Below are 52,045 nucleotides of genomic sequence, written 5' to 3'. Positions count from 1 at the left end.
TCACTGCACTCTGTCCAACCTTGCAAATGCGGGCTCTCGCCAAGGACGGGCCCAAGATACCGTTCGAACTATACGAGTGAGTGTGGAGGGTAGGAGCACGATCTACATTGCAGGCAAAAAGCCTAAGGAGCTGCGCGGCTTCCAGGTCCCTCCCTCGATGATCAGTCGAGAACTATCGCTCCTGACGGAGCGATAGTCGAGATACAAGGAGCTGCCGAAGGCTGCGATTTTTTGATTTTGTTTTTCAGATCAAAAGATCGCAGCCTCGTTTCACTCGTCAGCTCCTACAGGGGGTGGGGTTATTTGATGTTGACCGTCGAGTAATCCTGACGGCCGAACGGGCTGACCGAGTAGCCCTCGACATCCTTGCGGGTCAGGGCGAACGCGGTCGGGTGGGCCAGCGGCAGCCACAGGGCCTGTTGCTGAATCTGCGCCTGCGCTTGTTCGTAAAGCTTGGTGCGCACACCTTGCTCGCCGGTGGTTTTGCCGGCGCTGATCAGCTTGTCGAGATCCTGGTTGCAGTAGCGGGCGAAGTTGGTGCCGGACTTGACCGCCGCGCAGGAAAACTGCGGGGTGAGGAAGTTGTCCGGGTCGCCGTTGTCGCCGGCCCAGCCCATGAACAGCAGGTCGTGTTCACCAGCCTTGGCGCGGCGGATCAGCTCGCCCCATTCGATCACGCGAATTTCGGCCTGGATGCCGATTTCCGCGAGGTCGGACTGCAGCATTTGCGCGCCGAGGCTTGGGTTCGGATTCAGCAGGCTGCCCGACGGACGGGTCCAGATGGTAGTCTGGAAGCCGTCCTTGAGCCCGGCCTTGGCCATCAATGCCTTGGCCTTCTGGACGTCATGCGGGTAGCCCGGCAGAGTTTTCGCGTAGCTCCAGGTGTTCGGCGGGTACGGGCCGTTGGCGGGCTCGGCGGTGTCCTCGAACACGGCTTTGATGTAGTTGGCCTTGTCAAAGGCGAGGTTGATCGCCTGTCGCACTTCCGGCTTGTCCAATGGCGGATGCTGGCTGTTGATGCCGACGAACGCAGTCATGAACGCGTCAGTCTTTTCCACTTTCAAGGTCGGCTCTTTCAGTGCCGCTTGTACGTCCAGAGGCTTGGGCGACAGGGCAATCTGGCATTCGTTGCGGCGCAATTTCTGCAGGCGAACGTTGGCGTCCGGGGTGATAGCGAAGATCAGCGGGTCCACAGATGGCTTGCCACGGAAGTAGTCCGGGTTGGCCTTGTAACGGACCGAGGCGTCTTTCTGGAAGCGCGTAAAAACGAACGGACCGGTGCCGATTGGCTGGCTATTGAGCTTCTCCGGGGTGCCGGCCTTCATCAATTTATCGGTGTATTCAGCCGAATAGATCGAGGCGAAACCCATGCTCAGAGTGGCTAGGAAGGTCGAGTCCGGGTGATCGAGGGTAAAGCGCACTGTCAGCGGGTCGAGGGCGTCGATCTTCTTGATCAAAGCTGGCAATTGCATCGATTGCGCGTGCGGGAAGCCGCTCTGGGCCACTTGATGCCATGGGTTGGCGGGATCGAGCATGCGGTCGAAGCTGAATTTGACGTCTTCGGCGGTCAAATCGCGGGTCGGGCTGAAGTAGTCGGTGCGGTGGAATTTCACCTGTGGGTGCAGCTTGAAGACGTAGATCAGGCCGTCAGGGCTGACTTCCCAGCTGTCCGCGAGGCTGGCGACCACTTTGCCGCTGGCGGTGTCGAAGTCCACCAGACGGTTCATCAGTACATCGGCCGAGGCGTTGGTGGTGGTTAGCGAGTTGTATTGCACCACGTCGAACCCTTCGGGGCTGGCCTCGGTGCAGACGCTCAAGGCGGCGGCGAAGGCCTGTGGGCTCAGCAGAAGCGGGGCGAGCAACAGCGGTAGGGCAGCGAGGCGCATGGTCGGATTCCTTTACAGATCGAAGGCCCATCTGCAAGTGCAGTCTGGAAAAGGCTTACCCTAGTGGGCTCTTTTGCAAATGACTATCCCCTTTTTCATTTTAAGGGGACTATAGGCGCCTGATTTTGGTGAGCTCCGGTTGGGAAAACCTTGGATTGGGGCGTCTGGCAGATTCTCTGCGACGAGCGGTCAAAACCGATGACAGCCCTTATCCAAAGCGCCCGGAGCCTGAAAAGTGGGGTTTTTATTAACTCAACGCACACCGAATGTTGTTGCTCTCCAGTCTTTCTGGTATAAAGCAGCGCTCTTTTCTAGGGGCCCGGTTCCTTCACTTGTAGGTGTAGCCGGTAAGACCTCTAAAGAAACGCGGCGCCTGGCGCTAGTGACTGAGAGATTAAGCGGCCAACCCATGCCGGGTTGGGCATGTGGTTTTAGAGGGCTGAGGCATGTCTAGAGTATGTCAAGTTACCGGTAAGGGTCCGGTAACTGGGAATAACATTTCCCACGCAAACAACAAAACCCGTCGTCGTTTCCTGCCGAACCTGCAGCATCACCGCTTCTGGGTTGAAGAAGAGAAACGTTTTGTGCGTCTGCGCGTATCTGCCAAAGGCATGCGTATCATCGACAAGCGTGGCATCACTGTCGTGCTGGCCGAAATCCGCAAAGCTGGCAAGATCTAAGGGAGATAATCATGCGTGAATTGATTCGTTTGATCTCGAGCGCCGGTACTGGTCACTTCTACACTACCGACAAAAACAAGCGTACTACTCCGGACAAAATCGAGATCAAGAAATTTGATCCGGTTGTTCGCAAGCACGTGATCTACAAGGAAGGCAAAATCAAGTAATTGATTTTTCCTGACTTACGAAAAAGGCCCGTATCGCAAGATACGGGCCTTTTTTGTTGCCCTGTGAATAAGGCTGGCCGAAGGGTCAGCCGCAGTACATGTTGCTGATCGCGTTGTCCCAATCGGTAAAGATTCGCAGACGGTTGGGCTCAAATTCCGGCGTGTGACGATTGACCACGACTCTGGCCGCGTTTGCCTCGGTGCGTGCCTGCTCCTTGACTGCCAGTGACAACGGTTGGCCTATCAGGTGCTTGGCATAACGTATATCGCATTGCCTGGGCGTCACGTCGGCATGCGCCGGCATCACGAGGGTTGCGAAGCTGAGGCCTGCCAGCAGGCCAGAGGTGAGGAATGTATTCATGTTTTTCACTTCCGTGTGAAGGTGGAACGTATGCGTTTTTTATCGCGGGATGTCGGGCACACCTGGCGGGTCAACCGAAGTAGATGGAAATGATGATGTCGTTTTCGTTGATGTTCAGGTTGATGCGTTCTGCGCGCGAGTCGTAAGTCGCCACATAGTTTCCCCACGGGCGAGTAGGGCGGCCGGACGTATCTTCGACCTGCTTGCGCAGTTCTTCTGAATAAGGGGAGCCGACGACGGATTTGATCAGTTCGAGTACTTGGTCGTCGGTATAGGTCGTTGCGTTTGGCATGGGTGCTTCCTTGCGGTCAGTTCATTATCGAGGCGCTTCGTCCTTCGAAGCACCCGTCAATGATCTGTCTGCACGGCCTATGCGGTGCGGTAACTATTTATCGCGAGTCTCAAACCTTCTGTTCAAACGCCACATAGATCTTGCGGCATGGCTCCAGCACTTCCCAGGTGCCACGAAAGCCTGCCGGGATTACGAAGCGATCGCCTACGCGCAGCGTCTTGGCGTGGCCGTCGAGGTCACGCAGAACCGAAACGCCCTGCACGATTTCGCAATATTCATGTTCAGTGAAATTCACCGTCCACTGGCCGACGGCGCCTTCCCACACGCCGGCGTTTAACTGACCGCACGGACTGTTGTAGTGGTTGTACACGGCTTGCTCAGGGTCGCCCTTGAGTACTTTGGTCGGGTCCGGGCGATAGCGCTCAGGCTCGGTAGTGGCTTGGCTGAAGTCGACGACGTTCTGGATGCTCATTGTTGTAATTCCCCCGTGATTGCGACGCGAGTGGTGGGTGTCCGGTCTCGCCGGACACTGAAAGAACCAAAGTCTATGTTTATTAAAATGAACATCGCAAGGCCGTTTGCCGGTCTTGTGTCAAATATATTGAAACTTCACCTGCCGCTGGTTTAGGGTGGCGGTTGCCTCGGGCCGAATTGCAGGCTGGCCGGGCAGAATTCCTGACAGCGCCCGCGAAGAACGCGGGTGTCGTATTCAATAAGAGGAGGACACTCGCATGACCACCCTGACCCGTGCCGATTGGGAACAACGTGCCCGCGATCTGAAGATCGAAGGCCGCGCCTACATCAACGGCGAATACACCGACGCCGTCTCCGCCGAGACGTTCGAATGCATCAGCCCGGTTGATGGCCGTCTGCTGGGCAAGATCGCCAGCTGTGACGCCGCCGACGCCCAGCGCGCTGTGGAAAACGCCCGCGCCACCTTTAATTCCGGCGTGTGGTCGCGCCTTGCACCGGCCAAGCGCAAATCCACCATGATCCGTTTCGCCGGCCTGCTGAAAAAACACGCCGAAGAACTGGCCCTGCTTGAAACCCTCGACATGGGCAAGCCGATCAGTGACTCCCTCTACATCGACGTTCCCGGCGCGGCGCAAGCCCTGAGCTGGAGCGGCGAAGCCATCGACAAGATCTACGACGAAGTGGCGGCTACCCCGCACGATCAGCTGGGTCTGGTGACTCGCGAACCGGTCGGCGTGGTCGGCGCCATCGTGCCGTGGAACTTCCCGTTGATGATGGCCTGCTGGAAACTCGGCCCGGCGCTGTCTACCGGTAACTCGGTGATCCTCAAGCCGTCGGAAAAATCTCCACTGACCGCCATCCGCATCGCTGAACTGGCTGTTGAAGCCGGTATTCCGAAAGGCGTGCTGAACGTCCTGCCGGGCTACGGTCACACCGTTGGCAAGGCCCTGGCCCTGCACAACGATGTCGACACCTTGGTGTTCACCGGTTCGACCAAGATCGCCAAGCAACTGCTGATCTACTCCGGCGAGTCGAACATGAAGCGCGTCTGGCTTGAAGCCGGCGGCAAGAGCCCGAACATCGTGTTTGCCGATGCACCGAACCTGCAAGAAGCTGCCGAAGCGGCTGCCGGCGCCATCGCCTTCAACCAGGGTGAAGTCTGCACCGCGGGTTCGCGTCTGCTGGTGGAGCGTTCGATCAAGGATAAATTCCTGCCGCTGGTCATCGAAGCGCTGAAAACCTGGAAACCAGGCAACCCGCTGGACCCGGCGACCAACGTCGGTGCACTGGTTGATACACAGCAAATGAATACCGTGCTGTCCTACATCGAATCGGGTCACACCGATGGCGCCAAACTGGTGGCCGGTGGCAAACGCATCCTCCAGGAAACCGGCGGCACTTACGTTGAGCCGACGATTTTCGACGGTGTGAGCAACGCGATGAAAATCGCTCAGGAAGAAATCTTCGGCCCGGTCCTGTCGGTCATCACTTTCGACAGCGCAGAAGAAGCCGTTGCGATCGCCAACGACACGCCTTACGGCCTGGCCGCTGCGGTCTGGACTGCCGACATCTCCAAGGCTCACCTGACTGCCCGTGCACTGCGTGCCGGTAGCGTGTGGGTCAACCAGTACGACGGCGGCGACATGACTGCACCGTTCGGTGGCTTCAAGCAGTCCGGCAATGGTCGCGACAAGTCGCTGCACGCGTTCGACAAGTACACCGAACTGAAGGCGACCTGGATCAAGTTGTAATTTTGTAGCGGGTCCCGGTCAATCCCGGGGCTCGATACAACAAAGATCCCCTGTGGGAGCGAGCCTGCTCGCGATAGCGGTCTGACAGTCGACGTCAATGTTGAATGTGAAACTGCTATCGCGAGCAGGCTCGCTCCCACAGTGTTTCGTGGCATCTGAAAAATAATATCCACAGGAGCGTGGAACATGCGTTGGGCGACGTATTTCGCCGTGTTGGCGTCTGTCTTGAGTGTCGGCCTGGCCCTGGGTGTCAGCATGCCGCTGGTGTCGTTTCGCCTGGAAAGCTGGGGTTACGGCTCGTTTGCCATTGGCGTGATGGCGGCGATGCCCGCCATTGGCGTGCTGCTGGGGGCGAAAATCTCCAGCCATCTGGCGGCGCGTCTGGGCACGGCCAATCTGATGCGCCTTTGCCTGCGGGCCGGGGCCGTGTCTATCGGATTGCTGGCGTTGTTGCCGAGCTATCCGGTCTGGCTGGTACTGCGCTTGATGATCGGGGTGGTCCTGACGCTGGTGTTTATTCTCGGCGAAAGCTGGATCAATCAACTGGTGGTCGAGAAGTGGCGTGGCCGGCTGGTGGCTCTCTATGGCAGTAGTTACGCCTTGAGCCAACTGGCCGGCCCGATACTACTGGGTGTTCTCGGCACCGAGCACGATTACGGTTTCTGGGTTGGCGTCGGTTTGCTGATAGCGGCGCCGTTCCTGTTGCTGGGCCGCAGCGGCGCCCCCACCAGCGAGGCGTGCAGCGTGACCTTCGGTGACTTGCTGACCTTCTGCCGTGGCCTGCCGGCGATTGGCTGGGCGGTGTCGTTGTTTGCCGCGTTCGAAGCGATGATCCTCACGCTATTGCCGGTGTACTGCCTGCAACAAGGTTTCACCACGGACATCGCTCTGGCGATGGTCAGTACGGTAGTGGTGGGGGATGCGCTCCTGCAATTGCCAATTGGTGCGCTGGCAGATCACTTGTCACGGCGCGCGTTGTTCACCGGTTGTGCTGTGGTCTTGCTGGTGTCGAGCCTGGCGATCCCGTTGCTGATCGACACGCTGCTGATCTGGCCGTTGTGGGTGCTGTTCGGCGCCAGCGCTGGCGGTTTGTTTACCTTGTCGCTGATCCTGATCGGCGAGCGCTACCGCGACGATGCGCTGGTCCGGGCCAATGCGCACATCGCGCAGTTGTGGGGTATTGGCTGTCTGCTCGGACCATTGCTGGCCGGTGCCGGCAGTCAGTGGATCAGCGGGCATGCGCTGCCGTTGCTGATGGCGGTGGGGGCGCTGGGGTTGGTGATTCTGCTGTCGCGGCAAGGGGCGTTTGGCGCGGTTGCCGAGCCTGCATGAATCAAAAGATCGCAGCCTTCGACAGCTCCTACATAAATCACCTGTAGGAGCTGCCGAAGGCTGCGATCTTTTGATCTTCAGAGCATCTTTTCCAGCCCAACCGTATTACTGAGCCACGCATTAAAACGCCGCCACCAACTGCCCGGTTCCCTGGTCAGGGTGTGCATTTTTCCGTCGTCTTCGGTGACCCAGACGACCTGGTCGTTTTCCAGTTCAACCTTGTAGCTCAGGGGCGGCGCCATGCCTTGCAGCGCCAGTTCGCGGACGCGGGCCGCGAGTTCTGGGCTGTCCACCAGCACGCCGACTTCGGTGTTCCACAGCACCGAGCGCGGGTCGAAGTTGAACGAGCCGATGAAGGATTTCTTCTGGTCGAAGATGATCGCCTTGCTGTGCAGGCTGGAATCGGAACCTCCATAGGACTTGCTGGAAAACAGCCGTGGCCCGCTGCCGCTGTCATCGCCGGGCTGGCGCCGCAATTCGAACAATTGCACGCCGTGTTCCAGCAACGCTTTGCGATACGGCGCGTACCCGCCATGCACCGCCGGAACATCCGTGGCTTCCAGTGAGTTGGTCAGAAGTCGCACGGATACGCCGGCATTGGCTCGCCCGGTCAGGTACACCAGCCCTGGCTGCCCTGGTACGAAGTAAGCCGAAATCATCACCAGTTCTTTGCTGACGCCATCGAGCTCAGGGGCCAGTTGCGTGGTCAGCAGCAACTGTGGATCGGGTTCACCCTTGGCCAGCACTTTGCTCGGCGCGTCCCACAACGCCTGGTTCCAGGCCCAGATCAGCTCGTTGCGCCAGATATCCAGGCGCGGCTGGGTGGTGTAAGTCATCAGGTGCTGATAGAGCGCGTGGTTTTGTTTGCGCGTTTCTTCCAGGGATTCTTCCAGTCGGGTCCGGGTGTTTTCCAGATCCCTCGCTGTCGGCTTGCTCGACAGGAATTCGTCGATCGGCTTGCTCAGGGCACTGTTCCAGTATTGGTCGAAACTGTGCCCCAACTGCTCGGCGACCGGGCCGACACCGAGCATGTCGATGTCGGTGAAATTAAGCTTGGGTTCGGCGTCGAAATACTCGTCCCCCAGATTGCGTCCGCCAACAATGGCCATGCTGTTGTCCGCCAGCCACAGCTTGTTGTGCATACGCCGATGTTGCTGCGACAGGTTGAACAAACGACCCAGGGTGCGAGTCACGCCCGTGCTGCGGCCCAGGTTCAGAGGGTTGAATACGCGAATCTGGATCTGCGGATGTGCCGCCAGTGTGGCGATGGTCCAGTCCAGGCCATCGCTGGTGGTGTCGTCGAGCAGAATGCGCACACGCACGCCTCGGTCGGCGGCCATGAGCAGTTCATTCACCAGCATCCGCGTGCTGATGCCGTCATGAACGATGTAGTACTGCAAATCGAGGCTGCTTTGCGCATTGCGAATCAACTCGGCGCGGGCAGTGAAGGCCTCGGTGCTGTCGGAGAGCAAGCGAAAACCGGATTGCCCTTGGTGAGGCGCTGCCTGGGCCTGGACTGAGCGCCCGAATGCCGAGTCACTCGCCGGTAACGCCTGGCTCGGCTCACGCTGCACATCGAAGCTGGCGCAGCCGCCAAGGAACGAGGCGAGTAACACAAGAGCAAGCAGGGGCTGTCTGACTCTCACGTGGGATCGTTCCGATTGGCGGCAGGATTTGGCATATGGACGTTGGTATCCGCTGAAAGGTCAGTCGTTAAGATCGTCGGTTTCCGCCAGCAGTTTGATCGCCGCCGCGCCGACCTTGCGCACGGCTTCTTCGATCTGTGCTGTTGGTTTGGCAGCGTAGTTCATCCGCAGGCAATTACGGTATTTGCCTGAGGCGGAAAAGATGCTGCCGACGGCAATCTGCACGCCCTGGTCGTGCAAGGCGCGATTCAGTTTCAGGGTGTCGAAGCCTTCCGGCAGCTCCACCCACAGCATGAAGCTGCCTTGCGGGCGGCTGGCGCGGGTGCCTGCCGGGAAATAGCGTGTGACCCAGTCGATCATTGCGTCGCGGTTGCGCTGGTATTGCGTGCGCATCCGCCGCAAATGCGGTTCGAAGTGCCCGCCCTTGAGAAATTCGGCGATGGCAATCTGCGGTTGCGGCGCGGTAGAGCCGGTGCTGATGTATTTCATGTGCAGCACCCGTTCCAGATAACGGCCGGGTGCGACCCAGCCAATGCGCAAGCCGGGGGCCAGGGTTTTGGAAAATGAACTGCACAGCAGGACACGACCGTCCTCGTCGAAGGATTTGATCGTGCGGGGTCGCGGATAGGTGTAGGCCAATTCGCCATACACATCGTCCTCGATAATTGCCACGTCAAAACGCTGTGCGAGCGTCAGCAACGCGCGTTTGCGTGACTCCGGCATGATGTAGCCCAGCGGATTGTTGCAGTTGGGGGTCAACTGTATGGCCTTGATCGGCCACTGTTCCAATGCCAGTTCCAGTGCGTCGAGGCTGATGCCGGTGAGCGGGTCGGTGGGGATTTCCAGGGCTTTCATGCCCAGGCCTTTCAACGTCTGCATGGCACCGTGAAAGCTTGGCGAGTCCACGGCCACGATATCGCCGGGTTCGCAAATCGCACGGATGCTGGTAGACAGGGCTTCATGGCAACCCGTCGTAACCACGAGTTCACCGGGGCTCAGTTGACAGCCGGAGTCGAGCATCAGGCGGGCGATCTGTTCGCGCAGTCCGAGGTTGCCGTGGATGTTGTCGTAATACAGGCCCGGCATGTCTTGCCGCCGGCTGATCCGCGCGAGGTCGCGCAGCAGGGGTTTCATGGTCGGGGAGGTGACGTCGGGCATGCCTCGGCCCAGTTGCACCACATCCTTGCGCGGCACTGCGCGGATCAGTTCCAGCACCTGATCCCATTGCGAGATATCCACAGGACGTTGCGCCGGGCGGCCAATCGCCGGCAGCTCCGGCAGCTCGCGACTGACCGGTACGAAATACCCGGACTTGGGTTTTGGCGTGGCCAATCCACTGTCTTCCAGCACGCGGTACGCCTGCTGCACCGTGCTCAGGCTGACCCCGTGTTCAACGCTCAGTGCCCGCACCGACGGCAGCCGGTCACCGGGGCGATAGAAGCCCTGTTCGATACGCGTGCCGAGCAATTCGGCGAGATTGACGTAAAGGGTCATGGCGCAGTCTCGATGTGGATGATTCGGGTAACCAGTACAGATGGCGCAGAAATTCAGGATTCAGAGTCTGAAGGGCTTTATCTGTATGGAAATAATACAGCTGCGTTGAATCTGTAACGCTTTTCACCGTCCACGCATCATGAAAGCTCTGGCTACCCAAGTAAACAGGAGCATTTAAAATGAACGGCTTGAGCGATGTGCGGCTGACGTTACACAGTCAGGAACTGGCGGCAGGGCAAGACAACGGCGCGCGAAAGGCAGCCATGCGCAACGCCCCGTCCTGCCTGAATAGCTGGGATCTGTTCTGGCATCGTCTGCACACGCGCAAGGCGTTGCTGGCGCTGACGCCCGAGCAACTCAAGGATATCGGGTTGACGCGTGAACAGGCGCGGGAGGAGGGGCTCAAGCCTTTCTGGCATGTATGACCCGTTCCCCCTGTAGGAGCTGGCGCAGGCTGCGATCTTTTGATGTTGATTTTAAAAAGCAAGATCAAAAGATCGCAGCCTGCGCCAGCTCCTACAGGGTTATGTTTAAGCCAATTCTTTCAACTGATGCCACAACATCCCCAGCGCAAGCAGCGGCGAGCGCAAATGCTTGCCGCCCGGAAAGGTCATGTGGGGCACCTTGGCAAACAGATCGAACCCGCCGCTCTGCTGGCCGCTGATGGCCTCGGCCAGCAACTTGCCCGCAAGATGCGTGGCATTCACGCCGTGACCGGAATAAGCCTGTGCGTAATACACGTTCGGTTGGTCCTTGAGCCGGCCAATCTGCGGCAAGCGGTTGGCACCGATGCCGATCATCCCGCCCCATTGATAATCGATCTTCACCCCGGCCAATTGCGGGAAGACCTCCAGCATTTTCGGCCGCATGTAGGCGGCAATATCTTTCGGGTCTCGGCCCGAATAATGGCAAGCACCGCCGAACAGCAAACGCCGGTCCGCCGAGAGTCGGTAGTAATCCAGCGCAACCCGTTGATCACAGACCGCCATGTTTTGCGGCAGCAAGGCGTGCGCCTGCTCCTCGCTCAACGGTTCGGTAGCGATGATGTAGCTGCCGGCTGGAAGCACTTTGCCGCCCAGTTGCGGATTGAGCCCATTGAGGTAGGCGTTGCAGCCCAGCACCAACGTCTTGGCGCGAACCGAACCCTCGGCAGTATGCACTTTGACCTCGGGACCGTAATCGATGCGCATGACCGCCGACTGCTCGAACAGCTTCACGCCCAATTGCTGCGCGGCAGCGGCTTCGCCCAGCGCCAGGTTCAGCGGGTGCAGGTGCCCTGAACCCATGTCGATCAGCCCGCCGACATAGCGATCCGATCCCACCACGGAATGCATTTCATGGGGTTGCAGCAGGCGGGTTTCGTAGCGGTAACCGAGGCTGCGCAGTTCTTCGGCGTCCTCGGCGAAACCTTCGAGGTCGCGGGGCTTGTTGGCCAGGTCGCAGTAGCCCCAGGTCAAGTCGCAGGGAATCTGAAAACGCTCGACGCGCTGTCGGACGATTTCCACCGCTTCCAGGCCCATGAGTTTCATCTGACGCACACCATCGACACCGATGATGTTGGCGAACTGATCAAGGCCATGGCCAACCCCGCGAATCAGCTGCCCGCCGTTACGCCCGCTGGCGCCCCAGCCGATTTTGTGCGCTTCGAGCAGCACCACGCTGAGGCCACGCTCGGCCAGTTCGAGCGCCGTGTTCAACCCCGAGAACCCGCCACCGACCACGCACACATCGGCTAGCAATTCGCCTTTAAGCACCGGATGAACCGGCTGCGGCAGGCTGCTGGCTGCGTAATAGGAGGCGGTGTGTCGGTGGTTCGGGACACGATCAGTCATGTGCGTGATCCTGATTCTTGTGTTTAGAAAATTTGACGGAGCATAAGCCGGACTTTCGCAACCGGGCAACACTGGTCGGTTGCTGCTGTCTGGATCGGTGCTTTTGCGTCAGAATCCCGCTCTATTCCGAGATCGGTCACCGCTTCGATGAGCTGTAACAGTCAGAAAATACGCACGCTGCGCCAGCAGATTCCCTCGTTCGAGTGCGTGCCCGGATGCCATGACTGCTGTGGCCCGGTGACGACCTCGCCGGAAGAAATGTCCCGCCTGCCGCGCAAGACCCGCGCCGAGCAGGATGCGGCAATGGACGAACTCAATTGCGTCCATCTCGGGCCGAACGGTTGCACCGTGTATGACGAGCGGCCGTTGATCTGCCGGTTATTCGGCACTACTAAAACCTTGCCATGCCCCAATGGGCGAGGGCCGGTGGAGCTGATCCATCCGCGGGTTGAAAAGCAGATTCATGAATACATGGCCAGTACCCGGCAGGTATTGGTGTAGCTAAAAGATCGCAGCCTGCGGCAGCTCCTACATGGGAATGCGTACACCTGTAGGAGCTGCCGCAGGCTGCGATCTTTTGATCTTCAATCCGGAATCGGCAAACTCAAGCTCTCTTTCACCTCTTCCATCACGATGTAGCTCTTGGATTCGCGCACATGCGGCAGCTTGAGCAAAATATCGCCCAGCAACTTGCGGTACGAGGCCATCTCGGAAATCCGCGCCTTCACCAGATAGTCGAAATCCCCTGACACCAAATGGCACTCCAGCACGTGGGGCAGCTTCAGGACCGCGCGTCGGAACTCTTCGAAAGTATCGCCGGATTTGTAGTCGAGACTGATCTCGACGAACACCAGAAGACTACCCTTGAGGTGCTGCGGATTGAGCCGCGCGTTGTAGCCCATGATGATCCCTTCGCGCTCCAGGCGCCGGACCCGTTCGGTGCAGGGCGTGGTCGAGAGCCCGACCTTTTCCCCCAGCTCGGTGAAGGAAATGCGCCCGTCCGCTTGCAGGATCCGCAGGATGCTGCGGTCGATCTTGTCCAGCTCACGTTTGGTCTGAGTGTTGGTACGCATAGGGGATGCGCCTCCGTGAAAAGGGTTTTTGCCGAGAATTGTCGCCAAATATAGGCGCTTATATAGTGAAAATCACTGGCTAATCTTTTTTACACTGCGCACATCTAAAGCTCTGAACAACAAACGTCAGCGGTTCGCCGCGATGAGGGATATGAAAATGCGCGTTATGGTCTTGGGTAGCGGCGTCATCGGTACCACCAGTGCTTATTATCTGGCGCGTGCCGGGTTTGAAGTGGTGGTTGTTGACCGGCAGCCAGCTGCTGCCATGGAGACCAGTTTCGCCAACGCCGGCCAGGTTTCGCCGGGTTATGCCTCGCCGTGGGCTGCGCCGGGCGTGCCGCTCAAAGCCATCAAGTGGCTGCTGGAGCGCCACGCACCTTTGGCAATCAAAGCCACTGGCGACATCGACCAATACCTGTGGATGGCGCAGATGCTGCGCAACTGCACCGCCAGCCGTTACGCGGTGAACAAGGAGCGCATGGTCCGTCTGTCCGAATACAGCCGTGACTGCCTCGACGAACTGCGCGCCGAAACCGGTATTGCCTACGAAGGCCGCAGCCTTGGTACTACGCAACTGTTCCGCACCCAGGCTCAGCTTGATGGCGCCGCGAAAGACATCGCCGTGCTGAAAGAGTCCGGTGTGCCGTTCGAACTGCTCGACCGCGAAGGCATTGCCCGCGTTGAGCCGGCGCTGGCTAACGTTACCGACATCCTTGCCGGTGCCCTGCGCCTGCCGAACGACCAGACTGGCGACTGCCAGATGTTCACCACCAAGCTCGCAGAGATGGCCGCGAACCTCGGTGTGCAGTTCCGTTTCGGCCAGGACATCCAGCGCCTCGACTTCGCCGGCGATCGCATCAACGGTGTGTGGATCGACGGCAAACTGGAAACTGCTGACCGCTACGTTTTGGCGCTCGGCAGCTACTCGCCGCAATTGCTCAAGCCGCTGGGGATCAAGGCTCCGGTGTATCCGCTGAAGGGTTACTCCCTTACCGTGCCGATCACCAACCCGGCGATGGCCCCGACCTCGACCATTCTCGACGAGACCTACAAGGTCGCGATCACCCGTTTCGATAACCGCATCCGTGTCGGTGGCATGGCGGAGATCGCCGGTTTTGACCTGTCGCTGAACCCGCGTCGGCGTGAAACCCTGGAGATGATCGTCAACGACCTTTATCCTCAGGGCGGCGATCTGGCTCAGGCAAGTTTCTGGACCGGCCTGCGTCCGACCACTCCGGACGGTACGCCGATCGTGGGTGCCACACCGTTCAAAAACCTGTTCCTCAACACTGGTCACGGCACACTTGGCTGGACCATGGCTTGTGGTTCAGGTCGCCTGCTGGCGGACCTGATCGCGAAGAAAACGCCGCAGATCAGCGCTGAAGGCCTCGATATTTCCCGTTATGGCAACAAACGTCAGGAGACCGCAAAACATGTCAATCCAGCGCCAGCTCACCAATGAGCGCATGAGCCAGATCGTCGTTCACAGCAATACCGTGTATCTGGCAGGGCAAGTCGGCGATGACATGAGTGCCGGAATTGAACAGCAGACCCGTGAGACCCTCGCCAATATCGAGCGTTTGCTCGATCTGGCCGGGACCGACAAGAATCGTCTGCTGTCGGTAACGATTTACCTGAAAGACATCAACGCGCACTTCGAAGGCATGAACGCGGTCTGGGACAAGTGGCTGCCAAAAGGCGTCGCACCGGCCCGCGCCACCGTTGAAGCGAAGCTGTGCGAACCGCAAATCCTGGTTGAGCTGTCGGTTGTAGCCGCTCTGCCTTAAGCGCTTCAGAAAGATCCCTCTCCCGGTGCTATTGGCGGTTCACGCCGTCAGCCAGCGCCGGTTTTTCTTCCAAACGACCGACCAGAAGTCTGCCGCCATGCGTCCTGCCCGTGCCCTGATCGACCTTCAAGCCCTGCGTCACAACTACCAAATCGCCCGTGAAGTCACGGGGGCCAAGGCCCTCGCGGTCATCAAGGCCGATGCCTACGGCCATGGCGCAGTACGTTGCGCCCAGGCGCTGGAAGCCGAGGCAGACGGGTTTGCCGTGGCTTGCATCGAGGAAGCTCTAGAGCTGCGCGCCGCGGGCATTCGTGCGCCGGTGTTGTTGCTGGAAGGTTTCTTTGAAGCCGATGAGTTGTCGCTGATCGTCGAGCATGATTTCTGGTGCGTGGTGCATTCGCTGTGGCAGCTCGAAGCGATCGAGAAGGCTGCATTGAACAAGCCGATCACGGTCTGGCTCAAGCTTGATTCGGGCATGCATCGAGTGGGCCTGCATCCGAAGGATTACCAGACTGCTTATCAACGGCTGCTGGCCAGCGGCAAAGTCGTGAAGATTGTGCTGATGAGCCACTTCGCCCGCGCCGATGAGTTGAACAGCCAGGCCAGTGCCGAACAGGTCGCGGTGTTCGAAGCGGCGCGTCAGGGGTTGTCGGCTGAAGTCAGCCTGCGCAACTCGCCAGCCGTGCTGGGCTGGCCGCAGGTTCCGAGCGACTGGGTGCGTCCGGGCATCATGCTTTATGGCGCTACCCCCTTCGAAGAAGCCAATGCCGTTGCCTCACGCCTGCAGCCGGTGATGACCCTCGAATCGAAAGTGATCAGCGTGCGTGAACTGCCGGCGGGTGAGCCGATCGGCTACGGCGCCAAATTCATCACCCAGAAGCCGATGCGTGTTGGCGTGGTGGCCTTGGGTTACGCCGACGGCTACCCGCGTCTGGCACCTACCGGTACGCCGGTGCTGGTCGCCGGCCAACGCAGTCAGTTGATCGGTCGGGTGTCGATGGACATGCTTTGCATTGATTTAACCGACGTGCCGCAGGCAGGCTTGGGCTCGACCGTTGAGTTGTGGGGCAAAAATATCCTCGCCAGTGATGTAGCCATCGCTGCCGGCACGATTCCTTACCAGATTTTCTGCAACCTGCGCCGGGTGCCAATGCTCTATTCCGGGGCTTGATGCAAACAGCTCCGGACCGGAAGTCGACTCCCCGAACAGGATTCAGGTCAAAGTGTTGTAAATACTGAACGCTGTCGCCATGATAACGCTCAATATTCCAACAACCTGAATCCCTGGAGGCTCCAGCATTGGACGTCGGTGAACGACTGCAATCAATCCGCAAGCTCAAAGGTCTTTCGCAGCGTGAACTCGCCAAACGCGCGGGCGTCACCAACAGCACGATTTCGATGATCGAGAAGAACAGCGTCAGCCCCTCGATCAGTTCGCTGCGTAAAGTGTTGGGCGGGATTCCCATGTCCATGGTCGAGTTCTTTTCCGAAGAGATCCTGCAGGAAAAACCGACTCAGATCGTCTACAAAGCTAACGAGCTGATCGATATTTCCGATGGTGCAGTGACCATGAAGCTGGTCGGCCGGGCGCACCCGAGCCGTGCTATCGCATTCCTCAATGAAATCTACCCGCCAGGCGCCGACACGGGTGACGAGATGCTCACCCATGAGGGCGAGGAAACCGGCATTTTGGTCGAAGGCAAACTGGAACTGGTGGTCGGGCTGGAAACTTTTGTGCTCGAAGCTGGTGATAGCTACTACTTTGAAAGTACCAAGCCGCATCGTTTCCGTAATCCGTTCGATGCGCCGGCGCGACTAATCAGCGCAGCTACACCCGCGAACTTTTAACAAAAGAGGCGCCCTGCCAGCATGGCCGAGGCACCCGAGCTGTTTTACCGTTGCGCAACAAGACCCCTTCGTCTTTGGGGTTGTTTCAGTGTCGCGGGCTTACCGCTATACTTGCGCCCGCCTGCGAACCGTGGCCGTAGGCGTGACTAGCCACCATTGAGGGTGAACGCGTGAACCTAATTATGAAAATGCTGGCCGTACCAGCAACTGCATTGGCCCTCTGGGCTGCCAGCGCTCAAGCTGCGACCAATGACGATATCGCTAAACGCCTTGAGCCGGTCGGCCAGGTCTGTGTTCAGGGTAAAGAGTGCAAGGGTATGGAAGTCGCTACTGCTGCTGGCGGTGGTGGCGGTGCCAAGACACCTGACGAAGTGATTGCAAAACATTGCAACGCTTGCCACGGTACTGGTCTGTTGGGCTCGCCGAAAATCGGTGATGCGGCGGACTGGGGCAAACGCGCCAAAGAACAAGGCGGCCTCGACGGCCTGCTGGCCAAAGCCATCACCGGTATCAACTCCATGCCGCCAAAAGGCACTTGCGCTGATTGCTCCGATTCTGAGCTCAAAGGCGCAATCGAGAAGATGTCCGGCCTGAAATAAGCCTTCATCCTCCGCGAAAAAGCCGCTTGCGAGCGGCTTTTTTGTGCCCGCGATTTCCCTGTAGGCGCTGCCGAAGACTGCGATTTTTTGATCTTGTTTTTTAACAATCAACATCAAAAAATCGCAGCCTGCGGCAGCTCCTACATTGGTTTTGGTGTTGGCCGATTGGCTTTTGCAGCAAAGACCCGGCAAGCTCGGTCCAACCCCAGTTCATGGAATGTAAGGGAGGATCGGATGGTGCAGCTGTGTTCTATCGAGCAAGCGGTCGATGACGTGTTGGCGCGTTTGCCGGCGCATATCCACATGGGCCTGCCCTTGGGCCTGGGCAAACCCAATCATTTCGTCAACGCGCTGTATCAACGCGTCGCGCAATTGCCGCAGCGGCAACTGACGATCTACACCGCGCTGTGTCTTGGCCGACCCGCACTGGGCGACGGTTTGCAAAAGCGCTTTCTCGAACCCTTTTCCGAACGAGTCTTTGGCGATTATCCAGAGCTGGATTTTCTTGCCGAACTGCGTCGCGACAACCTGCCAGGCAATATCCATATCCAGCAGTTCTTCATGCAACCCGGCAGCCTGCTCAACAGTGCATCGGCCCAGCAGGATTACGTCAGCAGCAACTACAGTCATGCCGCCCGGGACATCAATGCCGCCGGTTTGAATCTGGTGGCGCAACTGGTGGCCAGCCACAGCGAGCACCCCGACCGCCTGAGTCTCAGCTGCAACCCGGACATCACCCTTGACCTGTTGCCGATGATCGCCAAGCGTCGCGCCGCCGGGGAGACGATCCTGATGGTCGGCCAGGTGCACAGCGATCTGCCTTACATGCCCGGTGATGCCGAAGTCGGTATCGACAGCTTCGACCTGCTGATCGACCAGAAGGACAGCACCACGCTGTTCTCCACGCCGAATATGCCAGTCGGGTTTCAGGATCATTTCATCGGGTTGCACGCCAGCACGCTGGTGCGCGATGGCGGCACGTTACAGATCGGCATCGGCGCCATGGGCGATGCGCTGACCGCCGCATTGCTGGCGCGTCAGGCCGATAACGGCGGTTACAAGGCGTTGCTGGCAGATGTGAATCTCAGCCAGTGGGCGCAACTGATCGAGCGCGAAGGCGGCCTGGAACCCTTCGCCAAAGGCTTGTACGGTTGCAGCGAAATGTTCGTCAACGGCTTGCTGGTGCTGGCCGACGCGGGGATCGTGCGGCGCAAGGTCTACCCGGATGTGCTGACTCAACAACAGGCGAATGCCGGCACCCTCGATGAAGCCGCGCAGACTGACGGGATCTCGGTGCATGGCGGTTTCTTCCTTGGGCCACGCAGCTTCTACGAACGCTTGCGTGAGTTGCCGCACGGCAAGCGACTTGAATTCAACATGACCCGCATCAGCTACATTAACGAGCTGTACGGTCAGGAAGAGCTCAAACGCTTGCAGCGCCTCGATGCGCGGTTCATCAACACCGCGTTCACCATGACCCTGCTCGGTGCCGGCGTGGCCGATCAATTGGAAGACGGGCGTGTGCTCAGCGGTGTCGGCGGGCAATACAACTTCGTGGCGCAAGGGCATGCGCTGGAAGGCGCTCGTTCGGTGCTGCTACTTCGCAGCTGGCGCGAGTCGGGGGGTGACGTCAGTTCGAACATTGTCTGGGAATACGGCCACTGCACGATCCCGCGGCACCTGCGTGACATTGTGATCACCGAATATGGCATCGCCGATCTGCGCGGCAAAACCGATGCGGCGGTGATTGAAGCGTTGCTGAATATCAGCGATTCACGCTTCCAGTCAGGGCTGATCGAGCAGGCGCAGAAGGTGGGCAAGTTGCCGAAGGATTTTTGTCTTGATCCACGTTTTGCCGACAACAACCCACAGCGGTTGCAGGCGATTCAGGTACGGCATTCGAACCTGTTTCCGGAGTATCCGCTGGGATGTGATTTCACCGAAGTGGAGCGTGATCTGTTGCGGGCGCTGAACTGGCTCAAGAGCAAATTCAAGCTGACGGAGATTCTGGAGTTGGGCAAGGCTGCGCTGGATGCGCCGGAGCCTTCGGCATTTCCCGAGCATTTGAAGCGGATGCAGCTAACGAATCCGGACGGGTTGAAGGAGGACTTGTTTCAGCGATTGCTGCTCACCGGCCTGAAAATTACTGCACTGTAGTGAGGACGCCTTCGCGGGCAAGCCTCGCTCCTACAGGGTTTATGTCGACCACATAATTTGGCACGACATATAACTTGTAGGAGCGAGGCTTGCCCGCGAGGAACGATGACGCGGTCCGTCAGAAAAAACGCATCGCCCTTACTCGATGAAGGTTACAACACCACCGGCCAGCGACTGCACGCGCGCCAGCGATTCAACACGATAGCCCTGCGCATCCAGTTCAGCACGGCCACCCTGGAACGACTTCTCGATCACGATCCCCAAACCCGCCACGGTCGCGCCGGCCTGTTTGATGATCGAAATCAGCGCCTGGGACGCCTTACCGTTGGCCAAAAAGTCATCGATGATCAGCACGCGGTCGCTGCTGGTCAGGTGGCGCGGGGAAATCGCCACGGTGCTTTCGGTCTGCTTGGTGAACGAGTACACGGTCGCCGACAGCAGGTTTTCGGTCAGGGTCAGGGACTGGTGCTTGCGGGCGAAAATCACCGGCACGCCCAGGTTCAGACCGGTCATGATCGCCGGGGCAATACCCGAGGCTTCGATGGTGACGATCTTGGTGATGCCCGAGTCCTTGAACAGCGTGGCGAATTCGTCGCCGATCAGCTTCATCAGGGCCGGGTCGATCTGGTGGTTCAGAAAGGCGTCGACTTTCAGGACCTGATCGGAAAGCACGATGCCTTCTTCGCGAATTTTCTTGTGCAGGGCTTCCATGAAGCTGTCCTCGTTTGGCGTCTTTTGCGCCGAAGGTCTAATTAAAAGTGGTCAATTCTAGCGCTTTAACATCGCGCGTATATCCGCCAATGCGCTATTGCCGCGAACGGCTTTGACCTCGGTCGGGGTGTCGTCATTGCCTTCCCAGGCCAGATCGTCCGGTGGCAGTTCATCGAGGAAGCGGCTTGGGGCGCAGTCGATGATCTCGCCGTATTGCTTACGCTTGGCGGCGAAGGTGAACGCCAGGGTCTGGCGCGCACGGGTAATCCCAACGTAGGCCAGGCGGCGTTCTTCTTCGATGGTGTCGGCTTCGATGCTGGAACGGTGCGGGAGGATTTCCTCTTCCATGCCCATGATGAACACGTAGGGAAATTCCAGGCCCTTGGAAGCGTGCAAGGTCATCATTTGCACGCCTTCGGCGCCGTCTTCCTCTTCCTGCTGACGCTCCAGCATGTCGCGCAGCACCAGCTTGCCGATGGCGTCCTCGACGGTCATCTCGCCTTCTTCGTCTTTTTCGAGGGTGTTTTTCAACGCCTCGATCAGGAACCAGACGTTGCCCATGCGGTAGTCGGCGGCTTTATCGCTGGAGCTGTTGGTACGCAGCCAGTTCTCGTAGTCGATGTCCATGACCATGCTGCGCAGGGCCGAGATCGGGTCTTCGCCGGCGCACTGTTCGCGGACCCTGTCCATGAAGCGCTTGAAGCGCGACAGGCGATCGGTGAACCGCGAATCCAGGTGTTCGCCCAGGCCGATTTCGTCGGTGGCGGCGTACATCGAGATTTTTCGCTCGGTGGCGTAGTTGCCCAGCTTCTCCAGCGTCGTCGACCCGATTTCCCGGCGCGGCACGTTGATCACCCGAAGGAAGGCGTTGTCATCATCCGGGTTCACGATCAGGCGGAAGTAGGCCATCAGGTCTTTCACTTCCTGACGTCCGAAGAAGCTGTTACCGCCGGACAGGCGATATGGCACCTGATGGTGTTGCAACTTCAGCTCGATCAGCTTGGCCTGGTAGTTACCGCGATAGAGGATCGCGAAATCGCTGTACGGACGGTCGGTGCGCAGGTGCAGGCTGAGGATTTCCACGGCAACGCGCTCGGCTTCGGCGTCTTCGTTGCGGCAGCGGATCACGCGGATTTCGTCGCCGTGGCCCATTTCACTCCACAGCTGTTTTTCGAACTCGTGCGGGTTGTTCGAGATCAGCACGTTGGCGCAGCGCAGGATGCGGCTGGTGGAGCGATAGTTCTGCTCCAGCATCACCACTTTCAAGGACGGGTAGTCGTCCTTGAGCAGCATCAGGTTTTCCGGGCGGGCGCCGCGCCAGGCGTAAATCGATTGGTCATCGTCGCCCACCACGGTGAACTGGTTGCGTTTGCCGATGAGCATTTTCACCAGCAGGTACTGGCTGGCGTTGGTGTCCTGGTATTCGTCCACCAGCAGGTAGCGCACCTTGTTCTGCCACTTCTCCAGGATGTCGGCGTGTTCTTCGAACAGCTTCACTGGCAGCAGGATCAAGTCGTCGAAGTCCACCGCGTTGAACGCTTTGAGCGTGCGCTGGTAGTGGGTGTAGACGATGGCGGCGGTCTGCTCCTTGGGGTTGCGCGCGTTTTCCAGGGCCTGGGGCGGCAGGATCAGGTCGTTCTTCCAGGCACCGATCATGTTCTTGATCTCGTCGACGCCATCGTCGCCCGAGTATTCCTTCTGCATGATGTCGGTCATCAGGGCCTTGACGTCGGTCTCGTCGAAGATCGAGAAGCCCGGTTTGTAGCCCAGTCGCACGTGTTCCTTGCGGATGATGTTCAAGCCAAGGTTGTGGAAGGTGCACACCGTCAAACCGCGGCCTTCACCGGCGCGCAGCAGGGTGCCGACCCGCTCCTTCATCTCGCGCGCGGCCTTGTTGGTAAAGGTCATGGCGACGATGTACTGGGCGCGGATGCCACAGTTTTGTATCAAGTGGGCAATCTTGCGCGTGATCACGCTGGTCTTGCCGGAGCCAGCACCGGCGAGCACCAATAGAGGGCCGCCGACGTAGTTCACGGCTTCTTGCTGCCGGGGATTGAGTCGGGACATACGTAAATTCAGGAGTCAGTCACGAAATGGGCCGGCATTTTAACAGGCTCAGCGATTTGTGCTGGTCTCTCCGACTTGTGACGTACAACGCGATCTCTATTTGCCGGTTTTGTTACTTTCACGCAGGATGCGCGAAGAAATTGCGTCTAATGTTCGTAATTCCGGATACAAAAGCCTCGTTTGATAACTGATGTCATTGGTCATTAGTTATCGGCACGGCATAATGCCCGTCGCCTACATCTTTGCAGAGTCTAGGGAGCTAGCTTGTCTACGCCTGTCGAACCCTTGCGTTTGCTGCTACTGGCCGAAGAGCCAGCGTGGGCAGCGTTGTTGCGCGAGTGTCTGGCTCCGATGGGGAGCTCGGCCGTGCTCATCAGCGCGCCGAGTTGGGAGTCGGTCAGCAGTCTGTTCGATGACAACCGCAGTGCGGTGTTGTTGACGATCCCGGCACTTCAGCCGGCGCCTGGCCGTTGCAGTCTGCCGACGGTGTTGTTGCTTGAGCATGAACCACTGGTCCCGCCTGATGGCGTGAGCGACTGGCTGGTACGCGACCATCTCGACCCGGGCATGCTGCGCCGGTGCCTGCGGCATGTGCGTGAGCGCGGCGTACTGGAAACCACGCTGCAGCGCCTGGCCGAGCAAGACCCGTTGACCGGCATTGCCAATCGCCAGGGCTTTCAGACGTTGCTGACCGCGCGTTTGGCCGAAAACGAAGGGCGTGGCCTGGCGCTGGGTCACCTCGACCTCGATAACTTCCGTTACGCCAACGATGCCCTTGGCCACCAGGCCGGCGACCGTTTGATCCTGCAAGTGGTTGCGCGTCTCAAAAGTCAGCTTGAAGCGGGCGACCAGCTGGCACGGCTGGGCAGCGACGAATTCGCCTTGCTGATCGACACCCGCCGCGCCCCTCAGCGCGCCGAATGGATGGCCGAACGCATCACCGAAGCGCTGGCCGAGCCTTATTGGGTCGATGGCGAAAGCCTGTTGATCGGCTCCAGCCTGGGCATCGCCCACGCCCGCGCCCAGGCCGGTGCCGACCCGCTGATGTGGCACGCGCACATCGCCATGCAGCAAGCCAAGAGCACTCAAGGCTGCACCTTTCACATTTTCAACGAGCGCATCAACCGCAATGCCCGCAGCATCGCTGACCTCGAAAGCGAGTTGCGCCGGGCGTTGCGTCGCGATGAGCTGGAACTGCATTACCAGCCACGCCTGAACCTTGAGGACGGGCAAATCGTCGGCCTCGAAGCCTTGGTGCGCTGGCGCCATGCTGAGCGCGGTTTGCTGCCACCGAGCGAATTCGTGCCGCTGGCCGAGCAAAGTGGCTTGATCGTGCCGCTAGGTTACTGGGTCATATCCCGGGCCCTGCGAGACATGCAGGCGTTGCTCGAACTGGGCCTGCCGCCATTGCACATGGCGATCAACCTGTCGTTTCGGCAGTTCCAGGACAGCCAATTGCTGTCGACCCTGAGCCGGCTGATTGCCGAGCGCGGCGTCGAGGCGCAATGGCTGGAATTTGAACTGACCGAAACCGCGGTCATGCGCCGCAGCGATCTGGTCAAGCAGACCATGGATGCGCTCGGGCGTCTGGGTGTGCGCTTCTCCCTCGACGACTTCGGCACCGGCTTCTCATCCTTCGTGCACCTCAACAGCCTGCCGATCACCTTGCTGAAGATCGACAAGAGCTTCGTCGGCGGTATGGAGCAACGCGAAGAGAACCGCAAACTGGTCCACGCGATGATCAACCTGGCGCACAACCTCAACCTCGAAGTCGTCGCCGAGGGCGTTGAAACGCCGGAGCAGCTGGATCTTTTGCGTGGGTTTGACTGTGATCAGGTGCAGGGATATTTGATCAGCAAGCCATTGCCGTTGGCGGATTTGGTGGAATATCTGACGTTTGGCTCGGCCCAACAAAGTTTCGTCGAGGCCATTTAAAAGATCGCAGCCTGCAGCAGCTCCTACATGGAAATATGCAACCCTGTAGGAGCTGCTGCAGGCTGCGATCTTTTGATCTCAATCCGGCTGTATCACCCGAAAACCGCCTTGCGTTGAAGGCTCCCGCCGAATCATCCGCTTCATTTTCCATTCAAACGCCAGCGTCAGGCTCACCGCCGCGCACGCCAATCCCAGCGCCAAGCCCCACCAGACGCCCGTCGGCCCCCAGTGCAAGTGGAACGCCATCCACCACGCCGCCGGCGCGCCAATCAGCCAATAGCAACCCAGACCGACCAGGAACGTGGTCTTGGCATCCTTGAGCCCGCGAATGCAGCCCATGGCGATGGTTTGCGTGCCATCGAACAGTTCGAACCATGCCGCCACCGCGAGCAGGCTCACGGCCAGGTTGATCACGTCGCGAAACGCCGGGTCGTTGTGATCCAGAAACAGGCCGATCAACTGATTCGGCAGCAACCAGAACACCATCGCAAAGCACAGCATCGCCGCCGCACCAAAAGCGATGCCGACCCGCCCGGCCAGCCGCGCATCCAGCAGTTGCCCGGCGCCGTAGTGCTGGCCGATGCGCATGGTGATCGCATAGGAAATCCCCGCCGGCACCATGAATGCCACCGAGACGATTTGCAGGGCGATCTGGTGTGCGCCCAGTTGCGTACTGCCCATGGTGCCCATGCACAGCGCCGCGAAGGCAAACAGGCCGACTTCCACTGCGTAGGTGCCGCCAATCGGCAGGCCCAGGCGCCACAGTTCCTTCAGGTACTGACGGTTGAGCCGCGACAAACCCTGACGCAGTGGATAAGCGTCATAAGCCGGGTGCCGGCGAATGTGCCACGCCAGCGCCAGCGCCATCAGGTTGGCAACAATCGCCGTGACCAGGCCGATGCCCACCAATCCCAGCTTCGGCAGGCCGAACATGCCGGTGATCAACGCATAGTTGAGCAGGAAGTTGGCCACCGTTCCGCCGAGGCTGATGACCATCACCGGTGTTGCGCGGCCGATGGCGCTGGTGAAACCACGCAGGGCCATGAAGCTGAGGTAGCCGGGCAGGGCGAACGGCAGGAACACCAGGAATTGCCCGGCGGCGTGGACGTTACTTTCGGTCTGGCCGAACAGCAGCAACACCGGTTTGAGGTTCCACAGCAACAAACCCGCCACCAACGCCATCAACCACGCCAGCCACAGCCCGGCCTGGGTCAGCCGGGTCGCGCCGGTGATGTCGCCGGCACCCTGACGGATCGCCACCAGGGTGCCGACTGCCGCGATCACGCCGATGCAGAAAATCGACACGAACGAATACGTCGCCGCACCAAGTCCGCCGCCAGCCAGTGCCTCAGGGCTCAAGCGCGCCATCATCAGCGTGTCGGTGAGGACCATCAACATGTGCGCCAACTGCGAGGCAATCAACGGCCCCGCCAGCCGCAGGATGGCCCAGAGTTCAATACGCGCTGGATGCTGCATGGTCATCACGCTCGATGGTCAGAGTGAACAGGAAAGCGACGATTCTCGGCGCTCTGCGGGGATTGCACAAAGGGATAAAAAGGATGGATGGCATGATTCAAACTCATGCTGGAGCGTTTCTGCTAGGGTGGCCGAATCCCGCTATAGGAGCTTTCCCAATGTCACGTCGTCTTCCTCCCTTGTATGCCCTGCGCGCATTCGAAGCGGCGGCGCGACATAGTTCGTTCACGCGGGCAGCTGAAGAGCTGTCGATCACGCAAAGTGCGGTCAGTCGGCATATTCGTACGCTCGAAGAGCATTTTGCCTGCCGCTTGTTTCATCGCAGTGGCCGCAATCTGCAACTCACCGAATCGGCGCGGTTGTTGTTACCGGGTATTCGCGAAGGCTTTACCGCGCTGGAGCGGGCCTGCAATACCTTGCGCGCCGAAGACGACATCCTGCGCATGAAAGCCCCGTCGACCCTGACCATGCGCTGGTTGCTGGCGCGTCTCAGCCGTTTCCGCCATTTGCAGCCGGGCAACGAGGTGCAATTGACCAGTGCCTGGATGGACATCGACTCCGTGGACTTCAATGACGAGCCCTTCGACTGCGCGGTGCTGTTGAGCAACGGCCATTTCCCACCGGACTGGGAAGCGAGTTTCCTGTTCCCCGAGGAATTGATCCCGGTGGGCGCACCCAACTTGCTGAACGATCAGCCTTGGGATTTGGCGCGATTGATCAACACCGAACTGCTGCACCCGACACCGGACCGGCGCGACTGGCGCAATTGGCTGGAGCGCATGGGCCTGACCGAGCAGGTGTCGCTCAAGGGCGGGCAGGTGTTCGATACGCTGGAGCTGGGCATGATTGCGGCGGCCCGAGGTTATGGCGTGTCCATGGGCGATCTGCTGATGGTGGCGGAGGATGTGGCGCAGGGCCGTCTGAGTTTGCCGTGGCCAACCGCCGTCGCCAGCGGCGAAAAATATTACCTGGTCTGGCCGAAAACCCGCCCCGGCGGCGAGCGTATGCGTCGGCTCAGCGACTTCCTGCAAAGTGAAGTCCGCGCGATGGAATTGCCGGATGTCGAGCACCTGAGCTGAAACGATGGAGCCGCTGCAATGGCGGCCTTGAGTCTTATCCTGTCCCGCTGCTCAAGTATTCCCGTTTGCCGCCGAATATTTCACATGGAACCTTCGTGCAGGTTCGACGCTTTTCCCATTATTAGAAATTTTGCTGAGTGTGCGCTGAGATCAGGATGATCCGGCGGCTCGGCCAGGAGCTGTCATGTCTCAACCTCGTGCCCGGATCGCCTCACAGCTTGGTCTTGCGCTCGCCGTGATTCTGGCGATTGTCATCAGCGGCAGTACCGTGTTCGCCCTGCGTTCGCTGGACACCGCCAACCTGGCTACCCGCGAAGAGCATCTGGCCAGTGAAGCCCGGTTGCTGGCCGATCAGTTGAGCACCTTCCACGGCACGTTGCGTGAAAGTACCCAACGCCTGGCCGGTCTGTTCGAAAAGCGTTTCAGTGCCGGTCTGAGCGTGCACCCGGATGAACCGGTGGCCGTGGCAGGCACACAGACGCCGGGTCTGCACCTGGGCAGTGAGGTGCTGAACAACAATTTCAAGGAAGTCGACGAGTTCAAACAGATGACCGCAGGCGTGGCCACGGTGTTTGTGCGCAGCGGCGAAGACTTTATCCGGGTCAGCACTTCCCTGAGCAAGCAGGACGGCAGCCGGGCCATCGGCACGCTGCTGGATCACGCCAACCCCGCCTATGCACGGTTGATGGCGGGGCAGAGTTACGTCGGACGTGCATTGCTCTTCGACCGTTTCTACATGACGCAGTACACGCCTGTTCGGGATAGCAGCGGCAAGGTGATCGCCGTGTTGTTCGTAGGCTTCGATTACACCGACGCGCAGAAGGCCCAGTTCGAAAACCTCTCGCGTTTCCGTATTGGCCAGACCGGTTCCCTGGCGTTGCTGGATGAGCAGAGCAAATGGCTGGTACCGATTGCGGGTGTGCAAGCACTGGATCAGGCCATCCCGAACATCGTGTCCCTGGCCAAGACGCCGGGCAAAGGCCAGTTCTGGAGCGATAAGTCCGAAGATTTCTACAGCATTGCCGTGCCTTTCGAAGGCGGGCCGTGGTCGGTGGTAGCGAGCATGCCGAAAACCGAAATCAGCGCCGTGACCTGGAGCGTCGGTTTCCAGTTGGCCATCGGCAGCTTGTTGGCGATGTTGATCGCCGTGGGCTCGGCGGTCTGGTTGTTGCGCAGCAAACTGGCGCCGCTGGGTGATCTGGTGCGGCAGGCCGAAGCGTTGGGTGCCGGTGATTTGAGCGTGCGCCTGAGCGTGTCGAGTAATGACGAAATCGGTCAACTGGCCCGTGCGTTCAACCAGATGAGTCAGGCCTTGTCGACCATGGTCGAGCACATCCGCACCGCTTCGATGGAGGTCAACAGCCGTGCACAGGCCTTGTCTGGTTTGTCCGGCGGTGCTTATGAAGGGATGGAGCAGCAATCGGGCGAAATCACCAGCATGGCTGGCGCTGTGGAAGAGTTCAGCGCTACATCCCTGAACATTGCCGACAACATGGGCAGCACCCAGCGTCTGGCCCAGGAAAACGCCCAACAAACGCAGATTGGTCGTACGTCGATGGACGAAGCGTCCTCGTCGCTGGAGCAAATCGCCGGTGCGCTGAACAGCACCGCGACAGTGATCAACACCTTGGGTCAGCGCTCCCAGGAAATCGGCGGCATCGTCGGTGTGATTACCTCGATTGCCGAGCAGACCAACCTGTTGGCGCTGAACGCCGCGATCGAAGCCGCCCGCGCCGGTGAGCAGGGTCGAGGCTTTGCCGTGGTGGCGGATGAAGTGCGCAACCTGGCGTCCCGCACCCGTCAGGCGACTGACGAAATCTCCGGCATGATTCAAAGCATCCAGCAGGAAACCGGCAATGCCATCAGCACCATGGAGCAAGGTAACGTGCTGATGCAGGAAGGCTTGTCACGTAATGCCAATGTCGCTTCGGCACTGGCGAGGATCGATGAACAGAGCCGTTCGGCCGGTCAGCAGTTCGCCGCGATCACCACCGCGACCCAGGAGCAGAGCAGCACCGCGACCTTGCTCAGCAGCAACCTGCAAAGCATCGCGCTGGCGAACAGCGAGCAGCGTGAAGTGGTGTCGAACCTGGCGGTGACCGCGAAAGAGCTGGAGAAGCTGGCGGCGGATCTGCGTTCCGAGGTTGACCGGTTTCGTTGATAACCGGCTGAAATCGCCTTCGCGGGCAAGCCTCGCTCCTCCAGGTTCAAGGTGAATCAGTAGGCGCGAGGCTGCCCGCGAAGGGGCTGAGCTAATACGCAGGGCCGATGATCAGTTGCACTTGGCGTTGCTCGACACTTCGTTGCTCGCCAGTTTCAACTGCTTGCCCAGCTCTGCTGCATCCGTGCTGCTGTAAACCCGGCCACCGGTATTTTCAGCAATGCAGCGTGATGTTCCACCGGTGCCGATGTTGACCACGTTGACCCGCAAGCGCGGCTGTTGATGGGCAATTTGCCGGGACACGGCGCAGACGTCTTTCTGGCAACCATCTTCCCCGTCCACGAACATCACGATGACCGCATCGTTGTTGCGCCCGTCGACGGTGCTTGCCGCTTTGGCCAGGCTGTCGGCCAGTGGTGTGCCTTCATTGGGCTGCAGACCACGGATTCCGTTGATCAACCGCTGCCGGTCAGCGAACTTGAACACGCCCTGATCCGGCGTGCTCTGGCAGCCCGCGAAGGTGATCAGGCGGGTGTCGATCTTCGGATCGAGGCCCTTGATCATGCCCTCCAGTGAATCAGTGGCCACGTCCATACGGCTCGGCTTGGTGAAGATCCGTTGTGCGCGTGACACGTCCAGGTACTTGTTCAGTTCATTGCCGAAGAACCAATCCTCGTCGGCCTTCACAGACTTGATGTTCATCTCCATCGAGCCGGAGGTATCGAGCACCACGACGAACTGTGGAACCACCGCGTTCGGCGCTTTTTTGCGGCAGGCGAAATTGTCCAGCGTCGGCGCCGGTGGCGGGGCGGCCACGACCGGTTTCGGTGGTGGGACCGGCTTGGGTTCCGGGGCTGGCGCGGGCTCTGGTTCAGGCTCCGGTTCTGGTTCCGGCTCCAACACCGGCTCAGGGGCAGGCTCTGCCGGTATCTCAATCGGTGCGACCACGGGCGCCACGGGTTCGACCGCAGAAGGTTTTTCCCGGTGCAGATACCACCAGGCCAGGAGCGCCAGCAGCAGAAGCAACAACGCAAGCAGCGCTGCCGCAATCCACCACCCGCGACGTGACGGCGGCACAACCGGAGCGACCGGTATTACCGGCGGCACAGGCTTGGGCGGACGCTGATGCCAACGCACCACCAATGGTTCGCCGTTGAGGCTGTACAGTTTGTCCAGCTCGGGATCGCCGAGCAGGCTGCGCAAGTCGTCAGCGGCCGAGGTCTGACCGCGTTTTTGCAGTTCGTCCGCCAGCTGTCCCAGGGACTGCTGACGCACTTCATAGGTTTGCAGCAACCGTCGTTGGGCGTCCTCGTTGAGGTCAACGTAGGGCGTGGGCTGGCCACCGAGCTCGGTCCACCATTCCAGCACATCGCCGCTGCCCATGCGGGGGACGGCGAAGAGACTGGCGACGGTGGCCGGAAAGTGTTTCTGGATGAGGGCGACTTTGGCTTGCAGCGCACTCATCCCCTCCGGTGTGGCTTGCGCATCCCTGATGACCCGCTGCATGACGATTCCTGAATTCCTGAAAAAGAGCAGGCATCCATGGGGATGCCTGCGGGGTGAACATTACTCTTCGTAACCGAGGCTGAATTGCAACTGATTGACCTTCTTCTGCAACGCCTTCAGCTGCTCTTGCTTGGCTGCCAGCGTCGCGGGTGAAGCCTTGGTCGTTGGCGTTGCCTGTGAGGCATTGAGCTGCTGTTCGAGGCCGGCAATCTGCTTCTGAATCTGGGTTTCATTGCCGCGCCGGGCCTTCAGCGAGGTCAGTAACTGCCCCAGCGACTGGTTAAGCGCCGCCTGGGATTTCTGCTGGCTGGCCAGGTCGGTCTTGGTACTGAGCTGCTGGGCCTGAATGTTCTCGTACACCTGCAGGAACATTGCGTTTTCCTGACGGGAAGCGGTCAGGGCCAGCTCCTTCTGTTTGACCTGATCACTGTAACCACCGGAGTAATCGCAGTTCATCTTGGTCAGCATGCTGCTGTCGCGATTGGTCGCATCGCACTCGCCTGGTTTCGTCGCGCAGCCGCTCAGGGCCAGGAGAGCGGTGAGGACCGCCAGCTGTTTCAGAGTCATGTGCTTAACCCAGGGTAATTGCGGAGCGCTGACTGTACAGACCGTCGACTTCCTTTTGCAGGGTGGCGACTTTCTCGTTCATTTTCAGAATGTTCATGTCCACTTGTTTGATCTCGGCGCTAGTGCCTTGTGCGCGTTCGGCATCGGCTACCTTGGTGTACTCCGTAACGGTGGTACGCATGTTGCCGAGCTCTTTGCGCAGGAGTGTGATGTTTTTGTCGATCTGGATGATTTGAGCTTGGGCCTGGGTCTTGTCGACCTTCTTGCTGGCGATATCCTGTTTGATCTTGGCGATTTCCGCCTGATCATCACTGATCACTCGTTGAGCGGTAGCGGTGCGAGTGATGACTTCCTGCGTGTGTTGTTCGACGTCGCTGTTGATCTTCTGCAAACGGGTGGTGGTGTCGGCGTATTCACTGCGACGCTGATCCAGGTAGTAGTTCGCGCCCATGGCCACGCCGCACGCGGTAATACCGGCGGCGATGGCGCACACGGCTTTGTTGCTGCTATTGGACAGCGCACAGCTGAGGATGCCGACGCCGGCACCAACGGCGCAGGCCTGGTAACCGGACTTGCTGAAGAACTGTGCATCATTGCCTTGGGTCAGGCGCGGGTCGGCGCCATCGCTGCCGCCCAGCATTGAACTGCCGGTGCTGGCGCAACCGGTCAGCAACAGGCTGCCAGTCAGGACGAAGACGATTTGTAGCTTGAAGCGAGTCCAAAGGCTGCGAGACATGGTGAAACTCCTTGTTAGCGGTGTTGTTGTCTGGTTATTGAGTGACGGTTTTGCAGCTCGACAGCCAGGCCTCAGTGTCGATCTTCTGCTTTTGCAGGAAGGCCTTCTGATTGGCCCAATGGGTGCGCAAATAGGGTTTGAGGTCTTGCAGCTGTTTGTTGCGAGTGATGATTTCTTCCATCACCGGGACTTGCGTTTCAAGCAGTGGCTGGCCGTACAAGGTGGCCGATTCCACCAGGCTGCTGGCGTAGTAACGGCTGAGTTTGTGCAGGCGATCCTTCTGTTCGTCGAGCTTGCCTTTGCGCATGTCACAACTGGCGTCTTTGTCTGCGCTTTCGCAATTGAGCTTGTAGTTCTTTTGCAGGAAATCCACGTACTGGCCGTCGTCGAGCATCTTGGTGCAGAGGAATGCACCCAGGTTGAGGCTGGCGCGGATCGCCTGATCGCGGGTTTCTTCCTGCTGCTGGTTGCTGGCACGCAACTGGTTTTCCAGCGCCTGGAGTTTTTCCTTGAGGGCTTTGTCTTCGACCCCCGAGGCCAGGCTGTTCAGCGATTGAACGGTGCCTTGTTCCGCCGCTCCCGCTTCCTTGCTGCCGGTGCCGAGTTTCTTCCAGCTGCTTTCAATGCTGGCCACGCGGTCGCGGGAGGTCAGGGTCGGTGAGACCAGAACCAGGCGCAGGCCGGTGGTTTTGTTTTTTACCTGGCCTTCAGCGTTGTAATACGGCTCTTCTTTGCGCAGCGCGGTGCGCAGGTCAGCCTGGGCCGTCAGGTAGTTGCCGCCGCGGACCACGTAGCCACCGGCCTGGCCGTGCTGACGGTCGAGTTTGTTCAGGCGGAACGGCTCGAACATCATTTCATCGACGTTGCCCAGCATGTCGTGCAAGCCAAGCGGATTGGGCTTTTGCAGGCCGGTCAACTGCACCTTGCCGTTGGACGACTGCGCCCCGGCGAACCACTCGTAGGCGTTGATGCCCTCGGGCATCGGATAACGGGTATCACGGAACTCCGCGGCACCGACTTCCAGGCCACCGCGAGCGGCGAACTCCCATTCAACCTCGGTCGGCAGGCGCAGGAAACCTGATGCCCCGTCTTCCTTGGGCAGCTTGTCCGCAGCGTTCTTGCGCAGCCACAGGTTGTACTTGTCGGCGGCCTCGACTGCTTGCACCCAGCTCACGGCCACTTGCGGCAGGCGCATTTTGGTGGCGACTGTGGGGCAGGTCTCTTCAGTCAATGCGGTGTACTGCAATTGACTCATCTCGTACTTGGCCATCAGGTAGTAACGGGATTTATCGTTTTTTGCGCCGGTGAAACTGCCGGCGATGAACGTGGGGCGGGTCTGCTCGACGTAGCCGTACTCCGCGCCGTCCTGGCCGATGTTGATCGGGTAGTCGTCCAGCGGCCCCGCAACCGGAATGAACACCTTGCGAAACACCATCGAGCCTTCGCAGGGCATGGGCAATACAACGTCACTGGCCTCGGGCATCGGGTTGTAATACTTCTCTTCCCAGCCGGCTGCCGAGGCGTCGAGCAGGTAGCCAAGGCTCAGGGGCAATAGCAAGCCGAAACGTTTATAGCTCACGCAGACTCTCCGCAGGTTGGATGTTGATGGCGCGCACGGCGCCGATGACGGCCACCAGCGCAGCGACCAGAAAGGTCAGGAGCAGGGCGGCGATGCCGTGCCAGATCGTGATGTGGCAAACAAAGGTGCCGGTTGCCTGGCTGCTGCCCAGCAAGCGGTCGAACAGATGGCTGCCGACGGCGTAGAAACCCAGCCCGCCGAGGTAGCCGACCAGGCTCAGCGTCAGCGCTTGCACGACCACGAAACCGGCCACGGCCGTGCGCTTGAAGCCCAGCAACCGCAGAACCGCCAGGCTTTTGCGCTTGCGGTCGATATTGGCCAGGAACGCACCGACCATCGAGGCCACGCAGCCGATCAACGCGGCGAGGGCGATGACCCCGAAGATCAGGCCCAACACATGGTTGATCGCTTTGACGTTGTCGATATCAGCCAGTCGGCTTGAGGTTTCGATGTGCTGGTCGTTGAGCCAGTGCTCCAACGGCGCAACCTGATCGATGTCCCGCGCGTAGACCCGGGCGCGGGCGTACAGCGGCTGCAAATCGCCCTGGGGTTTACCGGTGGTGATGCCGAACGCGCTGACCAGGTAGCCGTCGCGAAAGCGCTCCAGGTCCAGCAGCAAGGGCGGTGCGACAAATCCGGCGGCGCGCCCGAAACGCGCACCATCCAGGACGGCCAACACGGTGAGGGTCGTTTCGCCGCGCTCGTTGGCGCCTTCCAGACGACGCAATACGCGCAATTGCACGCGATCACCGGCCTTGGCCTGCAAACGTTGTGCGGCGCGGGCGCTGAGGATCACTTGATTGCCCACAGGATTGAGCTGCGGCAGGTTCAGTTGCGGATCGCCGGGTTCGGTGGCAATGATTTCCGCGCCTTCGACGAAGCGCTGCATGCCAATCAGCAGGTCGGCCTGGGTGTTGAGCGAGCGGGTCTGGCCGAGGGCAAAACCGGTTTCCGGACGCTGGCGCAAACGCTCGATCCAGGCACTGTCATAGTTGCCGTTGCTGAGCATTTTCACTTCGAGGTTTCGCGGGTCACGCAGCAGTTCATCCTGCAACTGGCTGACCACGCCGTGCTTGAGGCCGAACAGCAGCAAAAGCGGCGCAATGACCGCCACCAGCGATGCAGCGATGCACAGCGAGACCTTGCGGTCGTGCCAGAGGTCTTGCAGCGCCAGTGTGCCCAGCAGGCGCAAGCGGTTAATCCATGGGTTCAAACAGTGTCTCTCCCTGACGGCTGATCGCACCGAGGCGCGGCAGGCCGAAGTCCTTCAACAGCGCCCAATCGTGGGACACCACCAGCGCGCTCAGTCCCAGGTTTGAAACCAGGCTCAGCAACAATTCGAACAGACGCCGCGCGCTGTGGGGATCGAGCGCAGCGGTGGGCTCGTCGGCCAGCAACAACAGCGGTTCGTGGGCGATGGCCCGGACACAGGCAACGCGCTGGCGCTCGCCGATCGACAGGGCTTGTGGTTGTTTTTCCAGCAACCCTTGCAGGCGTAGCACCTCGACCGCGTGATCGACATGCTCGCTGTGAGGTGACATGCCGAGCAGGCGGCGGGGCAGGTTGATGTTGTCGCGCACGGTCAGGAACGGCAGCAGCCCACCGCTTTGCAAAATGAAGCCCAGGTGCCGCGAGCGGACCGCCGCCAGCGCAGGCTGGTCATCGCGGGTCAGCAACTGGCCGATGTCCAGCATCTGCGCAGTCGCCCCTGCGGGCGGCAGGCCCAGGCGGAAGCGCCCGAGTTCAACCGGCGCGAGCAGCAGGCCGATGGCTTCGAGCAAGGTACTTTTGCCGCTGCCGCTTTCGCCGGTGATGGCCAGGATTTCTCCGGCCGCCACCTGCAAATTAGGCAGACGCACGTGATGAGCCTGTGCGCCTTCACCACGGCGCACCAGCAAGTTGTTGATGTCGAGCATGAGCGTCTCGTTAAGGCATCATTTCCAGTGGCACGGGGTACACGTTGTCCCGCGCATCGCTGTCCTTGGCTAAAGCCACCCAACGGTCGACGTCAGCGTTGTAACGCTGGTAATGCCGCAGTTTGGTATTGAGCGTGCGAATGAATTTCTCCTGGGCGAGGCCATCCCAGCTCTTCCAGGTTTCTTCATCCAGGTTCAGCACTTCGCTCTGATACGGCAGGTCTTCGAGGTATTCGCCTAGCACCCCCATGTCCGCCAGTTTGGCGTTGCCGTTCTGCTTGAGCTGATTGGGATCGGCACCCATGGTGGCCGCGACCGAACGCAGGCGATCGAACATTTCCGTTGGCGAAATCAGTCCTTCGTTGGCGGCGTCGAGAATTTGCTTCATGACGTCGCTCAGGTCGCTGAGCTGGGACTTGGTCAACAGCACCCGCACATCGGTGGTCGGTATGTTCTGTTTGATCAGGTCGCGATCAGTGATCCATGCCTTGAACACCGGCGGCACCTTGCTGTTGGTTTTCTCCCCCAGGTAGGCCAGTTGCATGGCGTGGCCGATCAGCGCCGCGTCTTCGAGCATCTTTTTCTCGGACGGGTCCTGCTTGGCGTTAAGTGCACTGCCAATGGCGTCTTCGCCCATGTAGGCGGCTTTCACCTGTGACGTAATGGCCGTGGCCAGGGCATCGACCTTGCGCCCGAACTCCTGAACGTCGCCGGCATTCACCGGGTAATACAGAGAAGTGTTGGTGCCCGGGTAGGTCGAGAGGTTCTGGTATTGCGCTTCGGCCTTGGCGTGGTCCTTGATCCCGGCGGGAGTCTTCAAGTGCAGGGTGTAAATCGCCACGCCGGGGTTGGCGGCTTCGAGGCGGACCTGCGAGGCGCTCAAACCGGTTTTCGACAGTTTGTCGTCGCCTTCAATGGCGCCGGCATCGGTGATCAGCACCACATAACGTGCGCCAAACTGGCTCCAGTCGACCTTGTCGATGCTGTGCATGACACCGGCATAGGCATCTTCATCGAAGCTGCTGCTCGATACCTTGGCCTGCTTGAGATCGGCAACCTTGGCGAGGAAGTCGGCGCTGTCCTTCACCTGGGTCGGGTCGGCGTACATCTTGGTGGTGTATTCAAGCCCCGGCACTGCCTGCGTGTTGGAGCGGAACGCGACCAGGCCGAACTTGACCTGCTTGCCGAGGTTTTGCGATTCGATCTGCTGGTAAACCTTGCGGATCGCTTCACGGGTACGGTCGATGTACGGGTCCATGGAAATGGTCGAGTCGATGACAAATACCACCGCCGCACTGAATTCCTTGAGTTGGCTGGCCGCATTGTCGCCAGGCTCTTTACCGCCGGCAGTGCCACCCGCCGCGGTGCCCTTGGCTGCCTCGGCGTCTGGCTTGCTGACCGAGGCGACATTGAGCAGACGCGTGCGGAATCCACCTTCGGTCATGACCTCTTCGCCGCTCAGTACCGGCAGCAGGTAAAACTGCTTTTGCAGGTCGACGAAGTATTCCGGCTCTTGGGCCAGCACGCCGGGGGCTTGCTGGCCTTTCTTCAACGTGGCCCGCAGCGGGGCTACTTTGCTGACCGGATCCGGCGCGTCGAGGATGCCTTCGACTGTGGCGCGTTCCTTGAAGAACAACAGGCGGTCGCGGTTGGCCGGGTTGGTGAAGGCCAGGGTCAGTTGCATCTTCCAGTCGGTGGTGCAACTGGCCGGCAACCAGCCGATGGTCTTGCCGTAGCTGTCCGGGCCGACTTTCAGCCATTCGGCGTTGCCGGCCTGAGCGCGCTCGTACACGTAGAAGCGGCTGAAGATCGGTTGGGCTTCGCCGGCGGCGGCGCCCGCGCTTGGGCTGATATGGCAGCCGGGCGTGGTCAGCACTCGCTGGAACAGGGTTTTCTTGCCAGCCTGGATCAGCGGTTTGTCTTCAGCCTGGGACAGCGGGCTGATACACAGTGCCAGCAGTGCGGCGCCGCTCAACAGGAAGCGACTCAAGGACAGGGGCGAGCGCTTCACTTCTGCAACTCCTCGAAACGCTGCTTGGCTTCGGCGTTGTTCGGGTCCTGGGTGAGGATGGTTTCATACCAGTACGCGGCAGTGGCGTTGTCTGGGGTCGGGAAGCAATCGCTAGCCTTCAGGTACTTGGGGTCGTACTCGCGGGCATAGGCGTTGGCAATCAATGCATCGCCAGCCTGGGCACGGTTGGCGTACAGGCGTTGAGCGACACCGCAATGTTTGCCGGCCTTGGCTTCGTTGATGATTTCCAGCAGCTTGGCGCTGTCGGGCGCAGCCTTGATGCAGGTCTGGACGAAGGTCAGCTCGGGCACGCTGTTCATGCTCTCAAGAGTGCAGGCCTGGGCGTCGGCACTGGCCGGTGCGGCGGCTGCGACGGTCGGGACCGGCGTCGGTGTGCGTTTGAGAAACCAGAACCCGGCCGCCGCGGCCACCAGCAACAGCAAGACAACCGCCAGGCCAATCAGGCCTTTGTTGCTTTTCTTTACCGGTACCGAGGCAGGGGTATAGGCGGGCTCGATCGATACAGATTCCAGTTCTGGTTCCGGCTCGACGGTTGGCAGTATCAGCTCTGGCAGTTCCGGGATTTCCGGTGCCGGTACGCTCGGTGCCGTCAGTTCGGCGGCACCGTAAGTCGAGCGTGTCTGGCCACCGGCCGTGGACGGCAGCACCCCGGCACCTGGCCGCACCACGCCCTTGTCGGCGTGCCCAAGGCTTTGTTCACGCAGTTCGAACAGAAATTGAGAGCTGGCGCTGCCTTCCAGCAGCGGGTCGACCACTTCCGGGCCGACCTGGGTTTCGAGGGCTTCGCCACTGGCCGTGACGCTGAAGCGCGCGACCTTGAACCAGAACGGATTATTGCTCCATACCTGTTGATCCTGGAGGTAGAAACCGTCCTGGTTACGCTGGATGGAAAACTCAAGCTGTTGCTCGCCACCCTGCCATTTCTTCACGGTAAGGCACGCCTGGCCAGGCACATTGGGCTCTAACGCGAGCAGGTCGACACGAATTGGCATTGCTTATCTCGCTGTGAAGGCTGTGAGCACTTGGCCCAGCCGTTCGTTCTGTTCAGGGGTGATTTCACGACCGGCACCGTGGCCGGCGTTGTCCAGCGTGATGTAGGCCAGGCCCGAGAGCCAGTCGCCGAGAAACAGTTGTGCCTGATTCGCCGGTTGCGCTGGCAGCACCGGCACTTGTCCCGGACCGATGTCGGTGTAGAACGAAAACAGCGGTAACTTGGCACCGGCACGGCTATTCGGACGTTCGCTGAGCGGTTTCTGGATATAGCCGAACCAGGACACGAAATCGCGCAGCACCCGTTGCACTTCCAGCACCTGGCGTTCGACCAGTTGATCGCGCCGCGCGCCGCTTTGCGCACGTTTGAGCACTGCGCGGCTCAGTTGGCCCGGAAGGTCCTGGCGGTAGCCGGCGGTGATCAACTCGTCGACTACCGCTTCAAGCAACGGTTTTTCCAGACCCAACAGATTGAGCAGGTTTTGCCGGGTGGTCAGGTCGCGCAAATGAGCGATCCAGGCTTTGAAGGCGGCCTTGGCGAAGCGGTGTTCATTGCTTTGCAGTTCCGGCGCCGGGATGTTGGTTTTGGCACTGCTGGCCAGGGCGCTGTCGTGGCTTGAGTCGTCGCCGAAATCAAAATCGAAGCCGGCGTCGTTGCCGTACAGACTCTGGCTTGGTGTCGGGGCGACGGCCTCTTCGCTGGCGTCCGGTACGTCATCGGTTTCGTACACGCCGCTGAGGTACAGGTCGCGCACTTCTTCGCTCGGCATGTCGAGCTGATCGATAAACTCTCCCAGCACGGCAGGACGACGGCCCAGGCCTGACAAAATCATCTGCGCCTGGGCTTTTTTGACCGCCGCGGCGCCGTCACCGTCGGCGTGATACCAAGTGCTGAGACCATGGGTGGTCAGGCTTTCGATGCATTCGTTGAGCTGTTCGCGGATACGCTGCAACTTGAACTCAATGTTGGCCACGCCTTTGAAACTGCCGCTGAAATGACTGATGCCGCCGTCATCGATACGAAGCATTTCCTGCCAGGCCATTGCTGGGTCTTTAACGTGCTGGCAGACAAAACTATTGCTGGCAAAGCTCTTGCCCATGCCATCGATCCGCGCTTGAAAGTCGGGGTTAATGCCAACTTCAGAGCCGTTTTGATCCAACTGAATAAATGCGGTAGTCAGGCGCGGTTTGCGCACCATGAACGTGTTCTGGAATGGCGCACCGTCCCAGTCCTCCATCCACGGCAAGCCACCGAAGCGTTCGAGCATCGTCAGTTTGACCATGCCGCTCCAACCTTCATCGTATTGGTCGGGTGACTGGTCCAAGGCACCGGTTATGCGCATGTCCAGCATGGTCAACGCCCAGATCAGGCCAGCGGCACGCTTGCGGCGTTCCTGCGCGGTGCTTCCCTGAGTCTTGTTGATCCATCGAGACAGCACCGGGCCAACGTCGTTGACGTCGCTCTGTTTGGTGGAGCCGGTACAAACGACCAAGGCGTTCATCTCTTGGCAGTCGGTGTAGCGCTCGAACAAGTAGGCCACCTTGCCGCGCAAAATCAATTGCGAAACCGAGTTTTCCTTGTTGCTGGAAGCCGGGTCGTTTGAGTCGGCGATACTCAGCAGACTCTTGCGTCCGCGATAACCTGGAAAATCCAGCAGGTCGACCTGATTGACGATGTCATCTGCCGGCGCTTCGATCAGCCCGAAGGTCATTTCCGCTGTCAGCGCTGCGAGCTGTGCGACGGTAATGCTCTGGCTGTTGTGCAAGTGCCCGTCAATCAATGGGCGAACGTCTATCGGACCGTCGTTTGGCGTGCCAAAACGCTCGAGAATATCGACGTTCATGATGTTGTCACGCTGGATAGCGGTGCCGTTTTCTTCAAAGCGCACCAGCGCATGCACCGGAGCAAACACCTTCTCGGGCAGGCCTAACTTGTGCAGGGCCCCGGCCAATTGCTGATAAGCCCGGGTCAGCTCGCGTTGTTCACCCCAGAGAATGCAAAACAGCTCGGCGCGTTCCTGAGCACTCAGGCGGGGCGCCAGTTGCAATACCTTGGGCCAGTAGCCGTGCTCAAGTTTTTTGACTGAGTTGGGAGCCGTCTCGCGCACGTAATCCCACAACGACACGATGTCGTCGGCGTTGACACCTGATTGCAGTGGCCCGTTCTCGCGTCCTTCGAACGGCTTGAGCGCGCGCTGTATGCGCTCTTCGTCGATCTGGTAATCCATGCGCTCAAGATCAAAGTCCTTGAACCAGGAATTGGTGAAGATTTTCGCCAGTTCGATTTCTTTGAACAGCGTAAGTTGCACCGGAAAGTTTGCGTCCGGGCTCGGCTCTGCACGACGACTGAAGCGCGTCACCAGACCGGTGGCTTCCTTGCCGTTACCCACCGGGTTGATGTGCTTGATGAAGTCGAGGCGCCGGTTGCCGAATTGGGTTTCCAACTTGCCGTTCTGACCGGCCGCCAACGCGGAAATCAGGTAGGACTTGCCTGCCTGGGACAGACCGAAAAAGCCGATGGTCATCGGCGTGCAAGCCACGCGGCCGAGGCTGTGAGCCAGGTTGCGCGCGCGGTGCAGGCGGATGTTCAGGTTATCGGCTTCGCTGTCCAGACGCGGCGCGTTGCCGCGGGTCTGGCCGATCCACTCCAGCGCCTGACCGGCACCTTCATAAACAGCGGCCCAACTGGCGGAGAGCTGATTTTGTTCGGGGGTCAGGTTGTTCATTTGCGTTTCACACTTCCACTGTCGAGCCAGTACTTGGTCTCGCTCAGGCCGGCGTCGAGCATGGTGTTGAGTTCCAGCTCGAGGTCGCTGCGCGGGTTGAAGTTGACGTTGTTGCTGTTGGACTCGATGTCACGCACCGAGAGGCGGTCGCTGACCAGATCCTGTTTGCGGGTGTACTTGTCCGCCGGTTTGACTTCGAAGCGCACCTTGAGCAGCGGCGCCGCACCGTTTTCACCGACCGCGCGGGAGAATTTCTCCCGGCCCGCCGGGGTGAAACGCAAGGTGTACAGCGGCGAAGCGGCCCAGCGATCGGCGGCCAGCTGACGGAAGCCCAGTCGCAGGTCACCGCGCATTTCCAGCTGCGGCGTGTCGGCACCATCACCCGTGCCGATTTCCGGCAACTTGATTTTGTAGTCTTCGGACTGGATGTCGCGGTACAGCACATCGGCATCCTTTATCACGTTGTTAAGGTCGATGACGCCGATGTGCTTGACCGTCGAATAAGGCTTGAGCGCCGAGGAGCGGAAATAGAAGTTCGGCACGCTGTGGTTGGCGCACAAGAGGCAGAGCATGGCGCCGACCGAAGCGGTGCTTTTCGGGTCGTCGATGCGGCCGTTCTTGTGGAACGGATACCAGCCGCCGGTTCGGTAGTTCTGCAACGCCAGGATGCGTCCCGGTGGCAGCGGCAGTACCTTGCGGATGAACGCCTGGATGCCGGGCAGGCGCGAAGGCCGGCCGGTCAGCAGCAAGACATCGCACGGGTAGTGGGCGACCACTTCACAGAGTGCGCCGAGGATTTTGGTAATGTTGATCTGATCGTTGAGGAACGCCGCGTGCAGTTTTTGCAGGTCGAAGCCAATCTGCGATTCGTACAGATCGAAGTCGCACTGGCCGCCGACGTCGCGGCGCACGGCGGCGTTGACGTAGTCGAGCACGGTCTGGCTGATCGCCTTGTCGCCCAGTAATTGACGGTAGCTGTGGCCACTGACTTCCTGCGGGACTTGCGGGTCGTAATGCTCGTAGGCCTTGAGCAGCGCCAGACCCAACGGGGTGAAAACCTGCAGGTTCAGTTGCTGACGCAGAATCATGTCCTGGGCGCTGACCGATTCGTCACCGCACAACCGCGACATCAGCGACACCGGCGCCTTTACCCCGGCGCCCTGCAATGCTTTCTCGAAGCTCGGCAGGATGAAGTCCTGAATGATGTCCAGCAGGATGTCATCACCCGCCACTTTGAAACCGTCGCGGAATCGCTGTTCGGGCACGATGTGCACGTTACTGCCGGTGCCAGTGTTGCCGGCGCGGTCGAGGCGATAGTCAGTGATCACCAGGTCCGTCGTGCCACCGCCGATATCGATGGTCGCCAGGGTGATGCGTTCGCGATCGGTCTTGTCCGGCCGGGCGATGGTGTCGAAAAACTCTTCCGGGTGACCGGCGAAGTTCTCGTTGACCTCGGTGTACAGGTACACCAACTGGCCGCAGGAGGCTTCGTCCCATTCGACGCGGATGCTCGGGATCGGCGTGCGTGGGCGATGGGCCTGCTCTTGATGCGGGTCTTCCTCACCTGAATGCCAGCCGAGACTTTTCCACACCAGGCCGATGGCTTGCAGCATGCGTTTGTTAAGGATGCTGCGTTCAGCCTGAGGCATGCCCGGTGGCACGGTCAGGGTGATGCTGTTGAGCTGGCGCGGCACGCGGGTATGACCCTGACGCGAACGCTGGGCCGGGCTGTTGATTTGCGACAGCGCCTGGGCCAGCACTTCGGCGAGCATAAAGGTCATCAGCGAGCTGCGCGAGTAACGCGGCATGAACACCGGCAGACGGTCATCTTCCTCAAGGCTGTAGAGCGCTTCGCCGGTTTCGTTGATCAGGTGCGAAAACGGCGCGGCGGTGGCATACGGCTCGTTGTCGGTCTTGATGTACGAGCAGTTAAAACGCCAGCCATGACCGTAGGGGTTTTCATCCCACAGATATCGTTTCGGGCTGGACAGCCCGGTGGAACCTTCGGTGCCGCGACGACGACTGGCCAGACGACTGGCTTCGTTGCCGACACGGGCAATCGTTGCCCATTGGAACGCATCGTGGCGACCGCTCTTGACCGAGCAGTGGTCCTTGCCGAAATACGCCTGGGCGAACTCCACGCGGCTTTCGAACGGCAGGTTGTAGGTGTGCTCCGGCGTGATCAGGTCGCGCAGTTCCAGCACGTAATTCTGTTTCAGCCCTGAGCCGGCCTGACCATGGTTCTCGATCAGAATGCCGCAGGTGCGTGAGTTGCCGACGTCCAGTACCAGGTCCACCGGAATCGGTTTGACCAAGCCATTGCTGTCGTTGGCGACCACTTTGAGTTCGGGGATTTCGACCTTCGGCCGCGCAGACGACTGCTCGGCGACCGAGGGGGTGCTCAACAGGCTGAGGAGGTTGAGATAGTGCGCCAAGTGATGATTGGCGCGGATGTCGATGTCCAGCTCTTCGCGTGAGCGGTGGGCGTTGCCCTCGTTGAACACCTCCAGCAGCCATTCGTTGACCCAGGGCTGGGCCAGGAACCAACGGGTTTCGCTGGCCTTGGTCGCCAGTTTGAAAGAGACGCCGGAGCTGATGTCTTCTTCGTTCGGCGCCAGGTACGCGGTGCCCTCGCGCTTGGGCATCACGCGGCTGTCGAACGCCATGGTCAGGCGGTGGGTATTGCCGTCGATGTCCGCTGCCGCCAGTTTCACAAGGCGCATGCGCGACCAGTTGGTCGGGCCGTCATCAAAACGATGAGGTGGCATGAAGCGGAAAAAGGGCGTCGGCAGCCAGATGCCGTCGAGCAGCTCCAGGCTGCTTTTCAGGTCGACGCTGAAGGCCGGGCGAGCCTTTTCGATCTTTTCCGGCTCGGGTTCGTAGAAGTAGAAGTCTTTCTCTTCGTTGTACTGCAGGCGGCAGATCAGCCCACTGATCATCGGAGCGAACTCGCCTGCCGGTTCCTTGCGAGGATCCAGGCGCAGGGCGAAATCCATGAACTGGATGCCGGTGTCACTGACGAGGGTGACGGTATCTTCGAATTGGGTGACTTCAGGCAACATGTCGGCTTATTCCAGTCTTATTCGCCCATTTGCCGCATGGACATGGGGAAGTGATCTTTTCCGTAACCGCCGGTGCAGTCCGCGACCGTGGTCGCGCCCTTGCGGCAGTCGATCTTGGGCATGTCGTAGGTGCTGCCATCGCCGCAGACGGCCTGGCCCTTGCTATCGATTGCGAGGCTGCCGCCCTTCATGGCGGCGGCCACCGGACCGGTGCAATTGACACCGTTGGCCTGGCGCACAGTCACTTGGCCTTTGCCGTCCTCGAACTGATATTCAAGGCGCAACGGTTTGCCAGTCTTGCGGTCCTGAATGCCGGCACCGGCGCGGTACTGACCGTTGAGGAAGTCAGCAGCGCCGTCGGCTGCATCCGGCGGGATGCTCAATGCCGGGCCTGGGCTGGCATTTGCCGACGCCGGGTTTTTCGCCTCCTGTGGCGGGGCCGCGGAGGGTTCGTTGTTGGCTTCGGGTGGGGTGGCAGGGGCTTTGGCTTCCGGAACCTGGGCCGGTTCGGCCCCCGGTGCGCCGGTGTCCTGGCCTTCGGCTGCCGCTGACTCTGCATCCGGCGCGCCCGTCACGGCATTGCCAGTGGAGGTGCCCACGAGCGTCCCGGTCACGGGCACTCCATTGAGCGTCGCTACGTGGCCCGTCAGCTGAGTTTCATCCTGCTGATGCCCTACCGGCACCATGCCTTCCGGGAGCAGGTTCACTGCCCCCGTCGGAATCGGGATGCAGCCGCGCAGGCCGAGCAACAGCAACAACAACAGCAATAGCAACGGCAGGAGCAACAGCCACCACCAGCGACGCCACCATGGGCGAGCGATCGCTGCCGCGACAGGTGCAACCCTTGGTGCCTCCATCACGGGAGGCGGGGTGGGCGCGGGCGCGACGGGGACTTGATAAAGGCACTGCAGCGGGTCGCGATTGCGGTCGGCACCGGCGTGCTCGAAACCCCAGAAGGTCAGCACCGGTTTGCCTTGAACCAGATAGACGAAGTTTTCGTCGGGGAAATGAATGACCCGCTTGAGCAACTTGCCGAATACGGCTTTGTCGCCTTGCTGCTGTTCTGCCGGGTCGGTGCCGAGGAAGCGCAGGCTCAGCTCATCGAGCGCGGTCTTCAAGCCTTCCAGTTGACGACGGGCGGGGGCGCGCTCTTCTTCGGTTGCGCTGCTCCACGGGATGACATCGCCGTCGAGGCCGCTGTACCAGTCGATCTGATTGCCGAGTTCATCGCTTTGCGGAATGGCCAGATGATCGACCATCTCGGGGTTCTTGCGACGAATGGCTTCGCGCAATTGCAGGGCTGCCCGGTAGACCGGTTGACCTGTTTCGCCCAGGGCAGTGAATGACCCGCTCTTGCCGCTGCGTAATAGTGCCCCGCGCATTCATACTCCATATGATCATTGCGCAAAATGACAGACAACATGTCTGTGCTTGCTCCTGCATTTAGCTGGCGACCTTAATGTCATTATGATGTCGCCGTCAATCAGCCAATCGACCAAAAACATTTGATCCTAGTCCACAAAAGCGAAGGCTGCCTGAAGTCGGTGAAAGCGCTTTATTGAGTGCTTGGCCGATACTGCAGTGCCTCGGCCAGATGCGCTCGGTTAATCCCGCTCACCTGCTCTAGATCGGCCAACGTACGCGCAACCTTTAGCAGTCGATGTGCCGAGCGCAGCGACAGGGTCAGACGCTCGCAGGCGGATTCCAGCCAATGCTCATCGGCAGTGGATAACGCACAGTGATCACGCAGGCCGGGCAAGTCGAGAAATGCGTTCGCGCAGCCCTGACGCTTGTGTTGTCGCTCGCGGGCCTCGGCAACCTGCAACGCCGCCGTTGCTGTGTCCTCTCCCGGTTTTGGCACTGGATTCAGCGCCGTGGCTTCCCGTGCGACGGTCAAATGCAGGTCGATTCGATCCAGCAGCGGGCCTGACAGTTTGTTGCGGTAGCGTTGCACCATGTCCGGCGTGCAGGAACAACGGCCGCTCGGTTCGCCAAGGTAGCCACAAGGGCAGGGGTTCATGGCCGCGACCAATTGAAAGCGTGCCGGAAATCGCACCCGATCCTTCGCCCGTGAGATCACGATATATCCGGATTCCAGTGGCTCGCGCAGTACCTCCAATACTTTGCGATCGAATTCGGGGAGTTCGTCCAGAAACAGAACGCCGTGGTGAGCGAGGGTGATTTCGCCGGGCTGGGGTTTCGAACTGCCACCGACCAGCGCAGGGCCGGATGCCGAGTGATGTGGCTGACGAAACGGCCGCTGCGGCCAATGGCTCAGCGGCACGCAACTGGTGACCGATTGAATCGCCGCCACCTCCAGCGCTTCACATTCAGCCAGCGGCGGCAGCAGGCCCGGCAGGCGGCTGGCCAATAACGTTTTTCCCGTCCCCGGCGGTCCGCTGAACAGCAAGTTGTGAGCGCCGGCGGCAGCAATCAACAGCGCACGCTTGGCCGCGAGTTGTCCCTGCACCTCATTCAAGTCGGGATAAGGTTTGCTGGCGTGGAGCAAACCATTGGAAACGAAAGGCGCGATGGGTGTATGCCCATTGAAATGCGCGACCGCCTCAAGCAGGTGATCCACCGCGATCACTTTCAGTCCCGAAGCCAGGCACGCTTCTTCGGCATTCGCCCGCGGCACCATCAAGCAGCGCCCGGCCTTGCGCGCCGCCAACGCCGCCGGCAACACGCCACGAACCGCCCGTACCGCCCCCGAAAGCGCCAACTCGCCAAGGCATTCCACATCATCCAGGGTCAGTGTCGGCACTTGCACACTGGCCGAAAGAATCCCCAGGGCAATAGCCAGATCGAAGCGTCCGCCATCCTTGGGCAAATCCGCAGGGGCCAGATTCAACGTGATGCGCCGCGCCGGGAATTGCAGCCCCGAATTGATGATCGCACTGCGTACCCGGTCCTTACTTTCCTTCACCGCCGCTTCAGGCAGGCCGACCATGGTCAGGGACGGCAGGCCGTTGGCCAGATGGACTTCAACGGTAACGGCAGGCGCCTCCACGCCGACCTGGGCGCGGCTGTGGACGATGGAGAGGGACATGGTCGTTCCTTGAGCTGATACGAGAACCGCTTCCTGCGGGTTTTTGAAGGGTAGACGGGAGAGAGGGAGTTGCTAGGGGGGGCCCGGGGGTAAACTTTCTCGGGATATTACGGTTACGCACCAGCGTATCGGTGGGAGTAAAAAAACCGCCATTCAGGCGGCTCTTCGGGGGGGCTAGTCAGACGCGTGCACCTGCAAGCAAGCCATCAGGTTCGAGCTCCTTGACATATGCGGCTGCTACTTTAAAAAAACGATGTTGGCTAGCAGGAATGCGACCGGCTAAACGGAGCGTTACCGAGATAGTGGCGGGGCGGAAGATCAAAAGATCGCAGCCTTCGGCAGCTACAGGGGATGTTTATTCGGTTGGTGGATTCAGCTTCGCTTCCAGCTCCGCCACTTTCGTTTCAAGTGCCTCCAACCGTGCCCGGGTGCGCGCCAACACGACCATCTGACTATCGAATTCTTCCCGGCTTACCAGGTCCAGTTTGCTGAAGCCGCTTTGCAGCAGCATTTTGAACTGGCTTTCGATTTCGGCTTTCGGCAGCGGCGTGTCGCCGCTGAAGAGCCGGGAGGCGGTGCCGGTCAGGGCGTCGAGGAAGTCTTTGGGCGCGAGCATGGGGAATGTCCTGGAAACAATGGCGGGCAGTGTATCACGCAGTGTCTATAGTCAATTTCGCCGGCCGGGGATGCACGCTTTTCGCGCATGGGGATGGACGGCATCGCACCGTTGTTGTGCGTAACCCGTCGAGTGTTGTCGCGAAGTGGCTGGCATCTGCTGGCAAAGGCTTGAAAACAGTGAATTTTGTAGAGATGGCAAGCTTTCTGCTTAGTCCCTTGTGACCCATGCACTGATGCAGTCGCTGTGACGAATGCAGTGCGCCAAGCGGAACGCGGGGAGTGTTTCGTGAGGAGCGGGTAGCTGGCGTCGGACGGGCAGGTAAGGCCGACGATGCGTTACAAAGCCAGGCACTGCGCTTAGACTTGAGACGGGTTTGTTTTCCTGGGGCAAGTCCACCAATTCGGGAGAGAGTTTTCATGAAGCTAGTCACTGCCATCATCAAGCCGTTCAAGTTGGACGACGTACGCGAGTCGTTGTCCGAGATCGGCGTGCAGGGCATTACCGTTACTGAAGTCAAAGGCTTCGGTCGGCAGAAGGGTCACACCGAGCTGTATCGCGGCGCGGAGTACGTGGTCGATTTCCTGCCAAAGGTGAAGATTGATGTCGCCATTGACGACAAGGATCTTGATCGGGTTATCGAGGCGATAACCAAGGCCGCCAACACCGGCAAGATCGGTGACGGCAAGATCTTCGTGGTCAATCTGGAACAGGCGATTCGCATCCGTACCGGCGAAACCGATACCGACGCAATCTAAGCCGCCACAAACCCAACGCCCCAGGAGAAAACAATATGACTCTGCGTAAATTCGCAGGGCTAGGAGCCCTGTTGTCCCTCGTAATGCCCAGCCTGGCTATGGCGGCAGACGAAGTGGCGGCCCCAGTCCTCAACTCCGGCGACACCGCCTGGATGTTGACCTCGACAGCCCTCGTGCTGTTCATGACCATTCCCGGCCTCGCGCTGTTCTACGGCGGCATGGTTCGGTCGAAAAACATTCTTTCCGTGATGATGCAGTGCTTCGCCATTACCGGTCTGATCAGCATCCTGTGGGTCATTTATGGCTACAGCATCGCGTTCGACACCACCGGCATGGAACAGGGCGTCATCAACTTCAACTCGTTCTTTGGCGGCATGGGCAAGGCATTCCTCGCCGGCATCACGCCAGCCAGCCTGACCGGTCCTGCGGCGCTGTTCCCTGAGGCGGTGTTCGTCACCTTCCAGATGACCTTCGCCATCATTACTCCGGCGCTGATCGTCGGTGCCTTCGCCGAGCGGATGAAGTTCTCCGCGATGCTGATCTTCATGGGCGTCTGGTTCACCCTGGTTTATGCACCGATCGCGCACATGGTCTGGTCCGGTAACGGCGGCCTGCTGTGGGACTGGGGCGTGCTGGATTTCGCCGGCGGCACCGTGGTGCACATCAACGCGGGTGTGGCCGGCCTGATTGCCTGCCTGGTACTGGGCAAGCGCAAAGGCTTCCCGACCACGCCGATGGCGCCGCACAACCTCGGTTACACCCTGATGGGCGCTGCGATGCTGTGGGTCGGCTGGTTCGGTTTCAACGCCGGTTCCGCTGCGGCAGCCAACGGCACAGCCGGTATGGCGATGCTGGTAACCCAGATTGCAACCGCCGCTGCTGCACTGGGCTGGATGTTTGCTGAGTGGATCACCCACGGCAAACCAAGCGCGCTGGGCATTGCTTCGGGTGTGGTCGCCGGTCTGGTGGCAATCACGCCGGCTGCTGGCACCGTAGGCCCGATGGGCGCTCTGGTGATCGGCCTGGCAGCAGGTGTGGTGTGCTTCTTCTGCGCTACCACCCTGAAACGCAAACTCGGCTATGACGATTCCCTCGACGCCTTCGGCGTGCACGGCATCGGCGGTATCCTCGGCGCGATCCTGACCGGTGTGTTCGCTGCACCGTCCCTGGGTGGCTTCGGCACCGTGACCGACATCGCCGCACAAGTATGGATTCAGTGCAAAGGCGTGGGCTTCACGGTGATCTACACCGCGATCGTTACCTACATCATTCTCAAGGTCCTGGACGCCGTCATGGGTCTGCGTATCACCGAAGAAGAAGAAGCAGTCGGCATCGATTTGGCGCTTCACAACGAACGCGGCTACAACTTGTAAGCACGCGCATGAAAAAATTTGCCCGGCTTGCCGGGCATTTTTTTGTCTGAGATTTAGCATTGAAGGTGCAGCTGAAAGGTTTTTTCTTACAGCTTTCGGTGCGTTTATGGCGGGCGTTTTTCTACGGCGAATGGCTTACGCGATGGAACGAATATTAGGGCCTTTGTTTTTTCCCAGAGCGCGCTAGAATGCGCCCCGAACGTGCGGAGAACTGTATGTGGCAACAGACTCTGATTACTCTGCGGGCGAGGCCCCGGGGCTTTCATCTGGTAACGGACGAGTTACTCGCCGGCCTGCCTGAACTCAAGGCGTGCCGGGTCGGTCTGTTGCATTTGTGGCTGCAGCATACCTCGGCGTCGTTGAGCATCAACGAGAACGCCGATCCGGCGGTACGTCGCGACTTCGAACGATTTTTCAATCGTCTGATCCCACAAGGAGCAGACGGCTATGAGCATAACGACGAAGGCCTGGACGACCTCCCGGCGCACTTCAAGGCCAGCGTGCTTGGCTGTCAGCTCAGTCTGCCGATCTCGGCGGGCCGACTGGCGTTAGGAACCTGGCAAGGCGTTTATCTGGGCGAGCACCGTGATCACGGCGGTGCCCGTAAAGTCCTCGCCACCGTGCACGGTGATGGGGCATAACCGCTGATCACCAGCGGCTGTTGATTTTTTTCCGGCAGCCTTCGACAGGGGGCAAAGCTGGGCTATAACTAATCTGCTTTTCGCAAGTCATGAGGTAGAACATGAGCGACGATGATCTGGAAAACGACGACCTCGAAGTAGGCGACGACGACGAAACCGAAGAAGGTCTGGAAGCAGCGGCGGAAGACGTCGCTGAAGACGATGGCGGTGATACGCCCGCTCCGGCCGCCAAAGGCAAAGCCAAGGCAGCGGTGTCGGTCGATGAGCTGCCGAGTGTCGAAGCCAAGAACAAGGAGCGCGATGCTCTCGCGCGGGCCATGGAAGAGTTTTTGGCCAAGGGCGGCAAAGTGCAGGAAGTGGAGGCCAATGTGGTCGCCGATCCGCCAAAGAAGCCTGATAACAAGTACGGCAGCCGGCCTATCTAAGCCTGTTTCCTGCTTGCTGAAAAAGCCCGCCGTCGCTGCGGGCTTTTTCATGGACGATGCAGCAGGAAGACCGCGTTATCGTTCTTCGCGGGCAAGTCGCTACGAAACCGAGTTCCACCGTGCCAACAACGCCGGCAACTCGGTCAAACTGCGAATCTCGGCATCCGGCGATCGCTCGGCTTCCCAGACCTTGCCCGCCGGGTTGAACCAGATCGCGCGCAGCCCCGCTTGCTGGGCACCGGCAATGTCGTCGCCGGGGTGATCGCCAATGTGCACGGCTGTGTCCGCGGTGGCGCCGCCACGCTGCAATGCTTCATGGAATAGCCGCGCATCCGGTTTGGCGATGCCGATGTCTTCTGCACACAGCGCAAACTTGAAGTAGTCCGCGAGGCCCAGTCGCCGCACGTCGGCATTGCCGTTGGTGACCACGCCGAGGGTGTAATGGTTGGCCAGCACTTCCAGGGTCGGTTGTACCTCCGGGAAGATTTCCAGCTGGTGTCGGGCATGCAGAAACACTTCGAAACTCTGGTCGGCCAGGTCCGATGCTTCTGCGTGGGCGTAACCGGCCTCTTCCAGCGCCTGGAACAACACGCGCCGACGCAGGGCGCTGATGCGGTGCTTGAGGTTCGGCTCGATGCTGAGGATGCGTTCGCGAATCGCCCACAAATGCTCTACCGGCACCGCTCCAAGATTGGGCGCATGTTCAGTCAGCCATTCACGCAATACGGCTTCGGCGCTGATGATCACCGGGGCGGTATCCCACAGGGTGTCGTCGAGGTCGAAGGTGATCAATTGGAGAGTCATGAATCATCGCCTTTCATGCGTTTGGCCCGTGGATGGGCGCTGTCGTAGACCGTGGCCAGGTGCTGGAAGTCCAGGTGCGTGTAGATCTGCGTGGTCTTGATGTCCGAGTGGCCGAGCAACTCCTGCACTGCCCGCAAGTCCTGGGAGGATTCCAGCATGTGGCTGGCGAAGGAATGTCGCAACATGTGCGGGTGCAGGTTTTGCCCGAGTTCGCGCTCGCCGGCGGCCTTCACTCGTACCTGAATTGCCCGAGGGCCGAGACGTCGACCTTGCTGGCTGACAAATACTGCGTCGTCCGCCGGATTGGCCAGGGCGCGCAATGGGAGCCATAGCTCCAGTGCTTCGCGAGCCTTTTGCCCCACCGGCAGCAGGCGGGTTTTGCTGCCCTTGCCGAGCACCTGAACCATGCCGTCCGCTAAATCAAGCTGATCGAGATTGAGCCCGGTCAGCTCCGACA

The 52,045-nt window shown here is 59.9% G+C and carries 45 protein-coding genes and 1 pseudogene (1 of these 46 only partly in view); 20 read left to right on the top strand and 26 right to left on the bottom strand.

Annotated features, from left to right (window positions below):
- Positions 1-299 precede the first annotated feature (299 nt).
- The gene (locus KUF73_RS17870) at positions 300-1,886 is read right to left on the bottom strand and encodes an ABC transporter substrate-binding protein (RefSeq protein ID WP_218439371.1); all 1,587 of its coding nucleotides are present in this window, start codon (positions 1,884-1,886) and stop codon (positions 300-302) included.
- A gap of 446 nt (positions 1,887-2,332) precedes the next feature.
- Between KUF73_RS17870 and rpmB the strand changes: the two genes are divergently transcribed.
- Both rpmB and rpmG read left to right on the top strand, forming a co-directional pair.
- Positions 2,333-2,566 carry a 50S ribosomal protein L28 gene (gene rpmB / locus KUF73_RS17865; RefSeq protein WP_007894701.1) on the top strand — a complete coding sequence of 78 codons (234 nt, stop codon included), beginning with the start codon at positions 2,333-2,335 and terminating at the stop codon, positions 2,564-2,566.
- An 11-nt stretch (positions 2,567-2,577) separates the two neighbouring features.
- A complete protein-coding gene (gene rpmG, locus KUF73_RS17860; protein ID WP_007894709.1) occupies positions 2,578-2,733 on the top strand; it encodes a 50S ribosomal protein L33 in 156 nt (51 codons plus the stop codon).
- Positions 2,734-2,818: 85 nt separating this feature from the next.
- Here rpmG and KUF73_RS17855 read toward each other — a convergent pair whose 3' ends face one another.
- The 3 genes from KUF73_RS17855 to KUF73_RS17845 form a co-directional block, all read right to left on the bottom strand.
- The gene (locus KUF73_RS17855; RefSeq protein WP_218439370.1) at positions 2,819-3,094 is read right to left on the bottom strand and encodes an I78 family peptidase inhibitor; all 276 of its coding nucleotides are present in this window, start codon (positions 3,092-3,094) and stop codon (positions 2,819-2,821) included.
- Between the two features lie 70 nt (positions 3,095-3,164).
- Entirely contained in the window at positions 3,165-3,386 is a 222-nt protein-coding gene (locus tag KUF73_RS17850) for a hypothetical protein (protein WP_218439369.1), read from the bottom strand.
- Positions 3,387-3,495: 109 nt separating this feature from the next.
- A complete protein-coding gene (locus tag KUF73_RS17845) occupies positions 3,496-3,858 on the bottom strand; it encodes a cupin domain-containing protein (protein WP_218439368.1) in 363 nt (120 codons plus the stop codon).
- Between the two features lie 259 nt (positions 3,859-4,117).
- Here KUF73_RS17845 and KUF73_RS17840 point away from each other — a divergent pair, with 259 nt between their 5' ends.
- Both KUF73_RS17840 and KUF73_RS17835 read left to right on the top strand, forming a co-directional pair.
- Positions 4,118-5,611, top strand: a complete 1,494-nt coding sequence (locus tag KUF73_RS17840; protein WP_218439367.1) for an aldehyde dehydrogenase — start codon at positions 4,118-4,120, stop codon at positions 5,609-5,611.
- Positions 5,612-5,797: 186 nt separating this feature from the next.
- The gene (locus tag KUF73_RS17835; RefSeq protein ID WP_218439366.1) at positions 5,798-6,943 is read left to right on the top strand and encodes an MFS transporter; all 1,146 of its coding nucleotides are present in this window, start codon (positions 5,798-5,800) and stop codon (positions 6,941-6,943) included.
- 77 nt (positions 6,944-7,020) lie between these two features.
- Here KUF73_RS17835 and KUF73_RS17830 read toward each other — a convergent pair whose 3' ends face one another.
- Positions 7,021-8,589 carry a phospholipase D family protein gene (locus KUF73_RS17830; RefSeq protein ID WP_218439365.1) on the bottom strand — a complete coding sequence of 523 codons (1,569 nt, stop codon included), beginning with the start codon at positions 8,587-8,589 and terminating at the stop codon, positions 7,021-7,023.
- A gap of 60 nt (positions 8,590-8,649) precedes the next feature.
- Positions 8,650-10,083: a PLP-dependent aminotransferase family protein gene (locus KUF73_RS17825; protein WP_218439364.1), complete on the bottom strand. Its 1,434-nt coding sequence runs from the start codon at positions 10,081-10,083 to the stop codon at positions 8,650-8,652.
- A gap of 179 nt (positions 10,084-10,262) precedes the next feature.
- On the opposite strand from KUF73_RS17825, the gene KUF73_RS17820 reads away from it, so the two are divergent.
- Positions 10,263-10,508: a DUF1127 domain-containing protein gene (locus KUF73_RS17820; RefSeq protein WP_218439363.1), complete on the top strand. Its 246-nt coding sequence runs from the start codon at positions 10,263-10,265 to the stop codon at positions 10,506-10,508.
- A 105-nt stretch (positions 10,509-10,613) separates the two neighbouring features.
- Here the strand turns inward: KUF73_RS17820 and KUF73_RS17815 are convergent, their stop codons facing one another.
- Positions 10,614-11,915: an FAD-binding oxidoreductase gene (locus KUF73_RS17815; RefSeq protein WP_218439362.1), complete on the bottom strand. Its 1,302-nt coding sequence runs from the start codon at positions 11,913-11,915 to the stop codon at positions 10,614-10,616.
- A gap of 147 nt (positions 11,916-12,062) precedes the next feature.
- On the opposite strand from KUF73_RS17815, the gene KUF73_RS17810 reads away from it, so the two are divergent.
- On the top strand, positions 12,063-12,416 hold the full coding sequence (locus tag KUF73_RS17810) for a YkgJ family cysteine cluster protein (protein WP_007947437.1): 354 nt from the start codon (positions 12,063-12,065) through the stop codon (positions 12,414-12,416).
- A gap of 83 nt (positions 12,417-12,499) precedes the next feature.
- On the opposite strand, the gene KUF73_RS17805 is transcribed toward KUF73_RS17810, so the two are convergent.
- On the bottom strand, positions 12,500-12,988 hold the full coding sequence (locus tag KUF73_RS17805; protein WP_095194410.1) for an Lrp/AsnC ligand binding domain-containing protein: 489 nt from the start codon (positions 12,986-12,988) through the stop codon (positions 12,500-12,502).
- A gap of 157 nt (positions 12,989-13,145) precedes the next feature.
- Here KUF73_RS17805 and dadA point away from each other — a divergent pair, with 157 nt between their 5' ends.
- From dadA to KUF73_RS17775, 6 genes are all read left to right on the top strand, one after another.
- On the top strand, positions 13,146-14,450 hold the full coding sequence (gene dadA / locus KUF73_RS17800) for a D-amino acid dehydrogenase (protein WP_218439361.1): 1,305 nt from the start codon (positions 13,146-13,148) through the stop codon (positions 14,448-14,450).
- Entirely contained in the window at positions 14,422-14,775 is a 354-nt protein-coding gene (locus KUF73_RS17795; protein WP_218439360.1) for a RidA family protein, read from the top strand. The genes dadA and KUF73_RS17795 overlap by 29 nt, the downstream gene beginning before the upstream one ends.
- Before the next feature lie 97 nt (positions 14,776-14,872).
- Positions 14,873-15,946 carry an alanine racemase gene (gene alr / locus KUF73_RS17790; RefSeq protein ID WP_218439359.1) on the top strand — a complete coding sequence of 358 codons (1,074 nt, stop codon included), beginning with the start codon at positions 14,873-14,875 and terminating at the stop codon, positions 15,944-15,946.
- Positions 15,947-16,074: 128 nt separating this feature from the next.
- Positions 16,075-16,623 (top strand): cupin domain-containing protein, encoded by a 549-nt coding sequence (locus KUF73_RS17785; RefSeq protein ID WP_150716226.1) that lies wholly within the window; start codon positions 16,075-16,077, stop codon positions 16,621-16,623.
- A gap of 182 nt (positions 16,624-16,805) precedes the next feature.
- Complete coding sequence (locus KUF73_RS17780) at positions 16,806-17,222, top strand: cytochrome c5 family protein (RefSeq protein ID WP_218439383.1); 417 nt, start codon at positions 16,806-16,808, stop codon at positions 17,220-17,222.
- Between the two features lie 234 nt (positions 17,223-17,456).
- Entirely contained in the window at positions 17,457-19,379 is a 1,923-nt protein-coding gene (locus tag KUF73_RS17775; RefSeq protein ID WP_218439358.1) for an acetyl-CoA hydrolase/transferase C-terminal domain-containing protein, read from the top strand.
- A gap of 138 nt (positions 19,380-19,517) precedes the next feature.
- Here KUF73_RS17775 and KUF73_RS17770 read toward each other — a convergent pair whose 3' ends face one another.
- Both KUF73_RS17770 and rep read right to left on the bottom strand, forming a co-directional pair.
- The gene (locus KUF73_RS17770; RefSeq protein WP_020799401.1) at positions 19,518-20,090 is read right to left on the bottom strand and encodes a xanthine phosphoribosyltransferase; all 573 of its coding nucleotides are present in this window, start codon (positions 20,088-20,090) and stop codon (positions 19,518-19,520) included.
- 57 nt (positions 20,091-20,147) lie between these two features.
- On the bottom strand, positions 20,148-22,157 hold the full coding sequence (gene rep / locus KUF73_RS17765; protein ID WP_218439357.1) for a DNA helicase Rep: 2,010 nt from the start codon (positions 22,155-22,157) through the stop codon (positions 20,148-20,150).
- 264 nt (positions 22,158-22,421) lie between these two features.
- Between rep and KUF73_RS17760 the strand changes: the two genes are divergently transcribed.
- Complete coding sequence (locus tag KUF73_RS17760; protein WP_218439356.1) at positions 22,422-24,092, top strand: bifunctional diguanylate cyclase/phosphodiesterase; 1,671 nt, start codon at positions 22,422-22,424, stop codon at positions 24,090-24,092.
- A 78-nt stretch (positions 24,093-24,170) separates the two neighbouring features.
- Here the strand turns inward: KUF73_RS17760 and KUF73_RS17755 are convergent, their stop codons facing one another.
- Positions 24,171-25,568, bottom strand: a complete 1,398-nt coding sequence (locus tag KUF73_RS17755; protein ID WP_218439382.1) for a NorM family multidrug efflux MATE transporter — start codon at positions 25,566-25,568, stop codon at positions 24,171-24,173.
- Positions 25,569-25,726: 158 nt separating this feature from the next.
- Here KUF73_RS17755 and KUF73_RS17750 point away from each other — a divergent pair, with 158 nt between their 5' ends.
- The 3 genes and pseudogenes from KUF73_RS17750 (at position 25,727) to KUF73_RS31805 (ending at position 28,808) form a co-directional block, all read left to right on the top strand.
- On the top strand, positions 25,727-26,647 hold the full coding sequence (locus KUF73_RS17750; protein ID WP_218439355.1) for a LysR substrate-binding domain-containing protein: 921 nt from the start codon (positions 25,727-25,729) through the stop codon (positions 26,645-26,647).
- Positions 26,648-26,831: 184 nt separating this feature from the next.
- Positions 26,832-27,905, top strand: a pseudogene (locus KUF73_RS31810) (Cache 3/Cache 2 fusion domain-containing protein); the annotation flags it as partial.
- A gap of 42 nt (positions 27,906-27,947) precedes the next feature.
- Positions 27,948-28,808, top strand: coding sequence for a methyl-accepting chemotaxis protein (locus KUF73_RS31805; protein ID WP_371135509.1), 861 nt, complete (start codon positions 27,948-27,950; stop codon positions 28,806-28,808).
- A gap of 111 nt (positions 28,809-28,919) precedes the next feature.
- Here the strand turns inward: KUF73_RS31805 and KUF73_RS17740 are convergent, their stop codons facing one another.
- The 13 genes from KUF73_RS17740 to KUF73_RS17680 form a co-directional block, all read right to left on the bottom strand.
- Positions 28,920-30,314, bottom strand: coding sequence for a VWA domain-containing protein (locus KUF73_RS17740; RefSeq protein ID WP_218439353.1), 1,395 nt, complete (start codon positions 30,312-30,314; stop codon positions 28,920-28,922).
- A 60-nt stretch (positions 30,315-30,374) separates the two neighbouring features.
- On the bottom strand, positions 30,375-30,881 hold the full coding sequence (locus KUF73_RS17735; RefSeq protein ID WP_218439352.1) for a hypothetical protein: 507 nt from the start codon (positions 30,879-30,881) through the stop codon (positions 30,375-30,377).
- A 4-nt stretch (positions 30,882-30,885) separates the two neighbouring features.
- Positions 30,886-31,617: a hypothetical protein gene (locus KUF73_RS17730; RefSeq protein WP_218439351.1), complete on the bottom strand. Its 732-nt coding sequence runs from the start codon at positions 31,615-31,617 to the stop codon at positions 30,886-30,888.
- 34 nt (positions 31,618-31,651) lie between these two features.
- Positions 31,652-33,196, bottom strand: coding sequence for an SUMF1/EgtB/PvdO family nonheme iron enzyme (locus KUF73_RS17725; RefSeq protein ID WP_218439350.1), 1,545 nt, complete (start codon positions 33,194-33,196; stop codon positions 31,652-31,654).
- On the bottom strand, positions 33,186-34,409 hold the full coding sequence (locus KUF73_RS17720; protein WP_218439349.1) for an ABC transporter permease: 1,224 nt from the start codon (positions 34,407-34,409) through the stop codon (positions 33,186-33,188). The genes KUF73_RS17725 and KUF73_RS17720 overlap by 11 nt, the downstream gene beginning before the upstream one ends.
- On the bottom strand, positions 34,393-35,112 hold the full coding sequence (locus KUF73_RS17715; protein ID WP_218439348.1) for an ABC transporter ATP-binding protein: 720 nt from the start codon (positions 35,110-35,112) through the stop codon (positions 34,393-34,395). The genes KUF73_RS17720 and KUF73_RS17715 overlap by 17 nt, the downstream gene beginning before the upstream one ends.
- 10 nt (positions 35,113-35,122) lie before the next feature.
- Complete coding sequence (locus KUF73_RS17710) at positions 35,123-37,123, bottom strand: vWA domain-containing protein (protein ID WP_256345659.1); 2,001 nt, start codon at positions 37,121-37,123, stop codon at positions 35,123-35,125.
- A complete protein-coding gene (locus tag KUF73_RS17705) occupies positions 37,120-38,136 on the bottom strand; it encodes a hypothetical protein (protein WP_218439347.1) in 1,017 nt (338 codons plus the stop codon). Before KUF73_RS17705 ends, KUF73_RS17710 begins: the two co-directional genes overlap by 4 nt.
- A gap of 3 nt (positions 38,137-38,139) precedes the next feature.
- Positions 38,140-40,860 carry a putative virulence factor gene (locus KUF73_RS17700; RefSeq protein ID WP_218439346.1) on the bottom strand — a complete coding sequence of 907 codons (2,721 nt, stop codon included), beginning with the start codon at positions 40,858-40,860 and terminating at the stop codon, positions 38,140-38,142.
- Positions 40,857-43,922, bottom strand: coding sequence for a virulence factor SrfB (locus KUF73_RS17695; protein WP_218439345.1), 3,066 nt, complete (start codon positions 43,920-43,922; stop codon positions 40,857-40,859). Before KUF73_RS17695 ends, KUF73_RS17700 begins: the two co-directional genes overlap by 4 nt.
- 17 nt (positions 43,923-43,939) lie before the next feature.
- On the bottom strand, positions 43,940-45,304 hold the full coding sequence (locus tag KUF73_RS17690; protein WP_218439344.1) for an SrfA family protein: 1,365 nt from the start codon (positions 45,302-45,304) through the stop codon (positions 43,940-43,942).
- 173 nt (positions 45,305-45,477) lie between these two features.
- Entirely contained in the window at positions 45,478-46,971 is a 1,494-nt protein-coding gene (locus tag KUF73_RS17685; protein ID WP_218439343.1) for a YifB family Mg chelatase-like AAA ATPase, read from the bottom strand.
- 355 nt (positions 46,972-47,326) lie between these two features.
- A complete protein-coding gene (locus KUF73_RS17680; protein ID WP_218439342.1) occupies positions 47,327-47,587 on the bottom strand; it encodes an accessory factor UbiK family protein in 261 nt (86 codons plus the stop codon).
- Positions 47,588-48,006: 419 nt separating this feature from the next.
- Here KUF73_RS17680 and glnK point away from each other — a divergent pair, with 419 nt between their 5' ends.
- The 4 genes from glnK (at position 48,007) to sutA (ending at position 50,784) form a co-directional block, all read left to right on the top strand.
- The gene (glnK, locus tag KUF73_RS17675) at positions 48,007-48,345 is read left to right on the top strand and encodes a P-II family nitrogen regulator (RefSeq protein WP_002555808.1); all 339 of its coding nucleotides are present in this window, start codon (positions 48,007-48,009) and stop codon (positions 48,343-48,345) included.
- Positions 48,346-48,380: 35 nt separating this feature from the next.
- Positions 48,381-49,718, top strand: a complete 1,338-nt coding sequence (locus KUF73_RS17670) for an ammonium transporter (RefSeq protein ID WP_218439341.1) — start codon at positions 48,381-48,383, stop codon at positions 49,716-49,718.
- A 215-nt stretch (positions 49,719-49,933) separates the two neighbouring features.
- A complete protein-coding gene (locus KUF73_RS17665) occupies positions 49,934-50,359 on the top strand; it encodes a secondary thiamine-phosphate synthase enzyme YjbQ (protein WP_218439340.1) in 426 nt (141 codons plus the stop codon).
- A 101-nt stretch (positions 50,360-50,460) separates the two neighbouring features.
- Positions 50,461-50,784 carry a transcriptional regulator SutA gene (gene sutA / locus KUF73_RS17660; protein ID WP_218439339.1) on the top strand — a complete coding sequence of 108 codons (324 nt, stop codon included), beginning with the start codon at positions 50,461-50,463 and terminating at the stop codon, positions 50,782-50,784.
- Positions 50,785-50,883: 99 nt separating this feature from the next.
- Here the strand turns inward: sutA and KUF73_RS17655 are convergent, their stop codons facing one another.
- On the bottom strand, positions 50,884-51,588 hold the full coding sequence (locus tag KUF73_RS17655) for an HAD family hydrolase (RefSeq protein ID WP_218439338.1): 705 nt from the start codon (positions 51,586-51,588) through the stop codon (positions 50,884-50,886).
- A protein-coding gene (gene xerC / locus KUF73_RS17650) for a tyrosine recombinase XerC (RefSeq protein WP_218439337.1) crosses the window boundary here: on the bottom strand, positions 51,585-52,045 show its 3' portion. 439 nt of this gene lie beyond the right edge of the window; the window shows 461 of its 900 coding nt (coding positions 440-900); its start codon lies beyond the right edge, outside the window; its stop codon occupies positions 51,585-51,587. Before xerC ends, KUF73_RS17655 begins: the two co-directional genes overlap by 4 nt.

Origin of the sequence: Pseudomonas sp. PD9R (assembly GCF_019200975.1) — a bacterium.
Classification (GTDB): Bacteria; Pseudomonadota; Gammaproteobacteria; order Pseudomonadales; family Pseudomonadaceae; genus Aquipseudomonas.
Note: the sequence above shows the minus strand (reverse complement) of the source record. Positions and strands in the feature narration are given on the sequence as shown.

What these genes read in the sequence shown, in the direction of transcription:
- KUF73_RS17730 (WP_218439351.1), bottom strand. Translation starts at nt 31,617, where the DNA reads ATGTCTCGCAGCCTTTGGACTCGCTTCAAGCTACAAATCGTCTTCGTC.
- dadA (WP_218439361.1), top strand. Translation starts at nt 13,146, where the DNA reads ATGCGCGTTATGGTCTTGGGTAGCGGCGTCATCGGTACCACCAGTGCT.
- KUF73_RS17690 (WP_218439344.1), bottom strand. Translation starts at nt 45,304, where the DNA reads ATGCGCGGGGCACTATTACGCAGCGGCAAGAGCGGGTCATTCACTGCC.
- KUF73_RS17780 (WP_218439383.1), top strand. Translation starts at nt 16,806, where the DNA reads ATGAAAATGCTGGCCGTACCAGCAACTGCATTGGCCCTCTGGGCTGCC.
- KUF73_RS17740 (WP_218439353.1), bottom strand. Translation starts at nt 30,314, where the DNA reads ATGCAGCGGGTCATCAGGGATGCGCAAGCCACACCGGAGGGGATGAGT.
- alr (WP_218439359.1), top strand. Translation starts at nt 14,873, where the DNA reads ATGCGTCCTGCCCGTGCCCTGATCGACCTTCAAGCCCTGCGTCACAAC.
- KUF73_RS17735 (WP_218439352.1), bottom strand. Translation starts at nt 30,881, where the DNA reads ATGACTCTGAAACAGCTGGCGGTCCTCACCGCTCTCCTGGCCCTGAGC.
- KUF73_RS17705 (WP_218439347.1), bottom strand. Translation starts at nt 38,136, where the DNA reads ATGCCAATTCGTGTCGACCTGCTCGCGTTAGAGCCCAATGTGCCTGGC.
- KUF73_RS17685 (WP_218439343.1), bottom strand. Translation starts at nt 46,971, where the DNA reads ATGTCCCTCTCCATCGTCCACAGCCGCGCCCAGGTCGGCGTGGAGGCG.
- glnK (WP_002555808.1), top strand. Translation starts at nt 48,007, where the DNA reads ATGAAGCTAGTCACTGCCATCATCAAGCCGTTCAAGTTGGACGACGTA.
- KUF73_RS17870 (WP_218439371.1), bottom strand. Translation starts at nt 1,886, where the DNA reads ATGCGCCTCGCTGCCCTACCGCTGTTGCTCGCCCCGCTTCTGCTGAGC.
- KUF73_RS17700 (WP_218439346.1), bottom strand. Translation starts at nt 40,860, where the DNA reads ATGAACAACCTGACCCCCGAACAAAATCAGCTCTCCGCCAGTTGGGCC.
- KUF73_RS17755 (WP_218439382.1), bottom strand. Translation starts at nt 25,568, where the DNA reads ATGCAGCATCCAGCGCGTATTGAACTCTGGGCCATCCTGCGGCTGGCG.
- KUF73_RS17855 (WP_218439370.1), bottom strand. Translation starts at nt 3,094, where the DNA reads ATGAATACATTCCTCACCTCTGGCCTGCTGGCAGGCCTCAGCTTCGCA.
- KUF73_RS17680 (WP_218439342.1), bottom strand. Translation starts at nt 47,587, where the DNA reads ATGCTCGCGCCCAAAGACTTCCTCGACGCCCTGACCGGCACCGCCTCC.
- KUF73_RS17795 (WP_218439360.1), top strand. Translation starts at nt 14,422, where the DNA reads ATGTCAATCCAGCGCCAGCTCACCAATGAGCGCATGAGCCAGATCGTC.
- KUF73_RS17840 (WP_218439367.1), top strand. Translation starts at nt 4,118, where the DNA reads ATGACCACCCTGACCCGTGCCGATTGGGAACAACGTGCCCGCGATCTG.
- KUF73_RS31805 (WP_371135509.1), top strand. Translation starts at nt 27,948, where the DNA reads ATGAGTCAGGCCTTGTCGACCATGGTCGAGCACATCCGCACCGCTTCG.
- KUF73_RS17810 (WP_007947437.1), top strand. Translation starts at nt 12,063, where the DNA reads ATGAGCTGTAACAGTCAGAAAATACGCACGCTGCGCCAGCAGATTCCC.
- KUF73_RS17670 (WP_218439341.1), top strand. Translation starts at nt 48,381, where the DNA reads ATGACTCTGCGTAAATTCGCAGGGCTAGGAGCCCTGTTGTCCCTCGTA.
- KUF73_RS17820 (WP_218439363.1), top strand. Translation starts at nt 10,263, where the DNA reads ATGAACGGCTTGAGCGATGTGCGGCTGACGTTACACAGTCAGGAACTG.
- KUF73_RS17715 (WP_218439348.1), bottom strand. Translation starts at nt 35,112, where the DNA reads ATGCTCGACATCAACAACTTGCTGGTGCGCCGTGGTGAAGGCGCACAG.
- KUF73_RS17850 (WP_218439369.1), bottom strand. Translation starts at nt 3,386, where the DNA reads ATGCCAAACGCAACGACCTATACCGACGACCAAGTACTCGAACTGATC.
- sutA (WP_218439339.1), top strand. Translation starts at nt 50,461, where the DNA reads ATGAGCGACGATGATCTGGAAAACGACGACCTCGAAGTAGGCGACGAC.
- KUF73_RS17845 (WP_218439368.1), bottom strand. Translation starts at nt 3,858, where the DNA reads ATGAGCATCCAGAACGTCGTCGACTTCAGCCAAGCCACTACCGAGCCT.
- KUF73_RS17825 (WP_218439364.1), bottom strand. Translation starts at nt 10,083, where the DNA reads ATGACCCTTTACGTCAATCTCGCCGAATTGCTCGGCACGCGTATCGAA.
- KUF73_RS17665 (WP_218439340.1), top strand. Translation starts at nt 49,934, where the DNA reads ATGTGGCAACAGACTCTGATTACTCTGCGGGCGAGGCCCCGGGGCTTT.
- rpmG (WP_007894709.1), top strand. Translation starts at nt 2,578, where the DNA reads ATGCGTGAATTGATTCGTTTGATCTCGAGCGCCGGTACTGGTCACTTC.
- KUF73_RS17750 (WP_218439355.1), top strand. Translation starts at nt 25,727, where the DNA reads ATGTCACGTCGTCTTCCTCCCTTGTATGCCCTGCGCGCATTCGAAGCG.
- KUF73_RS17655 (WP_218439338.1), bottom strand. Translation starts at nt 51,588, where the DNA reads ATGACTCTCCAATTGATCACCTTCGACCTCGACGACACCCTGTGGGAT.
- rep (WP_218439357.1), bottom strand. Translation starts at nt 22,157, where the DNA reads ATGTCCCGACTCAATCCCCGGCAGCAAGAAGCCGTGAACTACGTCGGC.
- KUF73_RS17695 (WP_218439345.1), bottom strand. Translation starts at nt 43,922, where the DNA reads ATGTTGCCTGAAGTCACCCAATTCGAAGATACCGTCACCCTCGTCAGT.
- KUF73_RS17775 (WP_218439358.1), top strand. Translation starts at nt 17,457, where the DNA reads ATGGTGCAGCTGTGTTCTATCGAGCAAGCGGTCGATGACGTGTTGGCG.
- KUF73_RS17815 (WP_218439362.1), bottom strand. Translation starts at nt 11,915, where the DNA reads ATGACTGATCGTGTCCCGAACCACCGACACACCGCCTCCTATTACGCA.
- KUF73_RS17835 (WP_218439366.1), top strand. Translation starts at nt 5,798, where the DNA reads ATGCGTTGGGCGACGTATTTCGCCGTGTTGGCGTCTGTCTTGAGTGTC.
- KUF73_RS17770 (WP_020799401.1), bottom strand. Translation starts at nt 20,090, where the DNA reads ATGGAAGCCCTGCACAAGAAAATTCGCGAAGAAGGCATCGTGCTTTCC.
- KUF73_RS17805 (WP_095194410.1), bottom strand. Translation starts at nt 12,988, where the DNA reads ATGCGTACCAACACTCAGACCAAACGTGAGCTGGACAAGATCGACCGC.
- rpmB (WP_007894701.1), top strand. Translation starts at nt 2,333, where the DNA reads ATGTCTAGAGTATGTCAAGTTACCGGTAAGGGTCCGGTAACTGGGAAT.